At 74.1% G+C, this 57,671-nt stretch carries 39 protein-coding genes and 5 pseudogenes (1 of these 44 running past the window's edge); 25 read left to right on the top strand and 19 right to left on the bottom strand.

The features are described 5' to 3' along the window. Positions 1-1,818 carry the 5' portion of an MMPL family transporter gene (locus GSY65_RS19520; RefSeq protein WP_159770465.1) on the bottom strand. It extends 540 nt beyond the left edge of the window, so 1,818 of the gene's 2,358 nt are visible here — the first part of the coding sequence; the start codon lies at positions 1,816-1,818; its stop codon lies beyond the left edge, outside the window. 248 nt (positions 1,819-2,066) lie between these two features. After that, positions 2,067-2,783, bottom strand: coding sequence for a polysaccharide deacetylase family protein (locus GSY65_RS19515; protein ID WP_159770463.1), 717 nt, complete (start codon positions 2,781-2,783; stop codon positions 2,067-2,069). Between the two features lie 244 nt (positions 2,784-3,027). Between GSY65_RS19515 and GSY65_RS19510 the strand changes: the two genes are divergently transcribed. From GSY65_RS19510 to GSY65_RS19485, 6 genes are all read left to right on the top strand, one after another. Beyond that, on the top strand, positions 3,028-3,720 hold the full coding sequence (locus GSY65_RS19510) for a DUF4232 domain-containing protein (protein WP_159770461.1): 693 nt from the start codon (positions 3,028-3,030) through the stop codon (positions 3,718-3,720). Positions 3,721-3,846: 126 nt separating this feature from the next. Next, positions 3,847-4,209, top strand: a complete 363-nt coding sequence (locus tag GSY65_RS19505; protein ID WP_328707503.1) for a hypothetical protein — start codon at positions 3,847-3,849, stop codon at positions 4,207-4,209. A 302-nt stretch (positions 4,210-4,511) separates the two neighbouring features. Further along, positions 4,512-4,850, top strand: coding sequence for a helix-turn-helix domain-containing protein (locus tag GSY65_RS19500; RefSeq protein WP_159770459.1), 339 nt, complete (start codon positions 4,512-4,514; stop codon positions 4,848-4,850). A 231-nt stretch (positions 4,851-5,081) separates the two neighbouring features. Beyond that, entirely contained in the window at positions 5,082-5,285 is a 204-nt protein-coding gene (locus GSY65_RS19495; RefSeq protein ID WP_007383480.1) for a cold-shock protein, read from the top strand. Positions 5,286-5,430: 145 nt separating this feature from the next. Beyond that, positions 5,431-7,113: a DEAD/DEAH box helicase gene (locus GSY65_RS19490; protein ID WP_159770457.1), complete on the top strand. Its 1,683-nt coding sequence runs from the start codon at positions 5,431-5,433 to the stop codon at positions 7,111-7,113. Between the two features lie 42 nt (positions 7,114-7,155). Continuing rightward, entirely contained in the window at positions 7,156-7,452 is a 297-nt protein-coding gene (locus GSY65_RS19485; protein WP_159770455.1) for an SCO5918 family protein, read from the top strand. A gap of 77 nt (positions 7,453-7,529) precedes the next feature. Here the strand turns inward: GSY65_RS19485 and GSY65_RS19480 are convergent, their stop codons facing one another. Then, positions 7,530-8,759, bottom strand: coding sequence for an NAD(P)/FAD-dependent oxidoreductase (locus GSY65_RS19480; RefSeq protein WP_159770453.1), 1,230 nt, complete (start codon positions 8,757-8,759; stop codon positions 7,530-7,532). 192 nt (positions 8,760-8,951) lie between these two features. After that, on the bottom strand, positions 8,952-9,896 hold the full coding sequence (sigJ, locus tag GSY65_RS19475; RefSeq protein WP_159770451.1) for an RNA polymerase sigma factor SigJ: 945 nt from the start codon (positions 9,894-9,896) through the stop codon (positions 8,952-8,954). 59 nt (positions 9,897-9,955) lie between these two features. Here sigJ and GSY65_RS19470 point away from each other — a divergent pair. Further along, positions 9,956-10,328: pseudogene (locus GSY65_RS19470) on the top strand (hypothetical protein); the annotation flags it as partial. A gap of 48 nt (positions 10,329-10,376) precedes the next feature. Here GSY65_RS19470 and GSY65_RS19465 read toward each other — a convergent pair. Both GSY65_RS19465 and GSY65_RS19460 read right to left on the bottom strand, forming a co-directional pair. Continuing rightward, positions 10,377-12,134, bottom strand: a complete 1,758-nt coding sequence (locus tag GSY65_RS19465) for an ABC transporter permease subunit (protein ID WP_159770449.1) — start codon at positions 12,132-12,134, stop codon at positions 10,377-10,379. A gap of 6 nt (positions 12,135-12,140) precedes the next feature. Beyond that, the gene (locus GSY65_RS19460) at positions 12,141-13,661 is read right to left on the bottom strand and encodes an ABC transporter substrate-binding protein (RefSeq protein ID WP_159770447.1); all 1,521 of its coding nucleotides are present in this window, start codon (positions 13,659-13,661) and stop codon (positions 12,141-12,143) included. Positions 13,662-13,958: 297 nt separating this feature from the next. On the opposite strand from GSY65_RS19460, the gene GSY65_RS19455 reads away from it, so the two are divergent. The 6 genes from GSY65_RS19455 (at position 13,959) to GSY65_RS19430 (ending at position 18,836) form a co-directional block, all read left to right on the top strand. Then, positions 13,959-14,522 carry an RNA polymerase sigma factor gene (locus tag GSY65_RS19455; protein ID WP_159770445.1) on the top strand — a complete coding sequence of 188 codons (564 nt, stop codon included), beginning with the start codon at positions 13,959-13,961 and terminating at the stop codon, positions 14,520-14,522. After that, complete coding sequence (locus GSY65_RS19450; protein WP_159770442.1) at positions 14,519-15,349, top strand: zf-HC2 domain-containing protein; 831 nt, start codon at positions 14,519-14,521, stop codon at positions 15,347-15,349. Before GSY65_RS19455 ends, GSY65_RS19450 begins: the two co-directional genes overlap by 4 nt. Beyond that, positions 15,346-16,176 carry an ABC transporter ATP-binding protein gene (locus GSY65_RS19445; RefSeq protein ID WP_159770439.1) on the top strand — a complete coding sequence of 277 codons (831 nt, stop codon included), beginning with the start codon at positions 15,346-15,348 and terminating at the stop codon, positions 16,174-16,176. Before GSY65_RS19450 ends, GSY65_RS19445 begins: the two co-directional genes overlap by 4 nt. Continuing rightward, positions 16,173-17,552 (top strand): hypothetical protein, encoded by a 1,380-nt coding sequence (locus GSY65_RS19440; RefSeq protein WP_159770436.1) that lies wholly within the window; start codon positions 16,173-16,175, stop codon positions 17,550-17,552. Before GSY65_RS19445 ends, GSY65_RS19440 begins: the two co-directional genes overlap by 4 nt. Further along, a complete protein-coding gene (locus GSY65_RS19435; RefSeq protein ID WP_159770433.1) occupies positions 17,549-18,121 on the top strand; it encodes a hypothetical protein in 573 nt (190 codons plus the stop codon). Before GSY65_RS19440 ends, GSY65_RS19435 begins: the two co-directional genes overlap by 4 nt. Before the next feature lie 112 nt (positions 18,122-18,233). Further along, on the top strand, positions 18,234-18,836 hold the full coding sequence (locus GSY65_RS19430; RefSeq protein WP_159770430.1) for a tellurite resistance TerB family protein: 603 nt from the start codon (positions 18,234-18,236) through the stop codon (positions 18,834-18,836). 93 nt (positions 18,837-18,929) lie between these two features. Here the strand turns inward: GSY65_RS19430 and GSY65_RS19425 are convergent, their stop codons facing one another. From GSY65_RS19425 to GSY65_RS19395, 7 genes are all read right to left on the bottom strand, one after another. Continuing rightward, positions 18,930-20,300 carry a tryptophanase gene (locus GSY65_RS19425; RefSeq protein WP_159770427.1) on the bottom strand — a complete coding sequence of 457 codons (1,371 nt, stop codon included), beginning with the start codon at positions 20,298-20,300 and terminating at the stop codon, positions 18,930-18,932. A 39-nt stretch (positions 20,301-20,339) separates the two neighbouring features. Then, complete coding sequence (locus tag GSY65_RS19420) at positions 20,340-21,512, bottom strand: tryptophan dimethylallyltransferase family protein (RefSeq protein ID WP_159770424.1); 1,173 nt, start codon at positions 21,510-21,512, stop codon at positions 20,340-20,342. 289 nt (positions 21,513-21,801) lie between these two features. Next, positions 21,802-23,145 carry a cytochrome P450 gene (locus GSY65_RS19415; RefSeq protein WP_159770421.1) on the bottom strand — a complete coding sequence of 448 codons (1,344 nt, stop codon included), beginning with the start codon at positions 23,143-23,145 and terminating at the stop codon, positions 21,802-21,804. A gap of 14 nt (positions 23,146-23,159) precedes the next feature. Then, on the bottom strand, positions 23,160-23,753 hold the full coding sequence (locus GSY65_RS19410) for a GTP-binding protein (RefSeq protein ID WP_159770418.1): 594 nt from the start codon (positions 23,751-23,753) through the stop codon (positions 23,160-23,162). After that, positions 23,728-24,105, bottom strand: a complete 378-nt coding sequence (locus GSY65_RS19405) for a DUF742 domain-containing protein (RefSeq protein ID WP_159770415.1) — start codon at positions 24,103-24,105, stop codon at positions 23,728-23,730. The genes GSY65_RS19410 and GSY65_RS19405 overlap by 26 nt, the downstream gene beginning before the upstream one ends. Continuing rightward, positions 24,102-24,503, bottom strand: coding sequence for a roadblock/LC7 domain-containing protein (locus GSY65_RS19400; RefSeq protein ID WP_159770412.1), 402 nt, complete (start codon positions 24,501-24,503; stop codon positions 24,102-24,104). Before GSY65_RS19400 ends, GSY65_RS19405 begins: the two co-directional genes overlap by 4 nt. Next, positions 24,500-25,708, bottom strand: coding sequence for a sensor histidine kinase (locus GSY65_RS19395; protein WP_159770409.1), 1,209 nt, complete (start codon positions 25,706-25,708; stop codon positions 24,500-24,502). Before GSY65_RS19395 ends, GSY65_RS19400 begins: the two co-directional genes overlap by 4 nt. Before the next feature lie 457 nt (positions 25,709-26,165). Between GSY65_RS19395 and GSY65_RS34740 the strand changes: the two are divergent. Together GSY65_RS34740 and GSY65_RS34735 are read left to right on the top strand one after the other, a co-directional pair. Next, positions 26,166-26,410 (top strand): annotated as a pseudogene (locus GSY65_RS34740) (maleylpyruvate isomerase N-terminal domain-containing protein); the annotation flags it as partial. 103 nt (positions 26,411-26,513) lie between these two features. Continuing rightward, positions 26,514-26,927: pseudogene (locus GSY65_RS34735) on the top strand (maleylpyruvate isomerase N-terminal domain-containing protein); the annotation flags it as partial. Positions 26,928-27,032: 105 nt separating this feature from the next. On the opposite strand, the gene GSY65_RS19390 reads toward GSY65_RS34735, so the two are convergent. Next, positions 27,033-29,078 (bottom strand): RICIN domain-containing protein, encoded by a 2,046-nt coding sequence (locus GSY65_RS19390; RefSeq protein WP_159770406.1) that lies wholly within the window; start codon positions 29,076-29,078, stop codon positions 27,033-27,035. A gap of 350 nt (positions 29,079-29,428) precedes the next feature. Between GSY65_RS19390 and GSY65_RS19385 the strand changes: the two genes are divergently transcribed. Then, positions 29,429-30,418 (top strand): LacI family DNA-binding transcriptional regulator, encoded by a 990-nt coding sequence (locus GSY65_RS19385; RefSeq protein ID WP_159770403.1) that lies wholly within the window; start codon positions 29,429-29,431, stop codon positions 30,416-30,418. Between the two features lie 311 nt (positions 30,419-30,729). Beyond that, positions 30,730-31,245: a DUF2637 domain-containing protein gene (locus GSY65_RS19380; RefSeq protein WP_159776163.1), complete on the top strand. Its 516-nt coding sequence runs from the start codon at positions 30,730-30,732 to the stop codon at positions 31,243-31,245. Between the two features lie 62 nt (positions 31,246-31,307). Here GSY65_RS19380 and GSY65_RS19375 read toward each other — a convergent pair whose 3' ends face one another. Next, complete coding sequence (locus tag GSY65_RS19375) at positions 31,308-33,701, bottom strand: ATP-binding cassette domain-containing protein (protein ID WP_159770400.1); 2,394 nt, start codon at positions 33,699-33,701, stop codon at positions 31,308-31,310. Between the two features lie 541 nt (positions 33,702-34,242). On the opposite strand from GSY65_RS19375, the gene GSY65_RS19370 reads away from it, so the two are divergent. Next, positions 34,243-34,656: a VOC family protein gene (locus tag GSY65_RS19370; protein WP_159770397.1), complete on the top strand. Its 414-nt coding sequence runs from the start codon at positions 34,243-34,245 to the stop codon at positions 34,654-34,656. A 101-nt stretch (positions 34,657-34,757) separates the two neighbouring features. Here the strand turns inward: GSY65_RS19370 and GSY65_RS19365 are convergent. After that, positions 34,758-34,946, bottom strand: a pseudogene (locus GSY65_RS19365) (carboxymuconolactone decarboxylase family protein); the annotation flags it as partial. 170 nt (positions 34,947-35,116) lie between these two features. Here GSY65_RS19365 and GSY65_RS19360 point away from each other — a divergent pair. The 4 genes from GSY65_RS19360 (at position 35,117) to GSY65_RS19345 (ending at position 39,183) form a co-directional block, all read left to right on the top strand. After that, complete coding sequence (locus tag GSY65_RS19360) at positions 35,117-35,839, top strand: VOC family protein (protein WP_159770394.1); 723 nt, start codon at positions 35,117-35,119, stop codon at positions 35,837-35,839. A 125-nt stretch (positions 35,840-35,964) separates the two neighbouring features. Beyond that, positions 35,965-36,369, top strand: coding sequence for a hypothetical protein (locus tag GSY65_RS19355; RefSeq protein WP_159770392.1), 405 nt, complete (start codon positions 35,965-35,967; stop codon positions 36,367-36,369). A 54-nt stretch (positions 36,370-36,423) separates the two neighbouring features. Continuing rightward, positions 36,424-37,296, top strand: coding sequence for an endonuclease/exonuclease/phosphatase family protein (locus tag GSY65_RS19350; protein ID WP_236579902.1), 873 nt, complete (start codon positions 36,424-36,426; stop codon positions 37,294-37,296). A gap of 243 nt (positions 37,297-37,539) precedes the next feature. Beyond that, entirely contained in the window at positions 37,540-39,183 is a 1,644-nt protein-coding gene (locus GSY65_RS19345) for an alpha/beta hydrolase (protein ID WP_159770388.1), read from the top strand. A 251-nt stretch (positions 39,184-39,434) separates the two neighbouring features. Here GSY65_RS19345 and GSY65_RS19340 read toward each other — a convergent pair whose 3' ends face one another. Next, the gene (locus GSY65_RS19340; RefSeq protein ID WP_159770386.1) at positions 39,435-42,368 is read right to left on the bottom strand and encodes a SpoIIE family protein phosphatase; all 2,934 of its coding nucleotides are present in this window, start codon (positions 42,366-42,368) and stop codon (positions 39,435-39,437) included. Between the two features lie 110 nt (positions 42,369-42,478). On the opposite strand from GSY65_RS19340, the gene GSY65_RS19335 reads away from it, so the two are divergent. After that, positions 42,479-42,790 (top strand): hypothetical protein, encoded by a 312-nt coding sequence (locus GSY65_RS19335; protein WP_159770384.1) that lies wholly within the window; start codon positions 42,479-42,481, stop codon positions 42,788-42,790. Positions 42,791-42,859: 69 nt separating this feature from the next. Next, a pseudogene (locus tag GSY65_RS34525) lies at positions 42,860-55,066 on the top strand (SDR family NAD(P)-dependent oxidoreductase). A 145-nt stretch (positions 55,067-55,211) separates the two neighbouring features. Here the strand turns inward: GSY65_RS34525 and argG are convergent. Together argG and GSY65_RS19320 are read right to left on the bottom strand one after the other, a co-directional pair. Further along, positions 55,212-56,666 (bottom strand): argininosuccinate synthase, encoded by a 1,455-nt coding sequence (argG, locus tag GSY65_RS19325; protein WP_159770382.1) that lies wholly within the window; start codon positions 56,664-56,666, stop codon positions 55,212-55,214. Positions 56,667-56,752: 86 nt separating this feature from the next. Further along, positions 56,753-57,136, bottom strand: a complete 384-nt coding sequence (locus tag GSY65_RS19320; RefSeq protein WP_159770380.1) for a winged helix-turn-helix transcriptional regulator — start codon at positions 57,134-57,136, stop codon at positions 56,753-56,755. Positions 57,137-57,248: 112 nt separating this feature from the next. On the opposite strand from GSY65_RS19320, the gene GSY65_RS19315 reads away from it, so the two are divergent. Next, a complete protein-coding gene (locus GSY65_RS19315) occupies positions 57,249-57,656 on the top strand; it encodes a RidA family protein (RefSeq protein WP_159770378.1) in 408 nt (135 codons plus the stop codon). Positions 57,657-57,671: the final 15 nt, after the last annotated feature.

Here is a 57,671-nt window from a genome sequence, read left to right as displayed (position 1 = left end):
CAGCGCCAGCACCATCCCCATCACCAGCGGGAGCTTGCCGAGCGTCTCGTCGGAGAGGTCGGCGAACTGTGCCGTCTCGCCGCCCACCAGCATGGTCGGGCCACCCGCCGCGGTCAGCGCGGGGATCGTCCCGTCGCGCAGGTCCTTCACCAGGTCGGTGGCCTCGGAAGAGTCCACGGCGGCCTCGGGCACGACGGTGATGACGGTGCGGTTCGACCCGGCGCCGAGGTTGACCGTCTGGGCGAGGACGGGCTGCGCCTGCGGGTTCCGCTCCAGTTGCTGGAGTGCCTGCGGCGTCACCGACCCCGTCGTCTGCCGGAGCAGTGTGGTCACGGAGGAGACGTCGGCGACCCGGGGGTCCTTCGCCAGCGACCTCGTCATCGAGTCGATCGTCCGCAGGTCGTCGGCGTCGAGGGGGCCCGAGCCCTCGTGCGAGGCGAGGATCTGGATCGGCGACAGGGCGCCCGCGCTGAACTCCTCCGCGAGGATCGCGGCGCCCTTGCCGGACGGCTCGTCGGAGATGGCGGAGATCCCCAGGTCGATGCCGAGCTTGATGCCCGCGGTCGGCAGGGTGAACAGGATCAGCAGGGCCGCGGCGGGCAGGGCCATCCAGGGCCGGGCGAGGACGGTGCGGGCCCAGCGCTCCCAGCCGCCTGGTTCTCCGGTCGGGTCCGCCGTCTCGTCCTCCGGCCGCAGACGCCGGGGCAGCGCCCCCCGGTCGACCCGTTCGCCGAGCGCCGCCAGCAGCGCGGGCAGCATCGTCCAGGCGACCAGCAGGGTGCACAGGACGACCAGCACGGCCCCGAGGGCGATGCCGTGGAACAGCGGCGAGTCCACGACGAGCAGGGAGAGCAGGGAGATGGCGACGATCACGCCGGAGAAGGCGATCGTGCGCCCGCTCGTCGACATCGCCCTGCCCACCGCGCGGGTGACCGCGTCGGGGTGCCCGGCCGCCTTGGCGCGGACCAGCTCCTCCCGGAAGCGGAAGAGGATGAAGAGGGAGTAGTCGATCGAGATGCCGACCCCGATCATCGTGACGATCGAGAGCAGGAAGGCGTCGAACACCGTCACCGTCGTCAGCACGCTGAGCACGCCGAACGTGGTCGTCAGGCTGACCACCGCCGTGATCAGCGGAATCAGCGAGGCGACCAGCGCGGCCAGCGCGACGAGCAGGACCAGGAAGGCGATGGGCACACCGATCGACTCGGCCCGCTCCACGTCGGCGTTCTCCACCTCGGTCAGGTCGTTGGCGGTCGGGGAGTACCCCGTCAGATAGGCCCGGACCGGCCCGTCGCCGGCCGCCTCCCGCACGGTGTCCTGGAGATCGGCCGCCCGGTCGCCGCGTTCCCGGTCGTCGCCGGACAGGCCGACCGAGGCCACCGCCGCGTTCCCCCTCGACAGCGCGGTCCGCATGCCGGGGTCGGTGGGGCTCAGCACCGACGTGACGCCCGGCTCGTCGCGCACGGCCTTGACCACGCGGTCGACGACGCCGGCGTACTCCTGCTCCTCGATGGTCAGGGTGTCCGAGTCGAAGACGATCAGGTCCTGCTCGGCCCCGGCGGAGGGGAAGTCCGTCTCCAGGAGCTGGGAGACCTGCTGCGAGTCCGACCCGGTGACGCTGTAGTCGGACGCGGCCAGCGACGAGATCAGGTGGGGATAGGCGGCGGCCGAGGCCACGAGGACCACGCCCCAGAAGGACAGCATCCACCACCGGCGGCGGGCCACCCAGGTGCTCCACCGCACCGGGCGGGCGGGACGGGTGCGACGGGGCGAGCCGCTGGAACCGCCCTCTCCCGGTGGATCGGCGATGGGCGTCACGGGCTGTGTCCCTCCCTCGGAACGGCGAGGGCGCCGGGCGGCGGTGGCGGGCCGGCCGGCGGTCGGGGCGGGCCGGCCGCGGAGGCGGACCGGACCCACCGTCGGCGATGCGGCGGATTCGCACCGTAATGCCACGAAAGCGAGGCCGGGGGCAGGCGTGCCGACGGCCACGCGCCCGGCGCCGCACGCCGGGCGCGTGGCGGACGACCGGGTACCCCGCCTGCCCGGCGCTCCTCGAGGCCGCTTCCTCAGGGGCGGTAGGCGGCGCGGTTGTGGTGGACGACCTTGCCCGCGGACAGCCTGGCCGGGGCGAAGAGCTGGTCGACGGTGACGAAGTGGAAGCCGCGCGCGGTGAGGGCCGTGATGATGCCCGGGACGGCGTCGACCGTCGTCCGGTGGATGTCGTGCAGGAGCACGATGTCGCCGGGCCGGGTCTGCGCGCCGACGGTCCTGATCAGACGGGCGGTGTCGCGGTACTTCCAGTCGAGGGTGTCGACGCTCCAGTGCACCAGCGGCCGCCCGGCGGCGGCCCGGACGGTCGCGTCGTGGGCCCCGTAGGGCGCGCGGACGGTGGTGGGCTTCTTGCCGGTGGCCTGCTTGATCGCCGCGTCGGCGCGGGAGAACTGCGACGCGACCTTCGCGGCGCCCAGCTTCGTCAGATCGGCGTGGTCCCAGCTGTGGTTGCCTATCTGGTGACCGGCGAGCGAGGCGTCGCGCACCGTCGCCGGGTACCGCTGGGCGTTCTTGCCGACGACGTAGAACGTGGCTCTGACGTCGCGCTCCTTCAGTGTCCTCAGCAGGCGCCGGGTGTCGGTCACGGGGCCGTCGTCGAAGGTGAGCGCGACACATCTCACCTTGCGGCAGTCGACGTTCCGGGGGGCGGCGGAGGCGGGCGTGGCGGTGCCGGCCAGTGTGGTGGCGCAGACGGCGGCGACGACGGCCGAGGTGACGAGGCGTCGGTGCATCGGGTCCTCCAAGGGCAGCGAGTTGCCCTTGACGACCCGTCCGACAGGACCGTGGATGTACGGATGTTCGATAACGGCCGAATGTGGTGTGCGCCGACCCAAAGAGGGCGCGTTTTCCGGCCATCGGCGCCGTCACACTGTCACAACCCTGTGCGAGGAAGGCCCTCACTCGGTACGCGGGGGCAGCACCATGTCCCCCATGGGGCACCATCGCCTGAACGTTCCGACTCTCGGGGGGCTTCCGATGGTTCACGCAGTTCGCGCACGCCGCACCACCGCCGTACTCGCCGCGCTCTCGCTGGGTCTGCTGGCCCTGACCGCGTGCAAGGGGGACGCAGAGCAGGACGCGGCCGCCCCGAGCACGACGGCGAGCCCGTCCGACCCCGCGAAGGACAAGGGCAAGGGGACGGGCGAAGGCACCGGCACGGACGAGGACGCCGACAAGCCCGCCACGGACGCCCCCGGCGGCAGCGGCGGCTCCTCCGGGAGCGGCGGCGCCCCCGAGGCGTCGGAGCCCGCCACGGACGACCAGGACGGCGGTGTCGGCATGTGCGAGACGACCGACCTGAGCTACAAGGTCACGGTCGCCTCCAAGCCCGTCAACCACGCCCTGCTGACCGCCACGAACAACAGCGGCGACCCCTGTCTGCTGCCGGCCGGCGAACTGGTCGTCACGATTCCGGGGCTCGACGGCGCCGCCGAGCACATGGGCCCCGCCGGGGAGGACTGGATCCTGAACGCCGGCGAGAAGGCGTACGCCGGGATCCTCTTCTCCCGCGCCGACACACCGGGCGGCAAGAGCGCCGACAAGGTGGAGATCGCCCTCACCGCCGCCGAGAGCCCCGCGACCGTGCCGGTCGACGACGGCCCCGTCACGGTCAACGACAGCCAGGTGACCAGCTTCTTCGGCACCGCCGAGGACGCGCTCACGTACTGACCCGCACGGCCCACCGCCTGACGACCAGCGCGGCGGGCCGGGGGCCGGGGCGTCGGATTGGGCGGCGGGCTCCGGGGTACTCCGGGACGTGTCACAGGGGGGCGGCACTGGAGGGCGGTGGCGTCCATGCGGACCAGGACCGACCGCGTCGGCGAGGTCGACAGCACCCCCGAGGTCCGGTGGGCGCCGCACGCGGGCGCCGGGCTCGCCGAGGTGCGGGTCGTCGCGGCGGACCCCGCCACGGCCCAGCGGGTCGCACGGGTCCTGCGCCAGGCGTTCCCCTGCGACGAACCCCGTAGCTACCCCACGGGTGCCGACGGACGCGGCACGCTGCTCCATCTGACCGTCGACACCCGCTTCCCCGCCGGCTCCCCCCACGGGGCCGCGCCGTGGCTGTACAGCAGCCGCACCCAGGGCGAGCGCACCCACACCGACGAGCCCTGCTGCACCCACGCCACGGGTCCGGACACGCAGGCCCCCGACGGGTAGACCCGGCGGGCGGTCGCCCGGCGCGCGGACCCCGGCTCGTCGCCGTCCGGGGCGCGCCGGAGGCGTCGGGCACTGGTCCGTCCGGGGTGTCGTGCGTCTCGGACGGAGACGGGGGCGCCGATCGCACCGCGGTGAAATTCTGTCGCCGCGAGGACACATCTGCGCGGTCGCCGGAGCTAGGGTTGTCGCACAGGCGGCCGATGGATCACCCCGGCGCCGGATCGCGCGGAGCACGGATGCCGCGCCGTCGCCCCGGGCCCGTGACGTCGGGGCCCCCGCCGTGTCCCCGAAACGAAGGTGCCATGCCCGCTGAGAACACCCGCGCCGCCGGGAATCTCGACGACGACGACTACCCCGCCTACACCATGGGGCGGGCCGCCGACGTTCTCGGCACCACCCCCGCCTTCCTCCGCGCGCTCGGCGAGGCCGGGCTGATCACCCCGCTGCGTTCGGACGGCGGTCACCGCCGCTACTCCCGCCGCCAGTTGCGCGTCGCCGCCCGCGCCCGCGAACTCGTCGACCAGGGGACGCCCGTCGAGGCCGCCTGCCGCATCGTCGCCCTGGAGGACCAGCTCGACGCGGCCCTCCGGCTGGGCCGGGACATGCGCCGGCGGCTGGGCGACCACGGCGCGGATACCTAGTCCGGCCGTTGCAGAATTAGGGGCCACGACGGGTCGAGAATTACCACACGCCGCCGAAAACACCCCGGGGACTGCCGCCCTGCCTGTGTTAGCGTGATAGCAGTTGCAGTTTTGGTTGCCAGAGACTTGTTTCTTTGCAGAGCTTTCCGGATCTTTCCGGAGGGGTGATCATCGCGGCGACTCGGATTCGTAAAGTGCGGATCCGGCACTGCCCCCCAAGGGAGATTCAATATGGCATCTGGCACCGTGAAGTGGTTCAACGCGGAAAAGGGCTTCGGCTTCATCGAGCAGGACGGCGGCGGCGCTGACGTGTTCGCCCACTACTCGAACATCGCCACCTCCGGCTTCCGTGAGCTTCAGGAAGGCCAGAAGGTTACCTTCGACGTCACGCAGGGCCAGAAGGGCCCCCAGGCCGAGAACATCGTTCCCGCCTGACGCTGACGCGAACTGAACGACTGAGGCCCGCACTCTTGGGGTGCGGGCCTTTTCGCATTTTCTCCGGCTCATTCTTGCGAATCCTCGCGCGGCCGCTGCCGCCGGACGGAATTCCTCGATACGCCGCATCGAGGAGGGTTCCCTCATGAACCGCACCCGTCAGGGTCGTGGCGGCTCCGGCCGTCTCCGCACGGAGACCGACACCAACCGATCCGCCGGCGGCAGCCGCGGCGGCCGTTTCCGCGCGCAGGAGGCGGGCCGCAAGCAGTCCCGCCCCGCCGGTGCGCGCGGGCGCGGCGCGGGCGCGCGCTCCACCGCCCGCCCGCAGGAGTTCGCCCTGCCGGTCACCGTCACCGAGCCGCTGCCCGCGGTCGACTCCTTCGCCGAACTCGACCTGCCGCAACGGCTGCTGGCCGCGCTCGGCGCCGAGGGCGTCACCACGCCGTTCCCGATCCAGGCGGCCACCCTGCCGAACGCGCTGGCCGGCCGGGACGTGCTCGGCCGGGGCCGGACGGGCTCCGGCAAGACGCTCGCCTTCGGCCTGGCCGTCCTGGCCCGGCTGAACGGGCAGCGGGCCGAGCCCCGCCAGCCGCTCGCCCTGGTCCTCGTCCCCACCCGGGAACTGGCCCAGCAGGTCACCGACGCGCTCACCCCCTACGCCCGCGCGTTGCGGCTGCGGCTCGCCACCGTGGTGGGCGGCATGTCCATCGGCCGTCAGGCGAGCGCGCTGCGGGGCGGCGCCGAGGTCGTCATCGCCACGCCCGGCCGCCTCAAGGACCTCATAGAACGCGGCGACTGCCGACTCGACCAGGTCACGGTCACCGTCCTCGACGAGGCCGACCAGATGGCCGACATGGGCTTCATGCCGCAGGTCACCGCGCTGCTCGACCAGGTCGACGCCGACGGCCAGCGGCTGCTTTTCTCGGCCACCCTGGACCGCAACATCGACCTCCTGGTACGCCGCTACCTGGACGACCCCGTGGTCCACTCGGTCGACCCGTCCGCGGGCGCCGTCAGCACCATGGAGCACCATCTGCTCCACGTGCAGGACGACGACAAGCACGCCACCGCGACCGAGATCGCCGCCCGCGACGGGCGGGTGATCATGTTCCTGGACACCAAGCGGGCCGCCGACCGGCTGGCCAAGCACCTGCTGTCCGTCGGGGTGCGCGCCTCGGCGCTGCACGGCGGCAAGTCCCAGCCGCAGCGCAACCGGACGCTCGCCGGCTTCAAGGACGGCCAGGTCACGGTGCTGGTGGCCACGAACGTCGCCGCCCGCGGCATCCACGTCGACGACCTCGACCTCGTCGTGAACGTCGACCCGCCCGGCGACCACAAGGACTATCTGCACCGCGGCGGCCGGACCGCGCGCGCCGGCGAGTCGGGCACCGTCGTCACGCTCGTCCTGCCGCACCAGCGCCGTGAGATGGACCGGCTGATGGCCGACGCCGGCATCACGCCGCGCTCCGCGCGGGTCCGCCCCGGCGAGCCCGAACTGCACCGCATCACCGGCGCCCGCACCCCGTCCGGCGTGCCCGTCACCCTCACCCTCACCGTCCCGGAACCTGCCGCCGCGCCGACCGGACGCACGGGCAGGCCCGGCCGCACCGGCACACGCCGCAACGGCGGACGCGGCAGAACCGAACGCACCGCGAGCCCCGGCACCGGCACCGCCACGCGTCCCGACGCGGGCAAGAGCAACGGCCCCGGCACCGGCGGGGGCAAGGGAACCGGCCGGAGCGGGAGCGGCCGGGAAGCGAGCGGGCGCGGCCGGGGCGGGCGGAGCGCCGGGCGCGGGCGGCGGCCCGCCTCCGGGAGCGACTCGTAGCGGCCCGTCCGGTGTAGCACCCCAACCCCTGTGGAGGCATCCATGCGCTGTGTCATCGCCCGATTCCCCTTCGACCTGACCAAGAGCGAGGTCGAGCAGTCGCTGAACGGCGTCGCTCCCGAACCGGTGGCCGGCACGGCCGTGACCGTGAACCGCCAGGTCTACTCGGTGATGCAGGTCGGGGAGGTGATCACCGGGCAGAACCGCCGGGACTTCACCGCCGGTGAGATGCGCCGGGCCCTGACCCGGCTCGGCTTCGCCTGCCACGACACCGCCCCGGTCGCCCAGGCCGCCCCGGCCTGGAGCGCGCTCGGGGACGAGGGCGCGTCGGGCTGGTGACCCCTGCCGGCGACCGGCGATCCGCGCGGTTGCGCTGACGCGGACCGTGTCGTGGCGCGGACGGCGTCCGTACGGGTTCAGGCCGCCGTCTCGGCGGTCCGCTCCGTCCGGCCCGCCCCGTCGCCGCGGACGGTTCCGGCCGGCTGCGGCACCGTCCGGCGGCGGCGGGCCGGCATGCTGCCGACCGTCGGGTGGGCGACGCCCCAGGCCGCGCCCTTGCAGATGATCTCCTTGTAGAGGGCGGCGAGGCGGCCGGTGAGGGCCTTGGGCAGGGTCTGGTCGTCCGCGGTGACGAACTGGATCAGGCCCTCCTTGCGGCCGAGTGAGACGCACTGCTGGAAGTAGCGGATCGGCACCTTCGGGGGCTCGGCGCCGGTGAGGCGGGCCGCGATGGCGTCGGCGGCCTGCCAGGCGGTGGGGACGCCCGAGGCGCACGACATCCGCAGCGGCTTGTCGCCGGGGCCCGCCACCAGGGCCGCGTCACCGATCGCGTACACCTCGGGGTGCGAGACCGAGCGCATGGTCCGGTCGACCACGATCCGGCCCCGGTCCGCGACCTCCAGCGTGCTGGCCTCCGCGATCGGGTGGACGGCGAAACCGGTGGCCCACACGGTGACCGCTGCCGGGACGGACGCGCTGTCGGTCAGGACGCGGTCGGCCTCGACGGCGGTGACGGGGGCGTGCTCGTGGACGGTGATGCCGAGCCGGCCGAAGACCTTCCACACGTGGGCCCGGCCCTTGTCGGACAGCCAGTCGCCGAGACCGCCGCGGGCCACGAGGGCGACGTCCAGGTCCGGGCGGCTCTCGGCGATCTCGGCCACCGCCTCCAGGCCGGTGAGTCCGCCGCCGACGACGACCACGGGCTGTCCGGCGCCCAGCCCGGCCAGGCGCTCGCGCAGCCGGAGCGCCCCGGCGCGGCCGGAGATCTCGTGGGCGTGCTCGGCGGTGCCGGGGACGCCCTGCGGGTCCCAGCCGCTGCCCAGGGCGTAGACGAGGGTGTCGTACTCCAGTTCGTGCTGTCCGCCGCCGTGCACGTCGGCGACGGTGACGGTCCTGCGGTCGGCGTCGACGGCGGTGACCCTGGCCTGCCGCACCTCGACGCCGGTGCCGGCGAAGATCTCGTCGAAGGGCCGGGGCCTGAGGTCCTGGCCGGCCGCCAGCTGGTGCAGGCGGACGCGTTCGACGAAGTCGGGTTCGGGGTTGACGAGGGTGAGGGCGACGTCCGCGCGGTGCAGGCGCCTGGCGAGGCGTCCGGCGGCGATCGCTCCGGTGTAGCCGGCTCCGAGAACGATGATGCGGTGCTGCATGTCCTGCTCCTGTCTGCACGGTTCTGACGCTCTGCCTTGCTCGGTCACGCCCCTTGAACCGGGCAGCCCGCGGATTCCTGACAGGAAGAGGATGTGGACCAGGTCACATCCCCGTGGAGGGAGGTGACCTGGTGTGCCGACGGCCGTCGGACGGCTCCTCGGCGTGTCGGGGCGGCGTCGGGGCGGTGTGCGTCAGAAGGCGTGCAGCAGGGGTTCACCGTGGTCGGTGGCCGCCCACACCTCCGTCGCCCGCTCCAGCTTGTCGGGGTTGACCTGGCTGCGGAACGCGACGATGCCGTCCGCGCCGATCTCCAGGCAGGTGACCCCGATGACCCGGCCGTCGACCACCGCGAGGAACGCGGGGCCGCCGTTGGCCGTCGTGACGTGGATCGCGGCGGTGCCGCCGACGACGGCCCGCTTGGCCGGGCCGGGCTTGAACAGGCCCCGCATGAACTTCGCGACCGCGAGGGCGCCCTCGAACGCCTTGGCGCGGGCCGGGACCTTCCCGCCGCCGTCGCCCACCGCGATGGCGTCCGCGGTCAGCAGCCTGACCAGCGGCTCGGTCCTCCCGCTGGTGGCGGCCGCGAGGAACTCCTCGACGATCCGCCGGGCCGCCGCCTCGTCGATCTCCGTGCGCGCCTTGCCCGCCGCGACGTGCTTCTTCGCGCGGTGGAAGATCTGCTGGCTGGCGGCCTCGCTGAGGTCGAGGATCCCGGCGATCTCCCGGTGCGGGTAGTCGAACGCCTCCTTCAGCACGTACACCGCCCGCTCGTTGGGGGTGAGGCGCTCCAGCAGGGTGAGGACCGCGTACGAGACGGACTCGCGCTGTTCGGCGGTGTCGGCGGGGCCGAGCATGGGGTCCCCGGAGAGCAGCGGCTCCGGCAGCCACTGGCCGACGTAGGTCTCCCGGCGGGCACGCGCCGAGGTGAGCTGGTTGAGGCACAGGTTGGTCAGCACCTTCGTCAGCCAGGCCTCGGGCACCTCGATCCGCTCGGCGTCGGTGCCCTGCCAGCGCAGGAACGTCTCCTGCACGGCGTCCTCCGCCTCGCTCGCCGAGCCGAGGAGCCGATAGGCGATCGCCTCCAGACGGGGCCTCGCCGCTTCGAACCGGTCCACGTCGTCCCGCGTCAACGCCATGTCCCGGATCCTAGGCGGTGTCCGGCGCCTCACGCGCGTGACGGACGCCTCAGGGCACGCCCGCACCCGGGAGCGGTCCGGACGTCCCGTCAGGGCCGGAGGTGGGTCTGACCCGCCGTCCCCGACTGGGGCCGGGCCGTCGCGCACAGGGGGATGCCCGAGTACGAGGAGTTCCTGGACCTCGCCGAACGGTGCGCGGAGGTGCGGCTGGACACGACCACGGCGTTCACCGACTTCTCCGAGGTCCTCGCGCCGTTCCCCCGCCGCGCCCTGCCCTGGCCGGCCGCCCTCGGCGACCGCGTCCTGCTCGGCTCCGGCTTCCCCGAGATCCCCCACCCGGACCTCCGCCGGCTCCGGGCCCTGGAGCGGCTGGGGCCCGGGGGTCGGAACGGCATGCCCGTACGGGCGGACCGGGTGCCGCGGGCGCGGTGACCGGTTCGTGGTGGTCCCCCGGTGTGGAGCGGGCGGGACCGCGTGCCGTCAACGCGACCGGCGGGGGCCCGTCGCCGTGCCGGCGACCGTGAGGACCGCGAAGAGGGCCAGGGCGGCGGCGGGGGCGAGGACGGTCCAGGGGGCCAGTTCGGCGTAGGGCTGGTTCTCGGACAGGAGGCGGCCCCACTCCGGGGTGGGCGGCTGTTCGCCGAGGCCGAGGAAGCCCAGGGAGGCCAGGACCAGGACCGTGGTCGGCAGGCGCAGCAGCGCGTTGCGCAGCAGGGCGGGGAGGACCGCGGGCAGCAGGTGGTGGCGCAGCAGGTAACCGGGCCCGGCGCCGAAGGAGACGGACGCGAGCAGATGGCCGCTGGCCCGTTCCTGTTCCAGGAGGGCGGAGGTCTGGGCGGCGTACGGGGTCCAGCCCACGAGGCAGACGGCGCAGGCCGCGCCCCACACGGAGGGGCCGGTCACCGCGGTCACCAGAAGGCCCGCGAGGACGGCCGGCAGGGTCGACACCACTTCGGTGAGGCCCGCGCCCGCCTGGCTCGCCGCGCCGATCAGCAGTCCGAGGAGGGCGCTGACGGCGGTGACCGCGAGGGCGACGGAGGCCGTGCGCAGCGCCCCGTGCCCGAGGCGGGCCAGCAGGTCCCGGCCGAGCGGGTCGGTGCCCAGGGGATGGTCGGGGGACGGGGGCAGCAGCCGGGCCGCGGTGTCCACGTGGAGGGGGTCGCGCAGCAGGCCGGCCACGACGAGGGTGAGCAGGGCGAGGGCGCAGCAGCCGGTGATCCAGGGCAGCGAGCGGGGCCGGGGCAGCGCGGGCGCGTGCAGGGCGGGCAGGGCGCCGTCGCGCAGGGCCGGGCCGAGCAGGGCGCGGCGCAGCGCCTGTATCGCCAGGCCGGCGCCGACGCCGAGGAGGACCAGGGCGAGGGTCGCGGTCTGGAGGGGAGGCAGGTCCTGGGCGACGGCGGCCTCCAGGGCGAGCCGGCCGAGGCCCGGGATGTTGAAGATCTTCTCCACCGCGACGGCGCCGCCGACCAGGCCGACCACGGTCGGCAGCAGCTGCGGGAGCACCCCGGACAGGGCGCGGCGCAGCGCGGTGCGGGCGATCCGGCCGGGCGGCAGGCCGTAGGCGCGCCAGGTGCGGGCCCATGACTCGTGGAACGCGGCGGGCAGCGACTGGTCGAGCAGTCCGCCGATCATCGCACCGGAGGGCACGCCGAGGGCGAGCGCGGGCAGCACCATCGACGCCGGGCCCGTCCAGCCCTGCGAGGGGAACCAGCCGAGCCACACCCCGCACACCGTCGCCAGCAGGGAGGCGAGGAGGAACTTGGGCAGCGCGGCGAGGACGGCCGCGCCGGCGCCCGCCCGGCCCCGGAGCAGCCGCTGCCGCGACCCGAGGTACAGGGTGCGGGCGCTGACCAGCGCGGCCACCGCGACGGTGACGGCCAGCGCGCCCAGCATCAGCGTGAGGGAGACCGCGAAGGCGGTGGTGACCTGCGGCAGGACGGGCTCGCCCGACACCCACGAGGTGCCCGCGTCGCCGCGCCCGAGCCCCTCCAGCCAGCGGCCGAGATGGACGAACGGCCCCTCGTCGAGCCCGAGTCGCTCCCGTACGGCGGCCAACTGGGCCGGGGTGGGGTCCTGTTCGGCGGAGCGGGCGCGCAGGACGGTGAGCGCCGGGTCGGTGCCGGACAGCCAGGGCAGGAAGGCGACGGCCGTGAGCAGGGCGGTCGCGGCGACGGCCCGGCCGGCCACCGCCCGCCAGCGGGTCGGCAGGCCACGGGCGCCGTCCGGAGTGACGCTCATCGAGGGCTACTCGATCCGGGTGTCGACGTCGACGAGGGAACGCTCGCGGGGGTCGAGGAGGACGCCCTCGACGTCGTCGGCGATGCCCTGCACGACCTTCTCGTGGACCAGCGGGACGACGGCGTCGGTGCGCAGGATCTCCGCCTCGGCCCGCATGATCTTCCGGTGCCGCTCGGCGGTGTCGCCCTCCTCGGCGGCCGCCCGGACCGCCCGGTCGACCTTCGCGTCCCTCAGTCCGGCGATGTTGTAGACGCCGTCGCCGGTGTAGTCGCTCGCGAGGTAGGCGACGGCGTCGCCGGTGTCGAGGAGCGTGACGCGGGAGAAGACGAGCGCGTCGTACTTCCCGGCGAGGAGGTCGGCCTCCATCTGCGTGTACTCGCGGACGTCCTGCTTCACGGTGAACCCGGCCTTCTCCAGCTGCTGCTGCAGGACGGTCGCGGCCTCGGGCAGCTCGGCGCGGTTGGTGTAGGCGGCGAGCCGCAGGGTCCTGCCCCTGGTCTCCTCGCGCACCTGCGCGGCGGTCGCGGCCTTCGCCCGGCCGGTCACCTCCACCCGGTCGCGGGCCGCCCAGGGGACGGCGGGTCCGAACAGGCCCTCGGCCTCGTCGGCGTAGCCGCCGAAGACGGAGTCGACGAGGACGCCGCCGTCCACGGCCGCGCGGGCGGCGGCACGCAGCGGGGCGTCGGCGAACAGGCCGCTCGCGGTGTTGAGGACCAGGCTGTCGGTGCGCACGGACGGCACCTCGTGGCGGGTGCTCTCGTCGAGGAGCTCGGCCTGGGCGGTGGGGATCCACTCGGCGATGTCGACGTCGCCGCCGCGCAGGGCGCCCGCGCGGGCCGTGCCGTCGGCTATCCAGCTGACGTCGATGCCGGGGGCCTTGGCCCTGCCGCCCCAGTAGCCGTCGTAGCGGTCGAGGGTGGCCTTGGTCTTGCCGGTGAGCCTGGTGATCTCGAAGGGGCCGGTGCCGGTGCCGACGGGGCTGACGGTGCCGTCCTTCGCGTACGCCTTCGGGGAGAGGATGCCGAGGGCCGGGCTGGCGAGCCGCAGCGGGAGGACCGGGTCGGGGGTCTTCGTGGTGAGGGTGACGGTGTCGGCGTCGGCGGCCTTCGCGGTCAGGGTGACGTCGCTGAGGACGCGGGGCCTGGTCTCCGCCCGGTTCGCGTGGTCGAGGGCGCCCACGACCGCCTCGGCGGTGACGTCGGTGCCGTCCTGGAAGGTGGCCTCGCGCAGTTCGAACGTCCAGGTCGTGTCGTTCGTCCGCTTCCAGGAGGTCGCCAGGGCGGGCGCGGCGGCGCCGTCCTCGTCCAGCGCGGTGAGGCCCTCGGCGACGGAGAGCTTGCTGAGTACGGTGGCGTCGTTGCTGTACGGCGACAGGGCCTGCACCGGCGGCACGGCGAGGGCGATCCGCAGCCGGCCGCCCGCGCCCGCCCCGTCCGTACCCGGGCCGCCGTCGCCGGACGCGAAGCAGCCGGCCAGCAGCGGGCCGAGGGCGAGCGCCGCGACGATGCCGCGGGAGGTGGTGCGCATGGCGGGTCCTGTCGTGCGAGGGCTGGGGCACGCCCCGGCGGAGGGCGGGCCGCCGACAGGGCCGGGCCAGCTTATAAGGCAAGCCTTACCGAATCTCCAGCGGGTGGGTGAACGATCAACCATCGGGAGCGCCCGCCCGCGCTCCGCACGGCCCTCGCCCGCGAGGCGATGACCGCCTGGCGTCCGCCGCTCCCGGCCCCTCCGTCGGTCGCGCCCTTCCCGAGGCGCGGCCGTTCATATGTGACGGGGGTCACTCGAACAGGAAAACCCGTCGCCGGGGGCGGACGTCTAGGGGGTGTGAGATCAGTCGGGAAGGGACGGGGCGGTGAGCCGGACGAGGAGCGTCTCGTCCGGCTGGTGGCCCGCGGTGACCGCGCGGCGTTCGAGGAGCTGTACCGGCGGACCGCGCCGTGGCTCGCGGTCCGGCTGCGGCGGCGCTGCGCGGACGAGCAGATCGTCGCCGAGGTGATGCAGGAGACGTATCTGGCGGTGTGGCGCGCGGCCGGCGCGTTCGCCGGGGCCGCGGTGGGCGGCACAGCCGTCGGCTGGCTGTGGACGATCGCGGCGCGCCGCCTCGTCGACGCGTTCCGGCGACGGGCCCACCACGCCCAGCCCCCGCCGACCGCCGCCCTCCCCCACGCGGCGCCCGCCGCCGAGGAGGAGGCGCTCGCGGCCACCGTCGGCGGTGACGTCGGGGACGCGCTGCGGCGCCTCGCGCCGGAGCTGCGGCAGGTCCTGCAGGCGATGGTGCTCGACGGGCTGTCGGTCCGGGAGACCGCCGTGCTGCTCGGACTGCCCGAGGGCACGGTCAAGACCCGGGCCCGCCGGGCCCGGCTCGCGATGCGGAAGGCACTGGCATGAGCGTGGAACACGCGTCGGCGCGGACCATCGAGGCCTACGCGCGCGGCGCCACCGGCCTCTCCGACGACGAGGTGTGGGCCGTGGAGGCCCATCTGGAGGTGTGCCCGGTCTGCCGGGACCGGCTGACGGCCGCCGTCGGCGCCGGGGTGCCCGCCGTGGCGTCCCTGGTCGACGCCGTCTGGTCGGGCCTCGAACCGCAGGTGGCGGCGGCACCCGCGCCGCCCCGCCGGCGGCGCCGGCCGGCATGGCTGTCGCGGTGGGCGACCCCCGCGATGGTGCCGTGGCTCGCCATGGCCGCCGCGGTGACGCTCGCGGCCCTGCTGCTCGACCTCCTCGGCGGCAGCCCGGGACCGGGATCCTCCGGGATCTCCCCGGTGCTGCTGCTCGCCCCGGTGCTGCCCGTGCTCGGCGTCGCCGCCTCGTGGGCGCGCGGCCTGGACCCCGCGTACGAGCTGACGGCCTCGGTCCCCCGGGCCGGGCTCCAGCTGGTGCTGCGGCGGACCGTGGCCGTGCTCGCGGCGGTGCTGCCCGCGCTGCTGGTGGGCGGCTGGGCGACGGGCGTGATGGTGGCCCAGTGGCTGCTGCCCTGCCTGGCCTTCACCACGGCCACGCTGGCGCTCGGCGGGGTGGTCGGCGTGACCCGCGCCGCCGTCTCGCTGGTGGCGGTGTGGGCCGCCGTGATCGTCGCGCCGACCCTCGCCGACGGCCGTACCGCCGCCGCGCTGCGCACGGACGGACTGCCCGTGTGGGGACTGATCCTCGCCCTCGGCCTCGGAGTCGTGATCGCCCGCAGGGGCGCGTACTCCGTGCTGGGAGCCCATCGATGACCATCGGAAAGGACCACCACATGTCCACGGTGAGCGCGGCCGACATCGCGCCCACGGCCTACGCCTGGGAGATCCGGGCCGACGGGCTGAGGGTCAGAGCGGGCCGCACACGCATGGCCGTCGACGGGCTCGACCTGTCGCTGGGCACCGGCGTGCACGGCCTCCTGGGGCCGAACGGAGCGGGCAAGACCACCCTCATCCGGGCGCTGGCGACCGTGCTGCGCCCCGCCGGGGGCACCCTGGAGCTGCTCGGCGAGTCCGTCGACGGCCGGGGCGAGCACCGCGCGCTGCGCCGCCGGATCGGCTATCTGCCGCAGGAGTTCGGCTACTACAAGCGGTTCACGGTGCGCGAGTTCGTCGAGTACATGGCGTGGCTGAAGGAGGTGCCCAAGGCGGACATCCCGGCGGCCGTGCAGCGTGCCGTGGAGCGGGTGGGGCTCGCGGACCGCGCCGACGAGCGGATGAAGGCGCTGTCGGGCGGCATGGTGCGCCGGGCCGGTATCGCCCAGGCCATCGTCAACGACCCGGCCCTCCTGCTGCTGGACGAGCCGACGGCCGGCCTCGACCCGGCGCAGCGGGTGCGGTTCCGGCAGCTGCTCCAGGAGCTGGGCACGGACACCTGTGTCGTGGTCTCCACACATCTGGTGGAGGACGTCGCCGCCGCCTGCACGGACGTGGTGCTGTTCGCGGAGGGCCGGCTGGTCTTCCAGGGCACCCCCGACGAACTGGCCGCCGCGGGCGGCCCCGAGCATGTGGGCGACAGTCCGCTGGAGCGCGGCTACGCGGCGCTGCTGCAGGGCTCCGCCGGGGAGAGGGGCGCCTGGTGAACGGCCGTGTCCTGCGCATGGAGCTGCGGCGGTCGGTGGCCCCGTGGGCCGGCGCCGTGATCCTGGTGACCACACTGGGGTTCCTGTACCTGCTGAGCGGGCCGTGGTGGAAGGGCAGCGCGCTGTGGACGGCGCAGTGGACGTCCATGGCCCTGTGGACCCGTACCCTGCTGCTCTTCCTGTGGCCGCTCGCCGTGGCGCTCGGGGCGCTCCAGGGGCTGCGCGACCACCGTTCGAAGGTGTCGGAGCTGCTGGCGAGCACGCCGCGGCCCATCCGGCACCGCGCGGCGGTGACGGCGGGCGCGCTCTCCCTCACCCTGGCCCTGGCCTACGGTCTCCTCGTCCTCCAGGGCGCGGGCCAGGTCCTCGCCCACGCCTGGTACCACCACGCGGGCTGGCTGCCGATCTCGCTCGTCGGCGGGTTCTCCCTGATCGCGGGCGCCGTCCTCGGCATGGGGATCGGGCGGGCCCTGCCGTCCCCGCTCACCCCGCCGGCGCTGGCCGTGGCCGCCTTCCTGTTCACCGCCTTCGTACGCCAGTGGTCCGACTCGGCGGTGCCGTCGTCGAACCTGCCGAACCGGCTGACGCTGCTGTCGCCGTCGGTGGCGGACGTGCGGGAGGTCCTGCTCACCCTGTCCGGCCGGGTGCACGCCGGCCAGACGGCCTGGCTGCTCGGCATGGCCGCGACGGGCTTCGCGCTGCTGCTCGCCGCGACCCCGCGCACCCGGCTGCTCGCCCTCGCCCCGGTGGTGGCGGGCGCGGCGATCGCGCTGCTCGTGCTGCCGTCCGACCCGCGCCGGACGTACGTCGTCGACCGGGCCGCCGCCGCGCAGGTGTGCGACGGGCCGGTGTGCGTGGCCCGGGTCCACGAGGCGCGCCTGGCGGGGCTCGCGGGCCCCGGCCGCAAGGCGCTCGGCCTGCTGCACGACGCACTCGGCGACCGGGCGCCCACGACCGTCCGGGAGACCACCGCCCCGCGGGGACTCCTCGAACAGCCCGAGCGGTCCCGTACGACCGTGTTCGTCGACTTCGACGACGACGCCCTCGCCCGCGCCACGGGCGAGGAGCTGACCCGGGCGCTCGTCGGACAGGGCATCGCGCCGACCTGCTTCGCGCGCAGCCAGCAGGAGAGCGGCACGCTGGGCGAGATCGCCGCGCAGAGCGTGGTGGCGGGCTGGGCCCTCGGGACGCTGGAGCCGATCCGCGGCACCGTGCACTCCCCGGCCGAGCAGCTCGGCACGGCCCGACCGGTGTTCCAGGAGCTGGAAGGGCTGCGCTGGTCCGAGCAGGTCGCGCGGATCAGGGCGGCCCACGCCGAGGCGATGTCCTGCGGGGGCGACGTGCTGACGGTGCTGGACGGCGGTGCGTCCGGATGAGGTGGCTGACGCTGTACGCGCGGTCCCGCCAGGTGCCCGCCGCCCTGGCCGCGATGCTGATCGGCACGGTCGCGGTGTGGGCGCTCGCCGGGAGCGGCGACGCGCGCAGCGCGCCCCTGCTGCCGGTGCTGGCGCTCGCCGCGGGCGCGACGGTGGCCTCCGTCGGGCTCGGCGGGCAGGACGTGGCGCTGGACCGGACGGCCGCGGTCCGGTGGAGGGTCCGCCGCACGGCGCACGTGCTGCTGATCGGCCTGGTCGTCTGCGCGATGCCGCTGGTGCCGGGGGTGCTCGGCGAGGACCTGGCGCCCGCCGGGTTCCTGGTCCGCGACGCGGCCGGGCTGACGGGGCTGGCCGCGGCCGGGGCGGCGGTGTTCGGCGCGCGGTACGCGTGGACGCCGCCCGTCGCCTGGCTGTCCGTCTCGATGGTCGCGCCGTCCCCGGAGGGCGTGCCCGAGGAGGTGGCCGGCTGGCTGCTCCTGCCGCCGGGCACCCCCGCCGCGACCTGGACGGCGCTGACCCTCGCGGCGCTCGGCACCGCGCTCTACGCGCTCGCGGGCCCGCGGCGCTGACCCGGCGCCGGAGGGGCGGCGGAACTTCACGGGGGGCGGCAGCCGTTGGCAGGGTGACGCGTGGAACGTGCGCGGACGCTGGACGACATGGGCTGAAGCCGAGGTGGCACGGATGGCGATGTGGGATCGGATCAAGGACCAGGCCAAGGGGCTGCAGCAGCAGGCACAGTCACGGGGCCTCGGCGGCACGGGTCAGGGACAAGGCCAGGGGCACGGCCACGCCCCGGGCCAGGCGTACGGTCAGGGGCACGGACGGCCGGGCGCGTCCGGTGGTTCGAAGGCCCAGCTGGTCAGCGCCCTCAAGTCCCAGCTGACCTCGTTGAAGACGGAGCTGAAGAGCGGTGCCTACCGTGACGCGAGCATGGCCATGTGCGCGCTGGTCGCCGCCGCCGACGGCACGGTCGACCCGGCCGAGCGGCAGCACGTGGAGTCGCTGATCCTGAACAACGACGTGCTGCAGAACTTCCCCGCGGACCAGCTGCGGCAGCGGTTCAACAAGCACGTGGACCAGCTGTCGTTCAACTTCCAGCAGGGCAAGGCGGCCGTCCTCCAGGAGATCGCCAAGGCGGCGAAGAAGCCGCAGGAGGCCCGCGCGGTCGTCCAGACCGGCTTCGTCGTCGCGGGCGCCGACGGGTACATCGCGCCGGCCGAGGAGCAGGTCCTGCGCGAGGCGTGCGGGGTGCTCGGGCTGCCCACGCAGGAGTTCGGCCTCTGACGGTGCGCCCGTGCCGGGCCCCCGGGCATGACGCGACCCCGGGCCCGTCGGGCCCGGGGTCGCGTCGTGCCGCGGCGGTCCGGGGACCGGCCGTCAGCCGGTGGTCACCGGCCGCAGCTTCGCGCGGAAGTGCCGCAGGATCGGCGACTGCTCCACGATCCGGAAGCCGTGCACCGACCCGGCGTCCTTGGCGATCTTCTCCAGGGTGCGGCCGACGTGGTCGTAGTGGCTGCGCGTGTACACCCGGCGCGGCAGCGCCAGCCGCACCAGCTCGTACGGCGCGCTCTTGACCGGGTTGCCGTCCTCGTCCTCCTCACCGAGGTACAGCGACCCGAGTTCCGCCGACCGGATCCCGCCTTCGAGGTAGAGGCGGCAGGCGAGGGCGTGGCCCGGGTAGTTGTGGGGCGGTATGTGCGGCAGCAGCCGCCCGGCGTTGAGGTAGAGGGCGTGCAGGCCCGGCGGTTCGAGGATGTCGACGCCCGCCGCGCGGACCCGGCCGGCGAGGTGGGCGGCGACCTCGGCCCGCTCGGCGAGATAGCTGGGCTCGGTCACCTCCAGCAGGCCCACGGCCATCATGTCGAGGTCACGGCCGGCGAGTCCGCCGTAGGTGGCGAAGCCCTCGGTGGCGATGAGGAGCCGTTCGCACTTCTCGGCGAGCACGGGGTCGTTGAGGCCGATGAAGCCGCCGATGTGGACGATGGCGTCCTTCTTCGCGCTCATCACACAGCCGTCGGCGAGGCGGAACGCCTCCTCGGCGACCTGGCGCGGGGTGTGTCCGGCGTAGGCGGCCTCGTGGCGGGTCACCAGCCAGGCGTTCTCGGCGAACCGGGCGGCGTCCAGGATCATGGGGACGCCGTGGCGGCGGCAGAGCGCGGCGGTGGCCTTGAGGTTCTCCATGGAGACGGGCTGTCCGCCGCCGCCGTTGTTGGTGATCGTCATGACGACGACGCGCACCCGGGAGGCGTCCGGTCCCTCCAGCCAGGTCCGCAGCGCGTCGAGGTCGATGTTGCCCTTGAACGGCTGCTCGCTGTCGAGGTCCTTGGCCTCCGGGCACGGCAGGTCATGAGCCTGACAGCCGGAGAGTTCGACGTTGGCGCGGGTGGTGTCGAAGTGGGTGTTGGCCAGCACGATGCCGCCCGGTTCGAGGAGCGTCGAGAACAGGATGCGTTCGGCGGCGCGCCCCTGGTGGGCGGGGAGGATGTGCGGGAAGCCGGTCAGCTCCGTCACGGTCTCGTGGAAGCGGTAGAAGGAGCGCGAGCCGGCGTAGGACTCGTCGCCCTCCATCCCGGCGGCGAGCTGGGCGGCGGAGATGGCTCCGGTGCCCGAGTCGCTGAGCAGGTCGATGGTCACCTCGTCGGCCCGCAGGTCGAAGAGGTTGTAGTCCACCCGTTTCAGCGCCTCCTCGCGCTGCTCACGGGTGGTGAGGGCGAGCGGCTCGACGACTTTGATGCGGTAGGGCTCCACTGTGGTCTGTGCTCCTGTTGCTCTGTGTGCTCGGTGGACTCAACTGATGGCTGAGGTGCCGGGTACCGGCTCGCGTGCCGTCCCGGACGCCGCCCGCTGCAGGGGCGGCGGGGAGACCGGCGGCAGGACCTCGTACGCCTCCGAGGAGATGTACGTCGTCACGCGCGGCGGTCTGCCCTGTTCGTGGGCCAGCGCCACGTACGCGAGGAGTCCCCGCCCGTCCCGCGGTGCGCGGGGTGTGACGGCGGCCAGCGCCCGTTCGAGTACGGCGGGGTCGACGCCGTGACGGGCGAGGACGGCCGCGGTCCGGTCGAGGGCCACCCCGTCGTGCGGGACGTAGCCCCGGATGGGGACGTGCAGGGTGAAGCCGGTGGGCCCGCCCGTCGTCCGGGTGAAGGAGTGGCAGGTCAGGACGGGCCGCCGGTCGAACCGCGCCTCGGGGCCCGGCGTCCCGTCGTCGTAGCCGCCGGTCTGCCGGAGGAAACCTTCCAGCAGCTCGGTGTCGGGGCCGTTGCCCATCCGGGACAGCCCGCCCGCGTCGGACACCCGCAGGTCGCGGTGGGTGACGTACACCTTCACGCGGGGCGCCTGCCAGTCGCCGAGGTCGAGGGCGAGGAACGGGTGGCCGTCGCCGGGGGGCAGAGTGTCGTACGCCTCCCGGTGGCCGAGTCTGTCCAGCGCCTCCCGCACCGTCCCGGCGGCCCGGTCGGCGCCGCGCGCCGCCGGGTTGAGATACACCTTCACCTTGGGGACACCGCCGGGCCGCAGTTCCAGCGCGATCCACAGGGCCAGCGGGCCCTCGGGGTCGTCCGGGAGGAACAGGTCCTCCAGCAGGTCCAGTTGGCCGGTGTCGAAGCCCCAGCGGTCCGCCATGGAGCGGACGACCGCCAGCCCGGCCCGGCCGTTGTCCCGCAGGCTCCCGGCCCCGCTGCCCGGTTCCAGCAGCACCCGCAGGGCCGGGGGCCCGTCCGGGAGGAACGACAGCGAGAACTCCACCGGGGTGGAGTCGTCGGAGAGGAACGTCCAGGCGGGGGGCGGCAGGTCCAGGGACCGTTCGGCCACCCCGGCCAACGCGTCGGTCAGCACCCGCGCGTAGGTCTCGGCGGCGGCCTCGTCGATCCCCGCCACCTGGCACAACCGCAGCAACTGGCCCGTCACGAGACCGCCGAGCGTGGTCGTCGCCCGCGCCTCCACGGCGCCGGGCCCGCTCACGACAGTCCCCCCGGGGTCCGGGGGGACACAGAAAGATACCCGCCGACCTCGGCGGGTATCTCGTCGTGCGGTAACTGACGGTCGGTCACGTCCCCGGGGGAGCCTTCGCTCCCCAGGGGACCGTGCCGTCGGGAGCGGTGGTGTGCGGCGGAAGGTCGAGCAGCGGCGTCGTCGGAAACGTGGTCCACGACACCTCCCTTGTTTCGTTAGTCACCACGAATGCCGCCGCGTTACTACCCCTTAGGTTGAATCTTCATGCAGTGTCTGGAAGTTACTCCTGTTGCGTGCATCACCCCTTCAACCACGTCAGGAACGAGCTCCAGACACCCGGCCGCTCCGTCCGGCGGCCGGCCGCCGCCTGGTGGTCGGTCCGGGCGGAGTCCTGCGCACGCGGCGGGGTGGGCCGCTGCACGACCTGCGGGGTGAAACGGCACGGCAGCACGGCGAGCGCGCGGTGGAACGGGCCCGGCCGCCAGGTCAGGCTGTCCTCGGGCACCGCCAGCTCGATGTCGTGCAGACGGTTCAGCAGGTTCTCGATGGCCGTCATGGTGACCAGCCGGGCGAGGTCCTTCGACGGGCAGGCGTGCGGGCCCGCGCTCCACGCGAGGTGGGCGCGCCGGCCGCCGGTCTGCCGGGCCGCCGCCAGCGCCGGGTCGGTGTTGGCGGCGGTGATGCTGACCAGCACCAGGTCGCCCGCGCGCATCTTCGTCCCGGCGAACTCCAGGTCGGAGGCCGGGTAGTGCGGCGCGTAGTTCGCCATGGGCGGGTTCTCCCACAGCGTGTCGTCGATGGCCTCCTCGATGAGGCCGCCGTCGGCGTACCGGTCGTGGGTGAGCAGCCGGTGCAGGGTGTTGCCGATGAGGTTGCGCAGCGGTTCGGCGCCCGCGCCGAGCAGCAGGATCAGCTGGTGGACGAGTTCCTCGTCGCTCAGCCGCGCCTCGTGCCGCATCAGGTGCGAGGTGACGTCCTCGGCGGGCCGGGCCCGCTTCAGCGCCACCAGCTCGCCCACGGCCTGGCCCAGCACCATGTTGGCCTTCTCGGCGTTGACGCCCTCGAAGACTCCGGAGATGCCGAAGACGACCCGGTCGCCGACATCCGCCGGGCAGCCGAACAGCTCGTTGAACACGAGCAGCGGCAGCTGCTTGACGTAGTCGTTCATCAGGTCGACCGAGCCGCGCGCGGCGACCTGGGCTATCAGGTAGTCGGAGGCGCGCTTGGTCATCTCCGTCAGCTGCCGGGAGTCCACGCGGGCCAGCGTGTCGGTGATCGCCTGGCGCAGCCGGGCGTGCTCCGCGCCGTCGGTGAACATGGCGTTGGGCCGGTAGCCCAGCATCGGCACGACGGGGCTGTCCGGGCCGACCTTGCCCTCGGCGACGTCCCGCCAGCGCCGGGCGTCCTTGCGGAAGTTGGTCGAATCCTGGAGCAGGTGGAGCGCCGTCGCGTGGTCGGTGACGAGGGTCGCGTCCACACCGGGGGCGATCTCGACCGGCGCGGTCGCGCCGAAGTGCCGCAGGTACGCGTAGTACGCCTGGGGGTCGGCGGCGTACTCGGTGGTGTACAGCGGCACCGGCAGTCCGCTGCCGTGGGCGGGGCACCCGGGTGGCGGGACGGGAGAGTGGGGTTCGGGGGTCATGTCTGCTCTTGCTCCTAACGGGCACGGTCCATCAAGTAGCGGACGAGCGTGATCAGCGCTTCGGCCGACGATCTCTCGTCGCGCGCGTCGCAGACGACGACAGGGGTGTCGTCGAGCAGATCGAGCGCCTCGCGCAGCGCCCTCTCGTCCCGCAGGGGTGAACCGTCGAAGTGGTTGACGGCGATCGCGTAGTCGAGCCCGTACTGCTCGATCAGGTCGATCACCGCGAAGGAGTCCGCCAGCCGCTCGGGGTCGACCAGCACCAGCGCGCCGAGCGCGCCGCGTGCCATGTCCTCCCACATCTGCACGAAGCGCTGCTGTCCGGGCGTGCCGAACAGGTACAGCACGACGCGTTCGCTGACCGTCAGCCGGCCGAAGTCCATGGCGACCGTGGTGGTGGTCTTGCCCTGGACCCCCTTGAGGTCGTCGACGGCCTCGCCCGCGCGGGTCATCGTCTCCTCGGTGGACAGCGGCGAGATCTCGGAGATGGTCCCGATGAACGTGGTCTTGCCCACCGCGAAGTGCCCGACCACGAGGATCTTGACGGCGGTCTGGGTCTCCCCGCCACGGACGTACGCCTGCTCATCCAAACTTGGCCCGGAGACCATTCAGCACCTCCTCGAGAATCTGCAGATTGGCCACGGGGGCCCGCTGTTCGGGCGGGCGGGTGACGAGGTAGCCGCCCTCGGAGAGCGCGGCGAGCAGGATCTTCACCACGCCCACCGGGAGCCGCATGTGCCCCGCGATCTCGGCGACGGAGAGGTAGCCGCCGACGCACATCCGCAGCACCTCCTGCTCCTCCGGGGAGAGGCGGGCAGGCCGCTGCTGGTGGTCGGCCGCCGCCGTGACCAGCGTGATCAGTGAGAACTGACCCTCGCCGGGCAGATGACGGCCGCCCGTGATGACGTACGGCCGCACTAACTCGGCGGCTTCGTGCTCCTGCTTGTCGGCATCGCTCATGGCCGTACCACGCTGCTCTCGCGAGGCGGAGCAGTCAGAACCTTGCCCAACTGCCCGACAAGCTGCTGCATCCGGAAGGTGATGTCCGCCATGTCGACGTCCGAGGACGCGGACACGGCGAGGTAGGCGCCGGCTCCGGCGGAGATCAGGAAGATCCAGCCGCCGTCGAACTCGACCAGGGTCTGCTGCCAGCGCAGGTCGGTCCGGTCGACGAAGAACGACAGGGAACGGCTCAGCGACTGCAGACCGCTCATCGCGGCCGCGGCCTTGTCCGCGTCGTCCTTGCTCACGTCCTTGGACCGGGCCCGCTGGAGCCCGTCGGCGGAGATGAGCACGGCGTGCAGAGCCCCGGGGATCTCCAGGGCGCTGTCCAGCATCCAGGAAAGATCGTTGTTCATGAGACCTCGTGCCCTTCACTGCTCGCGTCACCGGTACCGCTGGACCGCTCGTCGTCCGGATGCGTGGCGCGACCCTTGTCCGTGCCCTGCTTGAAGGCGGCCATGATCGCCGCCGTGTCCTCGCTGCGCCGCCGCGGCGCGGCCGGGGCCGACACTCCGCTGTTGGAGACGAGCGCCATCGGCCGCTTGCGGCGGCGCCGGGGCAGGCCGTCGTCGGTGGTCGGCAGGGGCAGAGAGGGCTCGGGGCCGGTGTCACGCGCCGCGGCGACCGTGTCGACGACCGTCGCCCGCTCCCAGGTCTCCTGGACGACCGCGACGGGCTCCTGAGGCTCCTGCGGGGTCGGCATGTCGGTGAGCAGCTCGTCGGGCAGCAGCACGACGGCACGCACACCGCCGTACGGCGACGTGGAGTCCACGGAGACCGTGAAGCCGAAGCGCTCGGAGAGCACACCGATCACGGCGAAGCCGAACTGCGGCGGGTTGCCGAGGCCGGACACACCGGAGGCCCGCTCGCTCGTGAGGAGCTTCTCGGCCCTGGCCTTCTCCTCCTCGTTCATACCGACACCGGCGTCGTCGACGACGATGCAGACGCCCTTGGGGACGGTACGGACGTTGATCTCCACCACGGTGTCGGGGCTGGAGTAGCTGGTCGCGTTGTCGAGCAGCTCGGCGAGCGCGAGCGCCACCGGCTCCACGGCACGGCTGGTGACCCCGAAGTCCACCTTCGACAGGATCTGCACACGCTGGAAGTGGCGGATCCTGCCCTGGGCGCTGCGGACCACGTCGTACACCGAGGCGACGTCGCGGTGGCGGCCGAGCCAGCCCTCGCAGAGCACGGCGATGGACTGGGCGCGGCGTCCGAACTGCGCGTTCATGTGGTCGATCTCCAGGAGGTCCTGGAGCATGACGGAATCGCCGTACTTGCGCTGCAATCCCGAAATGATGCGCTGCTGTTCGGCGGCGAGACCCTGGAGTGTCCTCATCGCGGACTTCAGGGCCGTACGCGTCTCCGCCTCGGCCTCCTGCTGCGCTTCTCGGACGGACTGGGAGTAATGAGTCTCCAACTCACCGTAGTGGTTCTTGAGCCCTGCGATCTCCTGCCGTAACCCCCGGGCCGCCCGTCGCTGGCGAACAACGAGGGCGGCTGCGAGAAGGGTTAGGACAAGAAGAACCCAAAGCACCGGATTCTGTATGTATGGCGTCATGAGACCCTCTTCAGGCGGCTGAAGGCCAGCTACTGAAATCCCGTCAAGCACGCAGACCGGAGGTCGCCCATCCAGGGTCGCCGCCCAGGCTGCCCCCTTGGCGAGAGGTGCCGCTTTTGCACCTATCCGTCCGTTCAGCAAGTGTCGTGATCGTATCACCGCGCCAAGTCATGACGAGACGTCAAGATGCGGAATCCTTATGAAACTTGAGCGACAGTCTTGAGTTACTGACCCTGCGCTATTCGTAGTTGATGAACCACCGCGCGCGACCATACTGCCTGAACGGCGTTTCACCGGTGTCACGGGGTTCCCGTTCCTCGTCCCTCGCCGAATTGCCGGGCGCGTTCCGCGCACGGCGAGGGACCTAAACGGAAGCCGGTCGCGGGGCCGCCGAGGGGCCCGCCGGACGGGTCGCGGGCGCCTCGGGGGAGCCCGCGCCGGCCGGTACCGTGCCCCGGTGGACCTCTTCCCGCGCTCCCGGCGGCGCTGCGCGCCGCGGTCGCCGATCTGCGCGACGAGGACTTCGCCCGGCCCTCGGGCTGCGCCGGCCGGCTCGTCCGGGACCTCGTCCGCCATCTGGTCGTCGACGCGCAGGGCGTCCTCGTCACGCTGGTGACGCCGCCCGGCGCCGAACCGACCGCCGCCGCGGTGACCTGCTGGACCGCGACGCACGCACCGCCGTCCGGGGACGACCCGCTGGACGCGCTGGTGCCGCGACGGGCAACGTTCGCCCCGTCGCGACGCCCGGCACGCACTCTCGGCGCACCGGGCGCCCCTCCTCGACGGGCAAGCGTTGGCTGCCGCGGCACTCGTCGTGCGCCTCACCGCCGCGTACGAGGAGCCGGGCCTGCCGAGGTTCCACCTCGGCGACGTCGGCTCCGCCGGGGGCCGCAACGGGCCGCGCCGCCGGCTCGCCGACCCCGGCCTGCGGGTGCGCCCCGGGGACAAGGCGCACCACCGGCGACCACCGCACCGCGTACGTCCTGGAGTGGACCCTGCACCCCCTGGACCCGACGGCCCGCCTGCCGGACGTCCCGGGGCCGTCCGCCGAGTCCCTGGCCCACTCCCGCGCGCTGCCGGAGCGGATCACCGGCACGGCGTTCCCCGCGTCGTTCACCGACGAGGACGTCCTGCTCGTGGGCACGGGACGGCGCCCCCGGCGGAGGCGGAGCGGGCGGCACTCGGGGAGCACGCGCGGCGACCGCCGTACGTCCTCGGCCGACGCCGCCCGTGCGTGCCGTCCGGCGCGGGGATCCCGTTCCATGGGGAAACCCCAGGTCTTCGACCTGGGGTTTCCTGGGGTGCCGCGGGGTGGGACGGGTCGTCAGCCGGGGAGGTCGTTCAGCCACCAGCGCTGGTTGAGACCCGAGTTGGGCCACCAGACGCCCACGGAGGCCCCGTCGGTCGTCGACTGGCCGTTGACGTCGGCCAGTTGTCCGGTCGACGCGTTGACCAGCGTCCAGGAGCCGTCACCGGTGCTGGACATCATCCACTGCGCGGCAGCGTCCCGCGTGCCCTCGTCGGCCTCGACCGTCAGGGAGCCGCCGCGGATCGCCAGGCGCTTGCCGGCGGCCTCGTTGGTGATCGCGTAGCGGGTGCGGTTGCTCGTCGCGCCGCGGCCGATCCGGTCCACGGTCCACTGCTGGGCCTTGGTGCCGGGGTCGAGGTTCTTGATGACGAGGCCCTTGCCGTCGCCCGCGACCGCGAGGTTCTTGCCGCTCTGCACGCCGGTCAGGGTGTACGTCTCGCCGTCGCGCAGCTCCGCGCGATCCTTCGCCACCCCGGAGACGCCGTTGACCAGGAAGGAGGTCACGGACTGGGCGGGCACGGTGATCGTGGCCTTCTTGCCCTTGACCTTGACCGCCTTCTTCTTCACCAGCTTGCCGGCCGCGTCCGTCACCACGGGGGTGACCGTCGCGCCGGAGGTGACCTTGCCGAACCTCGACAGGTCCAGCGTCACCGCGCGGGACTCGGTGGTGCTGTTGACGTGGACGACCGTCGCCTTCTCGCCCTTCTTGGCGACCGCCGCCGTGCTGGAGGTGTCGTTCGTCTTGATCAGACGGTCGCCCGGCTTGATGTAGTGCGTGAAGTTGCGGGCGGTGTCGAACTTGGTGTTCGTGTAGATCGGGCAGGTCTTCAGGGTGTCCGTGGACTTGCAGGCGAAGGAGAGCTGGATGGAGCCCCAGTTGCCGCCCTTCGCGGACTCCCCGCCGGGCTTCATGTTGTCGTAGTCCTCGACCGGCTGCCAGAAGACCCAGGCCTTGGGCTCCAGTTCGCGCAGGTCGTCGACCATGCGCTGGGCGAGGCCCAGACCGGGGCGCATGTCGGTGAAGCTCTGCCCGTCGCCCCAGTCGCCCTCGACCTCGCTCATCCACAGCGGCTTGTCGGCGGCCTTGGCGAGGTCACGGACGGTGGTGCGCTGGCTGGTGCCGTAGGTGTGGACGTTCATCTGCCCGACGAGGTCACGGACCTCCTGCGGGTAGGAGTTCCAGTTCGTGGCGAACGTACCGGGGTTGGTCTCGTCCATCGCGGATATCTCCGCCTTGGTACGGGACTTGTCCAGCACCGGGCCGAGGGCGCGCAGCACCTTCTGCTGCAGCTCGGGGCCCATGTGGGCGCCTTCCTGGCGGCCGCCGGTGGGCTGCCCGTCCTCACCGAGCCTGGTACCCCAGTAGTTGGTGTTCGGCTCGTTGAACGGGTCGAGGGTGTCGACCTTGATGCCGTGCGCCTTCTCCAGCCGCTCGGTGGCACCGACCAGGTACTTGGCGAAGTCCTCGACCGACTCCTCCTTCAGCTGGTCCTTCGAGGAGTCGAAGCCGCCGGAGACGTAGCCGCTGACCGTCATGAACCACGGCGGGGAGTTGCTGAACGCCTCCCAGTGCGTGATGTCCTTCTTGATGCGGTCCACCCACCAGCGCTGGGTGGCGTCGGCCTTCTTGTTCCAGTCGTTCGGGTCGTCGGCGTTCCACCAGTCGACGTCCTCGCGGGTGGTGCCCGCCGGGGCCTTCCACCAGCCCTCGACGGCGCCGCCCGCCCGCAGGTAGTCCTTGACGTCGGGGGCGTTGCCGCCGCCGATGTTGTAGCGGGCGATGTTGAGGTTGAGGCCGCTCTCCCCGAACAGGAGCTTCGCGAGCTTCTCGCGGATCTGCGGGGGGTAGTCGCCGGTGGCGTTGGCGAACCACACCAGGCTGGTGCCCCAGCCCTCGAAGCTGTCGCCCTTGTACGAGGGGTCGGGCCGGACGGTGACCGACGCGGCGGCCGGCGCGGCGTGCGCCAGCGGCAGGGAGGTGGTGGCCATGACGGTCCCGGTCGCCAGGGCCGTCACGCCGATGGCCCCGAGGAGCCGTCTCGTGCGGGTGCGCTGTGCCATCTCGAGTAACTCCAACTCTTCCACGTGCCGCGCGTCCCGGCGCGACGCGAGAGATCGGGGCCCGCTGGTGCGGTTCGGTGCGGTTCGCGGTGCTCTCGTAGGGTTGGTGACGGGTGATGTTTACGTAAACATTCCTCGGCGCGATGTCTACACTGTCCGAATCTCGGTGGTCAAGAGAGTCGTTCGGGACCAGCGGCATCGCCGAGCGGCGCGCGGACGGGAGCCTGGGGGACAAGGTGGACACAGCTGACCGGGAGAGCGCGGCGGCGCCGGGCCGCGGGAGCGGGACGGCAGCGGGGCCCGCACCCCGCGCCCGGGGGCGGGGCGGCCGGCCCCGGCAGGGCCCCTCCATGGGCGACGTCGCCCGGCTCGCGGGCGTCTCCGCGCAGACGGTGTCACGCGTGTCCAACGGGTTCGCCGGTGTCACCGAGGAGACCCGCCGCCAGGTGCTGGACGCGATGCGGGAGCTGGACTACCGCCCCAACAGCGCCGCCCGTGCCCTGCGCCGCGGGGAGTTCCGCACCCTCGGCGTGATCACCTTCTCACTGTCCACGCTCGGCAACATCCGCACCCTCGACGCGATCGCCACGTCCGCCGCCCGCGAGGGGTACGCGGTCACGCTGCTGCCGGTCGCGGTGCCCACGCAGGACGAGGTGAACGGCGCCTTCTCCCGGCTCGGGGAACTCGCCGTGGACGCGGTGATCGTCATCATGGAGACCCATCTGCTGGACGCGGCGACCGTGTCGCTGCCGCCCGGCATCCCGGTGGTGGTGGCCGACTCCGACGCCGGCGACCGGTACACCGTGGTCGACACCGACCAGGCGGGCGGGGCGCGCGACGCCGTACGGCATCTGCTGGACCTCGGGCACACGACCGTGTGGCACCTGGCGGGCCCGGAGGACTCCTTCGCGGCACAGCGCCGGGCGAACGCCTGGCGCGCCACGCTCACCGGGGCGGGGCTGGTGCCGCCGCCCCCGGTGCGCGGCGACTGGTCGGCGGAGTCCGGCTACCGGGCGGGACTCCTGCTCGCCGAACAGCCGGACTGCACGGCGGTGTTCGCGGCGAACGACCAGATGGCGCTGGGGCTGCTGCGGGCCCTGCACGAGCGGGGCCGGAGGGTGCCGGACGAGGTCAGTGTCGTCGGGTTCGACGACATCCCCGAGTCGGCGTCGTTCCTGCCGCCGCTGACCACCATCCACCAGGACTTCGCCGAGGTGGGGCGCCTGTGCGTCGCGGGCGTGCTCGCCGGCGTGCGGCGGCCGACCCCCGGGCCCGGCACCACCCTGGTCCCGACCCGGCTCGTGCCCCGGAACAGCACGGCGCCACCGCCGGCCCACTGAGAAAGAACCTTTTTCCATTTCTCGCGTTCAACAGTTTCGTCGACCAAGTATCCGGAATTCAACGACGTAGATAATCCCAGCAGATTTTTATTCCCCTGAATGCAGGAATCCTTAACCCGGATGCCACTCGTTGCACATGTGTGACTTGGCAGGATTCTTACGGCGGTATTGAGACACAGCACATCTGGCTCCCCGACCCGAGGACTCCGTCCGACGACTGGGAGCCCGACGGGGAGCCGACCCAGGTGTCGGTACCGGCGCCCGGCCCGGCGCCCGGCCCGGCGCCCGCGCCGGTGTCGGTACCGGTGTCGATGCCCGCGCAGGTACAGGTGCCGCCCCCGAGCCGGCCCGTCAGCAGACGGAGACCACGGCCGGGGGCGCACATCTTTTCCGGCAACCCGAGAAGCATCACCGTCGCTTTTCTGGTTTTCACCATCACGGTGTGCGGGGCGACGATGCTCTCCTGGTCGATCTCCTATTCGTACAACCAGTTACACGGCATCGCCCTGCTGGTGGTCTCGGAAAGACTCGCGCAATGGTGGCCGCTGACGGTCTACGGGCCGTGGCTGGTCGCGGGGCTCTCCATCCTGCGGGCGTCGGTGCAGAACCGGACCGCCCGGCGGTCCTGGGCCGTGATGCTGCTGGCGTCGGGCACCGCGGTGGCGCTGTGCATCGGGCAGACCCCGGGGTCGGTGCTCGCGATGGTCGTGGTGGGGATCCCGCCGATCACCGCCCTGGTCTGCTTCCGTGAACTGGTCGGCCAGTTCTCCTCCCGCTACGGGCCGCGGCACGCCGCCGACGGCGTCCACGGGACGAAGCAGCCCTGACGAAAAACCCCAGGTCGTGGACCTGGGGTTTCGTCATGCCGGGGGGACGGAGGGGGTGCCGGTCAGGCGCCCACGTACGCGGCGAGGTGCTCACCGGTCAGGGTGGAGCGGGCCGCGACCAGGTCGGCGGGGGTGCCCTCGAAGACGACGCGGCCGCCGTCGTGCCCGGCGCCGGGCCCGAGGTCGATGATCCAGTCGGCGTGGGCCATGACCGCCTGGTGGTGCTCGATGACGATCACGGACTTCCCGGAGTCGACGAGCCGGTCCAGCAGGCCGAGCAGCTGCTCGACGTCCGCGAGGTGCAGACCGGTGGTCGGCTCGTCGAGGACGTAGACGCCGCCCTTGTCGGCCATGTGCACGGCCAGCTTCAGGCGCTGCCGCTCACCACCGGAGAGCGTGGTGAGCGGCTGGCCGAGGGTGAGGTACCCGAGGCCGACGTCCGCCATCCGGCGCAGGATCCGGTGGGCGGCCGGGGTGTGGGCGTCGCCGCCGCCGAAGAACTCCTCGGCCTCCGACACCGGCATCGCCAGCACCTCGCTGATGTCACGGCCGCCGAGGCGGTACTCCAGCACCGACGCGTCGAACCGCTTGCCCTCGCAGTCCTCGCAGGGGGTGGCGACGCTCTGCATGATCGCGAGGTCGGTGTAGATGACGCCGGCGCCGTTGCAGGTGGGGCAGGCGCCCTCGGAGTTGGCGCTGAACAGGGCGGGCTTGACGCCGTTGGCCTTGGCGAACGCCTTGCGGATCGGGTCGAGGAGCCCGGTGTAGGTGGCCGGGTTGCTGCGGCGGGAGCCGCGGATCGTGGTCTGGTCGACGCAGACCACGCCCTCGGGGGCCGGGATGGAGCCGTGGATCAGCGAACTCTTGCCGGATCCGGCGACCCCGGTGACGACGCAGAGGACACCGAGCGGAACGTCGACGTCGACGTCCTTGAGGTTGTTCGCCGTCGCTCCGCGGATCTCCAGGTGGCCGGTGGCCTCGCGGACGGTGTCCTTCAGCTTCGCCCGGTCGTCGAGGTGGCGGCCGGTGACGGTGTCGCTGCCCCGCAGGCCCTCGACGGTGCCCTCGAAGCAGACGGTACCGCCCGCCGTGCCGGCGCCGGGGCCGAGGTCGACGACGTGGTCGGCGATCGCGATGGTCTCCGGCTTGTGCTCCACGACGAGCACCGTGTTGCCCTTGTCGCGCAGCCGCAGCAGCAGCTTGTTCATGCGCTCGATGTCGTGGGGGTGCAGGCCGACGGTGGGCTCGTCGAAGACGTAGGTGACGTCGGTGAGGGAGGAGCCGAGGTGGCGGATCATCTTGGTGCGCTGGGCCTCGCCGCCGGAGAGGGTGCCCGAGGCCCGGTCCAGCGAGAGGTAGCCGAGGCCGATCTCCACGAACGAGTCGAGGGTGTGGCGGAGCTTGGCGAGCAGCGGCGCCACCGACGGTTCGTCCAGGGCGCGGACCCACTCGGCGAGGTCGCGGATCTCCATCGCGCACGCGTCGGCGATGTTGAGCTTGCCGATCCGCGAGGACCGGGCCAGTTCGCTCAGGCGGGTGCCGTCGCACTCGGGGCAGCGGGCGAAGGTGACCGCGCGGTCCACGAAGGCCCGGATGTGCGGCTGCATCGACTCCCGGTCCTTCGACAGGAACGACTTCTGCAGCTTCGGGATCAGCCCCTCGTAGGTGAGGTTGACGCCGTTGATCTTCACCTTGGTCGGCTCGCGGTACAGGAAGTCGTACCGCTCCTTCTTGGTGTACTCACGGATCGGCTTCTCCTTGTCGAAGAAGCCGGACTCCGTGATGACCCGGACGACCCAGCCGTCCCCGGTGTAGGTGGGGATGGTGAACGGGTCCTCGGAGAGCGACTTGGAGTCGTCGAACAGCTGGGTGAGGTCGATGTCGGAGACCGAGCCGCGGCCCTCGCAGTGCGTGCACATGCCGCCGGTGCGGCTGAAGACCACCTTCTGGGTCTTGGTCTTGTCCGCCCCGCGGTCGATCGTCATGCCGCCGCTCGCCGAGACGGAGGCGACGTTGAAGGAGTACGCGGCGGGCGGGCCGATGTGCGGGTCGCCGAGCCGGCTGAAGAGGATCCGGAGCATCGCGCTGGCGTCGGTGGCGGTGCCGACGGTGGAGCGGGGGTCGGAGCCCATCCGCTGCTGGTCGACGGTGATGGCCGTCGTCAGGCCGTCGAGCACGTCGACCTCGGGGCGGGCCAGATCGGGCATGAAGCCCTGGAGGAAGGCGCTGTACGTCTCGTTGATCAGCCGCTGCGACTCGGCGGCGATGGTGTCGAACACCAGTGAGCTCTTGCCCGAGCCGGAGACACCGGTGAACACCGTCAGCCGGCGCTTCGGGATCTCGATGCTGACGTCCTTGAGGTTGTTCTCGCGGGCCCCGTGCACGCGGATCAGATCGTGGCTGTCCGCCGTGTGCGGCTCGGGGGGCCGCGGGTCCGTCCTCTTGACCGTGCTCATCGTGTCTCCATCTGTCGCGCGACGCGGTGCGGATCGGGTTGCCGGGGAGGGCGTGGCGGCCGGCCGGTGGGGCGGCCGACGCGGTGGACGGCGACCGGCCGATCCTGCCGTGGAGGGCAGCCGCGCTCGATCTAACCAGGTCACCGGCGGGGCGTCCGGCGGTTTTACGGACGGCTCGGCGGAGCTCGTGGATCCGGATCAGGTTGCCCGAGAGGGCGCGGAAGGCACGGTCACGGACGCCGCAGGGCTGCTCCGCGGGCCGCTGGACGACCCCGGCGCCGCTCACCCGCACCTGGTCGCCCCGGTCAGGGACGGTGGGGCCGTGCGCGGGTCAGGGCCGGTGGGGCCGTGCGCGGGTCAGGGCCGGTGGGGCCGTGCGCGGACCAGGGCCGGTGGGGCCGTGCGCGGGGTGTCGTCGGGGACATTCGCGGCGGGGAGGGGTGCCGCGGTGTCCGGGTGCCGTTGTCGGTGGGCGGGTCTAGGGTCCGTCGGAAGGACCCCGTTCCGGACCACCGACCGTTCGCCCCCTTCAGGAGGGTTCATGGCCTCGCGACTCAACCCGTATCTCCACTTCGGCGGCGACGCCCGGCAGGCGCTGGAGTTCTACCGGGAGGTGTTCGGCGGAGAGCTGCTGCTCAACACGTACGGCGCGTTCGGCCAGGGGCAGGGCCCGCAGGCCGACATGATCATGCACGGCATGCTGGAGACGCCGAGCGGCTTCACCCTCATGGGCGCGGACTCCCCGACGGACACGGAGAGCGCCCCCCTGTTCACCTACTCGGTGAGCGTGACCGGCGACGACGAGGCCGAGCTGCGCGGCTACTGGGAGAAGCTCTCCGCCGGCGGCGAGGTGACCGTTCCGCTCGACAAGCAGATGTGGGGCGACGTCTTCGGCATGTGCACGGACCGGTTCGGCGTCCCCTGGATGATCAACATCAGCGAGCCGAAAGGCTGAGGGCCGGGGCCCCGGCCTCGCCGCGGCGGTCGGCGCGGCACAGCGGTCGGCATGCGGCGCCCGGCGCCGGTCGGAGAAGCGTGGCGCCGGGCGGGGAGGGGTCAGCCGAACATGCCCGGCCGGTAGTCGCCCGCGGGCTGCCGGACGATCACGTTCACCCGGTTGTAGGCGTTGATCAGCGCGATCAGCCCCACCAGCGCGGCGAGCTGCTCCTCGTCGCAGTGCTCGGCGGCGTTCTCCCACAACTCGTCGGGAACGCCGCCGGCCGCGTCGGCGATCCGGGATGACCTCCCCCGCCGCGCGCCGCCGCCTGCGCCGCGGACCCCGGCGAGGCCTCCAGGAGGGCTCCCGGGCGCCGAATATCGGGCTGCGGACGACGACCGGTCAGTCCTAGGCTCCGCCCCGGGGGCCGGCACGGGTGCCCCGACGACGATCGGCCGGTGGATCGGAGATCACGGGGATGACCTCTCAGCTGCACGCGCTCAGCTTCTACGCGCACCACCCGCGGGCCCTCGCCGCCTTCTGGGCCGGGGTCCTCGGACGACGCCTCGGCGACGACCCGCGGGACGGGGTCGCGGTGCTGCCCGCCGACGAGCACGGGTTCCGGCTCGGCTTCGTCGCCACCGACGAGCCCCGGACCGGCGCGAACCGGATCCACTTCGACCTGACGAGCAGCTCGCCGGAGAACATGCGGGAGACGGTGGAGCGGGCGCTCCGGCTCGGCGGGCGCCACATCGACGTCGGGCAGCGCCCCGAGGAGGGGCACGTGGTCCTCGCCGACCCCGACGGCAACGAGTTCTGCGTCCTCCCGCCCGGCAACGCCTTCCTCGCCGGCTGCGGTTTCCTCGGCGCGCTGGCCTGCGACGGTTCGCAGGCGGTCGGCTACTTCTGGAGCGCGGCGCTGCGGTGGCCGCTGGTCTGGGACCAGGACGAGGAGACCGCGATCCAGTCACCGCACGGCGGCACCAAGATCACCTGGGGTGGCCCGCCGGTCGCCCCCAAGCACGGCAGGAACCGCCTCCACCTCGACCTCGCCCCGCCCCCGGGCGGCGACCAGCGGGCGGAGGTCGACCGCCTCCTCGCCCTCGGCGCGAAGCTCCTCGACCCGGCCCCCCACGAGGACGGCCGCATCACGATGCTCGACCCCGACGACAACGAGTTCTGCGTCCTGACGCCCCGTTAGCCCCGCGGTTCCCGGCCCGCGCCGGGCGGCCCCGACGACGCCGTGTCACGTTTCCCGGCTCCGGGCCGTCGGATCGGTGGAACACCATCGGCGGTCCGCCGTGCGGCGGAAGAGGGGAACGGGACATGGCCGTTCACATGGCACCGGCGTACCGCGGGCCGAGGTTCGTGCGGATCGCGGTCGCGCTGCAGACGCTGACGCTCTTCTTCCAGGCGGCCACCGCAGGGCTGCTGCTGACCTCGGCCCACGGCGGGCTGCTGCACGACGTGGGGGCCCGCGTGATGTACGGCGCGTCCATGCTCTACGTGCTGGCCGCGGTCCTCGCCTGGCGGCCGGGCGGTGCCTCCCTGCGGCCGGTGCTGTACGCCGCGGGATTCCTCCTCCTCGCGTCGCTCCAGGTGGTCCTCGGCATCGCCCGCCTGCCGGCGCTGCACGTCCCCCTCGGCATCCTGATGTTCACCGGCAGCGTGCTGGTGCTGCTGGGCACATGGCCGGGCGGGCTGCCGGGGCACCCCGGTACCGACGGGTGATCGCTTAACCTCGAACGTGGACGTCTGATGCGTGGGTTCCACGGTGAGGAGGCGATGGTGCTCGGGAGGGGCACGCGTTTGCTCGCGGGCGGTCTGGGCGTGGCCTGTGTCGTACTCGTCGGCCCCAGCGCGCCGGACGGGGGCCTGTTCGGCGGGTCGGCGCCCGTGAAGGCCGTCCGGGACATCGTCCCGAACCGGGTCATGACGTGGAACATCTGCAATCCGTGCGACACCAGCGACGTCGACCGGGCCGCGGAGATCGCCCGGTACGCGCCGCAGGTCATCGGCGTGCAGGAGGCGTGCGTACGGGACGTCGAGCGGATCCGGGACTACCTGGAGGACCTGCACGGGCTGGTCTACCACGTCGCGTACGGGCCGGTGCTGCGCAACTGGAACCGCTGCGGCGGGGTGCCGTGGAAGCCCGGCGGCTTCGGCCAGGCGATCCTCTCGGCGGCGCCGATGACCGACCCCGTCAGGAAGCTCTACCCCGAGGGCGGCTCCGAGGAGCGCGGCTACCTGGCGGTCACCACCGCCGTGGACGGCAGGCCGGTGCGGGTGTTCACCACCCATCTCGCCCAGCGGAGGCAGGAGGCGGTCCGCGAGGGCCAGGTCGAGGTGCTGGCCGAGGCCGTCGCCCGGTACGACCGCGCGGTCGTCATCGGCGACCTCAACGCCGTGCCGGACGCCCCCGAACTCGCCCCCCTGTGGGCGCTGGCCACGGACGCGGACCCCGGCTGCCGGCCCCCGGCCACCGGGGACTGCGAGGTGACCACCGACTGGCAGCTCAAGTTCGACTACGTGTTCCTGCGCGGCGCCGCCCCGCTGGAGCAGGGCGTGCACCGCACTCCGGTCTCGGACCACGACCTGGTGCGCGCCGACGTCGACACGGCCGGAACGGCCGCCGGGGACACCCGGCCCGAAGGGTGAGCCGCAGACGGCTGCGCGTGGAGGACACCTGCGTTCCGCCGGAGCGCGGGGGCGGCGCGTGCCCACGCGTACGCGGCCGGTTCCGGTCACGGTGACTACCGCCAGGTAGTGGAGAGATACCGTGCATTTCGAGCCACGGCGGCACCAAGCCGGCCCCTTTCCCCTCTCATCAGCTAGACATTGCCCCGACTCACCCTGACCAGTGGGTACTTGAGGGCGACTTCAGCACAGGGGGAAGGACACATGACGACATCCCACGGCGCGCCGAGACGTCTCGGCCGTCTGAGCATGGCGGGGGCCGCGCTGACGGCGCTCCTCGTCGCCGGTACGGGGACGGCGACCGGGGCGGCGGCCTCGCCGAAGGCCCCGGACACCCTGCCGACCCCGCCCGTGCCGTCGCTGGCGTGGACGGACTGCCAGGGCGGCTACGAGTGCGCGAACGCGGACGTGCCGCTCGACTACCGGAATCCGGCCGGCCAGAAGATCACCCTCGCGGTGGTGCGCAAGAAGGCCGCGGACCCGGCGAAGCGCAAGGGCACGCTGTTCATGCAGCCGGGCGGGCCCGGCAACTCCGGCGTGGACTTCGTCCGCAACAACTACGACGAGCTGCCGGCCGCGCTGCGCGAGTCGTTCGACGTGTTCGGCTACGACGTCCGCGGTGTCGGCCGCAGCTCGGCCCTCACCTGCTTCGACGACACGCGCTACACGAAGGCCGTCACCGACGCCAAGGGCGTGCCCGGACCGGACGCGTTCGGGCCGGCGCTGCGCGAGGCCGCCGAGTTCAACCAGGCGTGCCTCGACAACGCGGGTCCGCTGCTGCCGTACGTCGGCACCGAGTACGTCGCCCGCGACATCGACCTGCTGCGCCAGGCGCTCGGCGAGGAGCAGCTCACCTACTACGGGCGGTCGTTCGGCTCGTACATCGGGACGGTGTACGCGGCCGTGTTCCCGCAGCGGGTGCGGGCGCTGACCCTCGACGGCGCATACGACCCGGTGCACTACGCCGACCGCCCGTACGCCTACGACCGGCCGCAGTACCTGGCGCTGGACGGGGCGATGGGCCGGTTCCTCGACTGGTGCGCCGCCGACCGGGCCACCTGCGGGTTCGGCGACGGCGACCCGCGCGGGGCGTTCGAGCGGCTGAAGAAGGACCTCGACGCCGACCCGGTCACCACCGCGAGCGGCGGCAAGGCGAACGGCTACACACTGGTCTACCGGCTGATGTTCAACATCAACGAGGGCAAGGTCATCTGGCCCTCCCTCGGCGCGGCCCTCAGGAAGGCGCAGCTGCGGGACAACACCTCGTTCCTGCTGCGTCCGCCGTCCCCGGCGAGCTTCGACTTCCTCGGCCCGAACACGGCCGTGGAGTGCGCCGACCGGGACTACCCGCGCGACCGGCGGCTGCTGAGGCACAAGGTGGAGTCGTTCGCCGCGGCGGCGCCGCTGCTCGGCCCGGCGATGGCGTTCGGTCCGCCGACCTACGACCACCAGCACGCGACCGCGTGCGCCCAGTGGCCGGCCGAGCGGGTCAGCCGCTACGACGGCTCCTACCGGGCGAAGGGCTCGGCGCCGATCCTGGTCATGGGCACCACCGGTGACCCCGACACCCCGTACCAGGACGCGGTGGCGCTGTCCCGGCGCCTCGACAACGCCTCGCTGCTGACGTTCGAGGCGGAGGGCCACACGGCGTTCGGCCGCAGCGCCTGCGCGACGGACGCGGTCGTCAGGTACCTGGTGGACCTGACGGTTCCCGCCCGCGGCACGACCTGCGCGGACGAGACGCAGCCGCCGCCGTCGACGCCGAAGGTGGCTCCGCCCGGTACGACGCTGGGTGAGCTGCGCAACGGTGTGAACGAGCGCGTGGAGCGCATCGGCTCCGTGGCCTGACCGGTCCCGGACCGGCCGCACCGCAGCACCACGCGGGCACCGCGCGGACACCGCGTAGGCACCGCGTAGGCACCACGCGGGCGCACCACAGCGCATCCCGAGGCGTCGGCCCCACGGCCGGCGCCTCGGTCGTGCGCGGGATGACCGGGCGTCCGGGGGACCGGGATGACCGGGGGACCGGGCGACCGGGATGACCGAGGCAACCGGGGCAACCGGGGCACCGGGGGACCGGGCCCGGTGCCCCTACCGGTCTACCGGTCCGGGTCCGTGGCGTCGGCCGGGTCGCCGAAGCCGAGCGCGTCCAGGTCGCCGTCGAAGGCGTCGGGGACGGGGCACAGCAGGTCCAGGGGGTCCGCCGGCCGGCCTCGGGGGTCGGGGCCGGTCAGGGGCTGCTCGGTCCAGATGCACTTGCCGTCGGCGGTGTAGCGGGTGCCCCAGCGCTGGGAGAGCGCGGTGATGAGCTGCAGGCCCCGGCCGCCCTCGTCGGTGTCGGCGGCCCGGCGTATCCGGGGCATCGTGAGACTGCCGTCGAAGACCTCGCAGGTCAGTTCGGAGCCGTGCAGCAGCCGCAGCCGCACGGGCCCCTTGGCGTGGCGCACGACGTTGCCGACGAGTTCGCTGGCGAGCAGCTCGGTGGTGGGGGCGAGGTCGTCCAGGCCCCAGGCGGCGAGCTGTTCACGGACGTGGCGGCGGGCCTGCCCGGCGGCCGTCGGGCCGTCGTGGAGCGGCCAGCACGCCACCTTGTCCTCGGCGAGGGCGTGCAGCCGGGCGACGAGGAACGCGGCGTCGTCGGCTGCCTGCTGGTGGGCCGGGAGCAGCCCGTGGATGAGGGTGTCGCAGAGGAGTTCCAGGTCGCCGGCGGTGCCGTCGTCGTGGGCGGTGCGCAGCAGGCGGGCGAGTTCGGCCATGCCCTCGTCCATCTCGCGCTTCGAGGACTCCACGAGGCCGTCGGTGTAGAGCACGAGCATGCTCCCGTCGGGCACGTGCAGTTCGGCCGTCTCGAAGGGCGGCTCGGCCGCGCCGAGCGGCGGGTCGGCGGCCAGGTCCGGGAAGCGCACACTGCCGTCGGGCAGGACCAGCGCCGGCGGCGGGTGCCCGGCGCGGGCGAGGGAACAGATCCGGGTCGTGGAGTCGTACAGCGCGTACAGGCAGGTCACGTACGACTCCTCGCCCATGCCGGCGACGAGGTCGTTGAGGTGGGTCATGATCTCGTCGGGCGGCAGTTCGAGGGCGGCGAGGGTGTGGACGGCGGTGCGCAGCCGGCCCATGGTGGCGGCCTCGGGCAGCCCGTGGCCCATGACGTCGCCGACGACGAGGGCGACCTGGCCGCTGGAGAGCGGGATGACGTCGTACCAGTCGCCGCCGACGTCCATGCCCCGCCCGGCCGGCAGATAGCGGGCGGCGGCCTCGCAGGACGGCAGGTCGGGCAGAGCCTGCGGGAGGAGACCGCGCTGGAGTTCGCGGGACCGGGTGTGCTCGACATCGAACAGGCGGGCCCGTTCCAGGGACTGGGCGAGGAGCGCGCTGATCGCGGTGAGGAGGGTGCGTTCCTCCTCGGTGAGGAGGCGGGGCCGGTCGAAGGAGACGACGCACACGCCGAAGGTGCGGCCGGACGCGGTCAGCGGCAGGAACGCCCAGGACTGCTTGCCCGAGCGGCGCGGCAGGTCGGCCTGGCACGGCACGTACGCCGCGTACTCCTCGGCCGAGGAGAGGAAGACGGGGCCGCCGGTGGCGATGGCGTCCCAGGCGGGACCACGGCGGGTCCGGGGGCGGTGGTTGACAGGGTCGATGAACTCGGCGGAGTAGCCGACCGCGCCGAGGTGGTGGAGCCGGTCGCCCTCGACCTCCTGCACGAGGAACCCGGTGGCGGCGAACGGCGGCAGCACCCGCCGGGCGACCGCCTCGATCACGTCCCGCGTGGTGGTCGCCTTCGCCAGCGCGGCCGTCAACTCGGCTATCCGGGCCGCCCGTCGGGAGGCGGCGCGCTCGGCGGCGCGGCGTTCCTCCTCCAGCCGGCGGTTCTCGGTGATGTCGGTGAAGTAGAGGGTGTGGCCGTCGGGTCCCGGCACGACCCGGAGGTGGAACCAGCGGTCCTTGCCGGGGCTGTGCACGTCGAACCCGGTGGGCCTCTGGTCGGCGGCGGCCCTCCGGCACAGCCGCTCCAGACCGGTCACCCCGTCGCACTCGACGGACAGCTCCCACAGCACCCGTCCGACGAGTTCGTCCTCGGACAGGCCCAGCATGCGTTCGGCCTCCAGGTTGGCGAAGGTGACCCGCCACCTCTCGTCGACGGCGAGGAACGCGTCGCTCATGTGGCGCACGGCCCGGCTGAGCGCGTCACGGGCGGAGCGGGACTCGGCGCTCTCCCAGCCGACGCCGACCATCCGCCGGGGTGTGCCGTGCTCGTCGTAGGTGGCGCGGCCGCGCGCCCGGGTCCAGCCGTAGCCGCCGTCCAGGCGCCGTACGCGGTACTCGGCCTCGTACACGGTGCGGTCGCGGATGGCGCGCTGGGCGGCGGCGAGGGTGGGGGCGAGGTCGTCGGGGTGGACGATCCGCATCCAGTTCTCGATCCGGCCGGTGAACTCGCCGGGCCGGGTGCCGTACAGCTCCAGCGCGGCCTCGTCCCAGATCAGGGCACCGGTGCGGATGTCCCAGTCCCAGGAGCCGACGCTGACCTCCTTCAGGGCCTGCCGCAGCCGCTCGCCGTCCGGCTCGGCGGCGGCGGGGCCGGACGGGGGCGGGGCCTGCGCCATCCGCTCCACGGTCCAGGCGACGACGTCCCGCAGGAATCCCCAGTGGCCGTCGTCGGGTTCGCCCCGGTCGCCGGTGAGGACGGAGAACGCGCCGATCGCCCGGTCGCCGCAGGCCAGGGGGAGGGCGGCGAGACCGGTGCCGGGCCAGGTGAGGTCGACGGAGGCGATGGGCGCCCAGGAGCCGCCGTCGCGGTGGAGGGCGCGGGCCGGGGGCAGGGAGCCATCCTGGTCGATGATCTCCCAGGGGCGGGTGAGGGCGGCCGGGAGGCCGGTCACCGACACCAGGCGGAGCGCCGACATCGGCCCGCGGAGGTGGATCATGCCGCCGAGAGCGCCGAGTTCCCCCACCGCGTGCTGGAGCGCGAGACGGAAGACCTCGCTCTCCGCGACACCGGGATCCACCGTGCTGAGCAGGGCCAGCCGAGCGTTCATGCGTCCGACCCTAACGTTCACCGCTCGATCGGGGCAGGGACCGCGGCAATCTTGCCGACGGTTCGTCAGCATCGGCTCGGGAGAACCAACTGACTTGTCGCACACAACAGTTGACGGAGCAACAGCACGTGTGCGCGTGCGCCGCCGTCGCCGCGCCCAGCTACGACCCGGAGAGCGGCACGGTCGCCCACCCGGGGGGCGCCAATGAGAACGAGCTGGACGTGGAGGCGGTACGCCGCGGATACGCGACGACGGCCACGGTTCCGTCCGAAAGCGACCCGTGCCTGCTGGTGGGCCGGCTGGACGCCGCGCTGATGCTCGCCCTCGTCTTCCTCTCCGAGGCACCCGACCCGACCCGTGGACCGGCGGCGGCCGACCACGCGCGCGACCTCGCCCTCGGAGTGGCCGCACGGCAGCCGTAGTCGGGCCGGGAACACACGACGCCGAGCGCCGGTGCTGTTCCGCGGCGTCCGATCTGTAGGGTCCGCACGGTGGAGAGATCGCATGAAGGTGTGAACGGCGGGGCACCGGCCGAGACGCTGCTGGATGTGCTGCTCGGCGCGGCGCGGGAGGTTCCCGGCCAGACCGTCGTTCATGTGCGCGCCGACGGCGGCGAGCACACCGTCACCTTCGCCGGGCTCCGCGACGAGGCGCTGCGGGTGGCGGGCGGCCTGATCGGGGCCGGCGTCACCCCGGGCACCCCGCTGCCGCTGGTCGCCGACCGGGGCGAGGACTTCCAGCCGATGTTCTGGGGCGCGCTGGCGGCCGGCGCCGTCCCCGTGCCGCTCGCGCCCGAACCCCGCCGCGTCGGACCGGTGTGGGACTTCCTCGGCCGTCCACCGGTCGTCGTCGACGCCTCCACGGCACCCCTGCTCGGCGAACTCGACGCGGACGTGGCGGCGTTGCCGCTCGACGCGCTCCGCGCGGGCCGCCCGCCCCGGCGGCTGCCCCGGCCCGCGCCGGACGACGTCGCGTTCCTCCAGTTCTCCTCCGGCAGCACCGGCTCGCCCAAGGGCGTGGAGCTGACCCACGCCGGCGTCCTCGCGAACCTCCGCCAGATCCGTACGGCGATGGCCATCACCGGCGACGACGTCATCGCGACGTGGATGCCGTACTTCCACGACATGGGCCTCATCGGCACGCACCTGGTGCCGATGGCCGCGCGCGTACGGCAGATACGCGTCGAACCGCTGTCCTTCGCCAGACGCCCCGCGCTGTGGCTGGAGGCGGCGGCCCGGCACCGCGCGACCCTGCTGTCGGCCGCCAACTTCGCCCTCGACCTGGCCGTACGGCGGATCCCGGCCGCGACCCTCGCGGGGCTCGACCTGAGCCCGGTGCGGCTGCTGCTGGTCGGCGCCGAGCCGATCGCCCCGCGCGTGTGGCGCGCCTTCCAGGCCCACACGGCCCCCGCCGGGCTCGACCCGCGCGCCCCGCTGCCCGTCTACGGCCTCGCCGAGGCGACGCTCGCGGTGACCGTGCCGCCGCTGGGCGAGCGCGCCGAGCCGCTGGTGCTGGACCGGGCCGCGCTCAGCCGGGGCCGGGCGGTGGAGACCGTGCCCGGCACGGACGCGGTGGAGCTGATGGACCTCGGACTGCCGGTGGCGGGCTGCGAGGTCAGGATCACCGGGCCGCTGGGAGACACGGGGGACGCCCGTGGTGTGCTCGGTGAGTCACGGGTGGGGCAGGTGGAGGTGCGGGGGCCGCAGGTGGGGCGGGGGTACCACCGGGCGCCGGGAGCCGGCGCGGAGGCGTTCGGGGACGACGGGTGGCTGCGGACCGGGGACCTCGGGTTCCTGCGGGACGGGCGGCTGGTGGTCACCGGGCGCCACAAGGACGTCGTGTTCGTCAACGGCCGTACGTTCCACGCGTCGGACCTGGAGGAGACGGTCGCGGCGACACCGGGGCTGCCGCCCGGCACGACGGCCGCGGTCGTCGGGTCCACCGACCCGGACGGCGGAGGCGAGCGGGTCGTCGCGTTCGTACGGTGGGGGAGACCTCCGGCGGCGACCGCCGCCCCCGTGCTGCGGGCCGCCGCCGGACGCCTGCGGGAGGTCCTCGGCCACGACGACGTACGGGTCCTGCCGCTGCCGCCGGCGGCGTTCCCCCGCACCACCAGCGGCAAGCTGCGCAGGGGCGTGCTGCGGGAGCGGTTCGAGGCCGGAGGGTTCACGGCGGTCGAGGAACGCTGGGCAGACGCGGCGACGGGGAGGGCCGGGGCGGTCGGGGAGCGGCACGGCCGAGGTGGATCGGGGCAGCGTGAGGCCGCCGAGGGGGAGGCGGTCGCGGTGGCCGGGGCGGTGGAGGGGGTCGCGGTGGCCGGGGCGCCTCGGTCGGTGCGGGACGTGCGGGAGGCCGTACGGGGGGTCTGGGCGCGGGTGCTGGAGCGGCCCGAGGGCGAGATCGGGCTCCACGACCGGTTCTTCGACCTCGGCGGTTCCTCGCTGAGGGCGATGGCCGTGCTGGCGGAGCTGGAGGACGCGTTCGCGGTCACGGTGGAGCCGAGGGTCCTGCGCGACCACGACACGGTGGCGGGGCTGGCGGGGTATCTCGTCGGGGCGGTGGAGACAGTGCCGGATCCGGAGACGGGGCAGGACCCGGCCGCGGGTGCGGCGGCGCGCTCGGCCACGGGAACGGGCGCGGGTGCCGGAACACCCGTGGGAGCGCGCGCGGGAATCGGCGCGAGCGCGGACGCGGGCACCGCGTCCGCCGCCGCTCCCCATGGTCGTCGTGACCATGACGGTGGTGGCGCGGACGCCTCCGGTGCCGTGGCCGTGCTCGCGGTGGCCTGCCGGTTCCCCGGGGCCGGATCGCCCGAGGAGTTCTGGGAGTTGCTGGCGGCCGGGCGCGACACCGTCGGCGCGGTACCCGAGGACCGGTGGGGGAACGGGCCCCTCCCGAGCACCCGGTTCGGCTCCTTCCTGTCCGACCCGGCCGCCTTCGACGCCGGCTTCTTCGGGATGGACGACGCGGAGGCGAGGGCGACCGACCCGCAGGCGCGGATCTTCCTCGAACTGGCCCACGAGGCACTGGAGCGCGCCGGATACGCGGGCCCCCGCCGGGCCGGCCGCAGGGTCGGCGTGTTCGCGGCGACCGGCGACAGCGGCTACCGCGAGGTCCTGGCCGGGGCCGCCGACGGTGACCTCGCCCGCCATCCGGCCGCCCTCACCGGCAACCTGCCCAACCTGATCGCCGCCCGGGTCTCCCAGGTGCTGGACCTGACCGGCCCGGCGCTCGCCGTCGACACCGCGTGCTCGTCCGCGCTGGTCGCCCTGCACCTGGCCCGGCGCAGCCTCACCGCCGGGGAGTGCGACCTCGCGGTGGTCGGCGGGGTCAACCTGGGCCTGACGGGCACCGGGCACCGGCTGCTCGAAGCGACGGGCGCACTGTCGCCGACCGGCCGGTGCCGGGCGTTCGACGCCGACGCCGACGGGTTCGTGCCCGGGGAGGGCGGCGCCGTCCTCGTCCTCGCCCGCCCCGACGAGGCCCGCGCCGCCGACGACCCGGTCCTCGCCCTCGTACGCGGGACGGCGGTGAACAACGACGGCCGCTCGCTCGGACTGCTCGCGCCCACGCCGCGCGGCCAACGCGAGGTCATCGCGCGGGCGTACGCGGAGTGCGGGGCCGACCCGGCCGCCGTGTCGTACGTCGAGGCGCACGGCACGGGGACGCCGGTCGGGGACCCGGTGGAGGCGCGCTCCCTCGGCCAGGCGTTCCCGCCCCGGCCCGACGGGCTTCCGCGACGGCTGGGCTCGGTCAAGGCGAACCTCGGGCACCTGCTCAACGCGGCCGGGATGCCCGCCCTCGTCAAGGTCGTCCTCGCGCTCACCCACCGCCGGCTCCCGCCCACGCCGCACACCGCCCGGCCCGCCCCGTTCCTCGCCGACACGGCCCCCGGCTTCCGCCTCGTGACGGAGCCGGAGCCCTGGACCACCCCGGACGGCCGCCCCCTCACCGCGGGCGTCAACGCGTTCGGCTTCGGCGGCACCAACGCCCACGCGATCCTGGAGGAGGCACCGGACGACACCGGTCACCGCGCCGGCGGGGAGACCGGCCGGGCCGCCGGTCGTGCCCGAAGCGCGGGCGACGCGGCCGACACCGCCGGGCCGTGTCTGCTCACCCTCTCCGCCAAGGCGCCCGGCGCCCTGCGGGCCGCCGCCACCGGTCTCGCCGACCACCTCCGGGCGCGTCCCGGGCTTTCCGAGGCGGACGTGTGCGCCGCCGTCGGCACCGCGCGCGACGACGCCCCGTACCGTCTCGCGCTCGTGGCCGACGGCGACCTCCTCCCCCGCCTGGAGGCGGCCGCCCGCGCCGGGGACGCGGAACCCACCCGCGGCCGTCCCCGCACCGTCTTCGTCCTGCCCGGTCAGGGAGCCCAGTGCCCCGCCCCGGCCCGTGCCCTGTACCGGTCCGCCCCCGTCTTCCGGGACACCCTGGAGGAGGCGTCCGCGCTCGTCGGCCCCGTCCTGGGCCGTTCCCTGACCGCGTGGTGCCTTGACGAGGACGCCGACCCGGAGGCGCCGGCCCGGACGGAGGTGGCGCAGCCCCTCCTCGTGGCGTTCGGCGCGGCCCTCTCCGCGCAGCTCGGCGCGTGGGGGGTGCGTCCCGACGCGGTCGTCGGACACAGCGTCGGCGAGATCACCGCCGCGCACCTCTCCGGCGCCCTCTCCCTCCCGGACGCGCTCGCCTTCGCCGCCGAACGCGGACGCCTGATCGGTGACCTCGCCCCGCCGGGCGCCATGGCGGCCGTCCGGGGCGACGAGGACACCGTCGCGCCCGTGCTCGCCGCGTCCGACGGCGCCCTGTGCGTGGCCGCCGTCAACTCGCCCACCCAGCTGGTGATCGCGGGCGCGTCCGACGCCGTCGACCGGGCGATCGCCACGCTGACGGCGCGCGGTGTCGCCGCACGCCGGCTGCGCGTCTCGCACGCCTTCCACTCCCCCCTGCTGGAGCCCGTGCTCGACCCGCTCGGCAACGCCGCGAAGGCACCGGCCGTGCTCCCGGCCACGGTGCCGATGCTGAGCACGGTGACGGGACGGTGGGGACCTGACCTGAGCCCCGGGTACTGGCGCGAGCACGCGGCCCGCCCCGTGCGCTTCGGCGCGGCCGTGGCCCGGCTCCTCGACGACGGCTACGACACGTTCGTCGAACTGGGCCCCGGCGACACCCTCTCGGTCCCCGTCCGCACCATCGCCGCCGCCCGCCCCGGCGCCGGGGCGGAGACCGGGTTCCCGCCCACGGCCGCCGCCCCGTCGTCCGGTGTCGCGTACCTGCCCGCCCTGGGCGCCGCCGCGGACGGTGGGACCGCCGGATCCTGCGGGGCGCGTGCCCTGCTGGAGACGGTCGGCCGGCTGTGGACACGCGGGGCACCGCTGTCCCCGACGGCCCCCGCGCGCGTACGCGCCGGGCACCGCCGGGTGCCCGTCCCCACATACCCGTTCCAGCGCCGCCCGTACTGGCCGGAGCGCCCCGACACGCCCCCCGCGCCCCACGGCGCGCCTCCGGCCCACGACCTCGACGGCACCCCCCTTCCCCGGCCCCTCCTCTGGCGCGACGCCCCGCTGCTCGCCGCGCCCGGCCCCCGCGTCGTACGCCTGGCGGGCGCCGGGACGGATCTCGCGCGGGCCCTCGCCGACCGTCTCACCGAGCACGGGGTGACGGTGCTGGGGCCGGGCGGCGGCTCTCCGGAAGGGCCCGGCACCCCGGAGACCTGGGTGTGGTTCGCCGAGCAGACCACCGAGCCGGCCGCGACCGCCGACGCCCTCGCCTCCCTCCGCGGCGTCCTCGCCCTGTTGGGCAGCGTCCCCGCCCGCCTGCTGCTCGTCACGGAGGACGCGTACACCACCGGCACCGAAGACGCCCCCGGGCGCGCCCGGCCCGCCGGGGCGCTCCTCCACGGCTTCGCCCTGGCCCTCCCCGACGAGCACCCGTCGCTCTCCTGCCGCGGCGTCGACCTCTCCTCCGGCGACCCGCTCGCCGTCCGGGTCCAGTCGCTGGAACGGGAGTTGTCCGCGGCCGACGCCCACGAGGACACCGTCGACGGCACTCCCGGCGGCACTCCCGGCGGCGTTCCCGGCACCGTGGGGAGCGTCGCCTGGCGGGCGTGCCGTCGCCTCGCCCGTACCCCCGTGCCCTCGACCGGCGCCGCCCGGACGACCGCCGACGTCCTCCCCCCGGACGGCACGTACCTCATCACCGGCGGTGCCGGCGGCCTCGGTTCCGCGCTCGCCCGCGACCTCGCGGAGCGCGGCGCACCCGACCTGGTCCTGACCGGCCGCACCCCCACTCCGCCGCGCGCCCTGCTCGCCGGACTCCGCGCGCTCGGCGCCCGCGCCCGCTACCAGGCGGCGGACGTGAGCGACGCCCGCGCGATCGACGACCTCGTCGCCGGACTGCCCCCGCTGGACGGTGTCTTCCACGCTGCCGGTACAGCCCGCCCCGGCAGCCTGCGCGGCAAGTCGGACGACGAGATCGAGGCGACCCTCGCGGCCAAGGTCCGCGGCACGGTCGTCCTCGACGAGGCGCTGCGCCGCCACGGCCACGACAGCGCCGTCCGCGTCGCGTTCTCCTCCGTCTCCTCGGTGCTGCCCGGTCTGTCCGGCGCCCTCGGCGACTACGCCGCCGCCAACGCGTTCCTCGACGCGTTCACCACCGCCGCGCACGCCGCGGGACGACCCTGGCGGACGGTCGCCCTCGGACCGGTCTCCGGCACGGGCCTGGCCAGCGGCCCCCGCGGCGAGGACCGGCTCCGCGCCCGGGGTCTCGCCCCCCTGCCCGTACGCGCCGCCCTCACCGCCCTCCGCGCGGCGCTCACCCTGGACGCGCCCCACGTACTGGTGACGGGCACGACGCAACGGACACCGACGCCGACTGCGGCGCTGATGCCGACTCCGGCGACTCCGGCGCTGATGCCGACTGCGACGCTGACACCGACTCGGGCAGCGGCACCGGCCCTCTCGGAGGACCCCGCACCGGCACCGACCGCGCCCACCCCGGCCTCCGCACCCGCAGACAGCCCCACCTTGGCGAGCGGCACCGCCCCCGAGATCACCGCGCTCCTCCGCCGTCTGCTGGCCGAGGCACTCCACCGCTCCCCGGAGGACATCGCGGAGGACGCCCCCTTCCTCGCTCTGGGCCTGGACTCCCTGAGTGCCGTGGACCTCGCCCGGCGGCTGGAGCGGGAGTTGGGCCGGCCGCTGCCCGCCACCCTGCTCTTCGAGTACCGCACGGTCGGCGAACTGGCCGCCCACCTGGCCACCGGGACGCCCACGGCGGCACCGTCCCCTCTGCCCGCCGCGCCTCCTCCCGCCGCGTCCGGCCACGAGGGCGGCCTGCTGCCCCTCACCCCGCTCCAACTGGCGTTCCACACCGGTGAATCGCTCCACGAGGGCGTCACCGCCCACGGCTACGTCCGCCAGACCGTCGACGGCCCCCTCGACCCCGCGCTCCTCGGCCGGGCGCTCGCCCACCTGACCTTCCGTCACCCCCTGCTCCGGATGCGGCTGACCGGCGACGGCGGCGCCCGCCCTTGCCAGTACACCGCGCCCGCCGAGGCACCCACCGCCCACGGTTCCGGTCCCGCCTGGTACGAGATCCGGCGGGTCCCGGCCGGTCCCCGAGCCCTGGCCGACCTCGAACAGGCCCTGTGCAACCGGCCCTTCGACCTCACGACGGAGGACCCCGTACGGGCCGTGCTGGTCCCCGACGCGGAGCACCCGCACCTCACCCATCTGCTGCTGGTCGTCCACCACGCCGCCGCCGACGGCTACAGCCTCAAGGTGCTGAGCGAGGACCTCTGGTCGCTGTACACCGCACTTGCCCGGGGTGCCGGTACGCCGCCCGAACCACCCGCCGCACCAGGCGCGTTCGGCGACTACGTGGCCCGGGCGCGCCGCGAGGCGGCGGTCGCCGGGGTCGACCGTCTGGTGGGGCCGCTCGCCGACACCCTGCCGGTGTTCGTGACGGTCGGCCCCGACGAACCCGTGACCGTGCTGGCCGGCCGGGTCCGGGAGATCTGGCGGGAGGCCGAGGCGCACGCGACACTCGGCAGCGCCGACCTCGCCCGGCTGCTGGGCGAGGTCCGGCCGGCCACCGGACCGGCGCCCCGCACGGTCGCCGAGGCGGGCTTCAGCTTCGCCCGCTTCCCCGTGGTGCACGGCCCCGACTGGCCCGTCACCGTCACCCCGACGGCCGCGGCCACCGCCACCGCCGCCACCCGGCTCGGCCTGCTGTGCTGGGAGGCCGACGCGAGCCTGCGCCTGTCCTGGAACCACCCGGCCCGGCTGTTCCGCCCCGAGACGGTGCGCTGCCTCGCCGACGCGTACGTCTGCGAACTGCGCGCCGTCGCCGCCGGATCGACGGGTCCGGCCGCCGCGCCGACGGAGACCGCGGCACCCATGGCGTCCGCCGCGCCCGTCGCGCGGTCGGTGGGGGACGGGCGGCGCGGCGTCGTGGACCGCCTGTGCGCGCGGTTCCGTGCCACGCCCGAGGCCGTCGCCGTCCACACGGGCGACGCCACCCTCACCTACGCGGCCCTCGACACCGCGTCCGCCGCCCTCGCCGCCGGACTCCGCGCCCACGGGGTGCGCCCCGGCGACCTCGTCGGGCTGCTCACCGAACCGGGCGGTACCGCCACCGTCACCGGGGTGGTCGGCATCCTGCGCGCGGGCGCCGGCTGGGTCCCGCTGGACGCCACCCATCCTGCCGCCCGGCACCGGGACCAACTGGACCGTACCGGCGTCCGCGTCCTGGTGTGCGACCCGGCGACCCACGAGGCCGCCGCCCGGCTGGAGGGGATCACCCCGGTCGTCACGGCCGAGGCCCCCTCCCCGCTCCCGGCCGGGCCCGCCGCCCCCGACCTCGTCGGCGACACCCCGTACGGCCCCGGGGCCGTCGCGTACACCCCCGAGGCCGTCGCGTACGACCCCGAGGCCGTCGCGTAGCCCCCGGACCTCTCCGCCCTGCGCTGGGTCCACGTGGGCGGCGAGGCCCTCCCCGCGGCCCACGTCCGCCGCTGGTTCGACCTCCTCGACGCGACCACCGCACCGACCCGCTCCCCCGCCGACCCGGGCGGTCCCGGCGCCCCCGAGGACAGCCGCGTCCGCCACCGGGTCGCCAACCTGTACGGCCCCACCGAGGCCACCATCAACGCGACCTGCCACATCATCGACACCCGCCCCGCCGACGACGTCCGCCACCTGCCCATCGGCCGCCCGGTCGCCGGCACCGAACTGGCGGTGGTCGACGCGGACGGCCGGACGTGTGCCGCCGGGGAGGCCGGGGAACTCCTCATCGCCGGCACCGGACTCACCCCCGGCTACCTGGGCGACCCGCACCTCACCGCCGCGGCCTTCACCGAGCGGGACGGGCGGCGCTGGTACCGCAGCGGCGACCGTGTCCGGAGCAGGGCCGACGGGGTGCTGGAGTTCCTGGGCCGCCTCGACGACCAGGTCAAGGTCCGCGGCCACCGTGTCGAACTCGGCGAGGTCGAGGCCGCGCTGCTGGCGCACCCGGGCCTGGCCCGCGCGGCCGTCCTGCTGCGGGAGGGACGGCTCGTGGCGTACGTCGAGCCCCGGGCCGGGGCGCCGGATCCCGACGCCCGCGAGGTCCGCGCCTTCCTGTCCCGGACGCTGCCGCCGTACATGGTCCCGGCCCGTGTCCACGCCCTCGCCGCCCTCCCGCTGACCGGCACGGGCAAGATCGACCGCACCCGTCTCGCGCCCCGCCCGGACCACGCCGCGCCCGCGCCGGCCGGCGAACGGGCCGCCGCCGTACCGGAGGTGCCCGGAGCGGCGACCGGGCGGACGGCCCCCCGCACCCCGCCGGCGACCCCCACCGAACGGCTGCTGGCCCGCGCCTGGTCGCAGCTCCTCGACGTGCCCGAGGTCTTCCGGGAGGACGACTTCTTCGTCCTCGGCGGGGACTCCCTCACGGTGCTGGAGCTGTTCTCCCGCCTCCGCGACGACCACCGCCTCCTGCCGCGCCCGACCGCCGTCTACACGCACCGCACGCTCAGCGCGCTGGCGGCGGCCATCGACACGGCGGCGGCCACCGCCCTCCCCGCCGCGGCACCCGTTCCGCCCGCCCCCGCGTCCGCCACCGCCCCGGTCACCCCCTACCCGCTCACTCCCTCCCAGCGGGGCTTCCTGCTGGCCGACGCGCTCGCCTCCGCCGCGCCCGCCGCGCCGGGCGGGTCCGGCGGATCGGGCGGATCAGGTGGACCGGGCGGCCGTGCCGGCTCCGGGGACTCCGCGTGGCTGGCTCGTTTCCGGATACGCGGGCCGCTGCGTCCGGAGCTGTTCCAGCGGGCGGTGGACGTCCTCGTGGCCCGGCACCCGATGCTCCGCACGGTGTTCCCGGCCGGTGCGCGCCCGCCCGTGCAGCAGGAACTGCCGGACACGCTGCGGCTGCCGGTGGAGACGGAGGTGCTGGGCGAGCCGGGGCTGCTGGAGCGGCGGATCGCCGAGGAGGCGCGGCGGCGGTTCGAGCCGTGGGCGTGGCCGCTGCTGCGGCTGCGCCTGTTCACGGTCGCCGCCGACGAGCACGTCCTCGTGGTGCACGCCCACCACCTCATCGGCGACGGCTACAGCGCCGCCCTGTTCACCCGTGAACTCCTCACCGTCCACGACCGTTTCGCCGCCGGCCTGTCCGACGGTCTGGAGCCGTTGCGCTCGACGTTCCGCGACCACGTCGAGCTGCGCGCCGCCCGCCGCCGGACCCCGTCCCCGGCCTCGACCCCGGCCCTGCCCCTGGGAACGGCGGCCCACCTCGCCCGGCGCGACGCCCCGTACACGCCCCCCGTGCTCCGCGCCTCCCGGCAGCCCGCCGACGGCGAGGAGACGTCCCCCGGCCTGCCCACCCCCGGCTTCCACACCGCCGGTTTCACCCTCGGCGCCGACCGCGTCGGGGCGTTGCGCCGGCTCGCCCGTGCCGCCGGGACGACGCCGTACGCGCCGTTCCTCACCGCGTACCACCGCGCTCTGGTCGGCCTCACCGGCCACCGGGACCTGGTGGTCGGCCTCGCGGTCACCGGGCGCGACGACAGCGTGCCCGACGCGCACCGGGTGTTCGGGCCGTTCGCGGAGGCGGTGGCCGTGCGCCCGCCGGTCCTCGGTGCGGCGCCCGGTCCGTTCGTGGAGGACCTGCGCCGGGTCGCCGCCGAGGCCGTCGCGGCCCGTACCGCCGGACCGCCGGACCTGCGGCCGGCCGACGGTCTGCCCCGTACCGCCCAGTTCTTCTTCACGTTCCTGGACTTCGGCTCCCTCGGTGACCCGGCCGGCACCACGCTGACCGTGCTCCCCGACGACACCGACACGGCCCTCGCCCCGCCCCCCGTGGGCACGGACGTCCTCCTCGCCGTCCGCCCCTCGGGCGACGGGGTGCGTGTCACCGTCCGGGCGTCGGCGAGCGCCCTCACCGACGAGGAACTGGCCGCGTTCACCGACGCGTTGCGCCGCGAGCTGGAGGACGGCGCCCCGCTGGACGCCGCGCTCGTCGGCTATCTGCCCGCGCCCCGCGACCTGGCCGGGTACGCGGGCCTGCCCCCGGAGGCGCTGCCCGGCCGCGAACAGCTGCGGGCGCTCCTCTTCCCCGACGGCCGCCCACGGCTGCTGGAGACGACGGCCACGCCGCTCGGCACGTCCGGCTTCCTCGCCCTGCCGGTGTTCGCCGACGAACTGACGGCCCTCGCCGCCCCGGCCACTCCCCTCGACGACGCCGCCGGGGCCGCCCGGAACCCGCTGGCCGCCCGCACGGCACGGGCCGTGGAGCACGCCCTCGCCCTCGGCGCGCGTTCCGTCTCCCTGGCCGGGGGGATCCCCGCCCTGACCGGCTACGGCTACGACGTCCTGCGGGAAACGGAGCCCTCAGCCGCCGCGCTCCTGCCCGGCGCGCTCACCACCGGCCATGCCACCACCACCGTCGCCGTCGTGAAGACCGTGCACGCGGCGCTCGCCGCGACCGGCCGGGACCTCGCCGGGCTGACCCTCGCGGTCGTCGGCTGCGGTTCCGTCGGCACGTCGTCGCTGCGGCTGCTGCTGGCTCGCAGCCCCCGCCCGCCGGCCCGGCTGATCCTCTGCGACCTGCCGGGCAGCGCCCCCCGGCTGCGCCGTCTCGCCGCCGAACTGTCGGCGGACCGGCCCGGCACGAGCGTACGGGTCCTGGAGTCCACCGGCGCCCGCGCGGGCCTGCCGGGCGAGCTGTACGCGGACGCCGACGTCGTCGTCACCGCGGTGAGCGGCCCCACGGCCCTGCTGGACGTCGACCGGCTCCGTCCCGGCACGATCGTCGTGGACGACTCCTTCCCGCACTGTTTCGACACCGCGCGGGCCCTGGACCGGATGCGCCGTGAACAGGACGTGCTGCTGGTCGGGGGTGGACTGCTCGCCCTGGAGGCCGCCGAGACGCGGCTGTCGGCCGACCTCCCCGCGCTCGCGCGCACCGGCGCCGCCAAGGGCACCCGGTTCCAGCCCCACCTGCCCGGCACCCTCGCGTCCTGCCGTCTGGAGTCGCTGCTCCACGCCCACCGCGACGGCACGGAACTCCCGCCGATCCACGGACTGGTGGACCTCCCCCACGCCCTGGCCCACTGGGACGCCGCCGAGTCGGCCGGGGTCCGCGCCGCGCCCCTGCACCTCCTCGACCACGTGATCCCCGAGACCACCCTGAAAGCCCTGCCCCCGCCCTCGTCCCGGCGCCACTGACCCCGGTCGGCCCGACCCGGCGCACCTCCAGCGGCACCCCTGGAACAGCGCCGCCGGGCGAGCGCCGCCGCACCACGCGAGGGGCCGGGCCGACGCGCTGGGCGTCGGCCCGGCCCCTCGCGGTCCGGTCCTCTTCGGCGGTCGGTCAGTCCGTGCCGAACTCCATCGCGGCGCGGTCCAGCAGCTCGTCGTCGTCGGAGCCGGTGAACTCGCCGCGGGCGGCGATGGCCTCGGCGCCGCCCTCGGGCATGCTGCCGATCAGCCCGGTCGCGGCGGCCTGCGCGGCACCGATCGCGGCGGAGCCGCCCGTGCCGATGAGCCCCATCGCGGCGTACTGCTCCAGCTTGGCGCGCGAGTCGGCGATGTCGAGGTTGCGCATGGTGAGCTGGCCGATCCGGTCGACCGGGCCGAACGCGGCGTCCTCGGTGCGCTCCATGGAGAGCTTGTCCGGGTGGTAGCTGAACGCCGGGCCGGTGGTGTCGAGGACCGAGTAGTCCTCGCCGCGCCGCAGCCGCAGGGTGACCTCGCCGGTGACGGCGGCGCCGACCCAGCGCTGCAGCGACTCCCGGATCATCAGTGCCTGCGGGTCCAGCCAGCGGCCCTCGTACATCAGCCGGCCGAGGCGGCGGCCCTCGTTGTGGTACTGGGCGAGGGTGTCCTCGTTGTGGATGGCGTTGACGAGGCGCTCGTACGCGGCGTGCAGGAGGGCCATGCCCGGCGCCTCGTAGATGCCGCGGCTCTTCGCCTCGATGATGCGGTTCTCGATCTGGTCGGACATGCCGAGGCCGTGGCGGCCGCCGATGGCGTTGGCCTCCATCACCAGGTCGACGGCGGAGGCGAACTCCTTGCCGTTGATGCTGACGGGGCGGCCCTGGTCGAAGCCGATCGTCACGTCCTCGGTGGCGATCTCGACCTCGGGGTCCCAGAACCGGACGCCCATGATGGGCTCCACGGTCTCGATCCCGGTGTCCAGGTGCTCCAGGGTCTTCGCCTCGTGGGTGGCGCCCCAGATGTTGGCGTCGGTGGAGTACGCCTTCTCGGCGCTGTCCCGGTACGGCAGGCCGTGCGCGACCAGCCACTCGGACATCTCCTTGCGGCCGCCGAGCTCGGTGACGAAGTCCGCGTCCAGCCAGGGCTTGTAGATGCGCAGGTGCGGGTTGGCGAGCAGACCGTAGCGGTAGAACCGCTCGATGTCGTTGCCCTTGAAGGTGGAGCCGTCGCCCCAGATCTGGACGTCGTCCTCCAGCATCGCCCGCACCAGGAGCGTGCCGGTGACGGCACGGCCCAGCGGCGTGGTGTTGAAGTAGGCCCGCCCGCCGGAGCGGATGTGGAACGCGCCGCAGGTCAGCGCGGCCAGGCCCTCCTCCACGAGCGCGGCCCGGCAGTCGACCAGGCGCGCGATCTCGGCACCGTAGGTCTTCGCGCGGCCGGGCACCGAGGCGATGTCGGGCTCGTCGTACTGACCGATGTCAGCGGTGTAGGTGCACGGGACGGCGCCCTTGTCGCGCATCCACGCGACCGCGACCGAGGTGTCGAGCCCGCCCGAGAAGGCGATGCCGACGCGCTCGCCGGCCGGAAGGGAGGTGAGGACCTTGGACATAGGAAGAGTATGCACCCCAATGCATGATCATGCAAAGCCCGGTTCGGGTGACACAGCTCCCACTCCCCAGCCCCCCTCAGACCCTCTCAGGCGTCGAAGCGGGTCCGGGAGTCCTCGATGGCGCCGAGGTAGCGGTGGGTCCAGTCGCACATCGCGTCGACCGTGGCCCGCAGGGCCCGCCCCGGCTCGGTGAGCGTGTACTCGACGCGCGGCGGCACCGTGGGGTGCACCTTCCGGTCCACCAGCCCGTTGCGCTCCAGCATCCGCAGGTTCTGGGTGAGCATCTTGTGGCTCACGCCCTCGACGCCGTCGCGCAGCTCGCCGAACCGCAGGGTGCGCTCACCGAGCGCGTCGATGATCAGCAGGGCCCACTTGTTGGCGATGTCCGCGAAGATCTCGCGGGCCAGTGAGTCCGCGCGCCGCAGATCCGCGGCCTCCTCGGGCGTGCCGTCGTACTGCTTGGTCACCATCAGGTTCCTCAGTCACCAAAAAGTGCGTTCTTCCTTGTCAGCGGCCACTCTCCTACGGTTCCCCAGTAACCACAAGAGAGCACGGGCACCCCTGCCCGCAGGAGGAGACAGCATGGCCATCACCCTGGTGAACCCCGTCGGACTGCCCGAGACCGGTGTCTACCACCACGTCGCCGTCGCCTCCGGCTCCCGGCTCGTCCTGCTCGCCGGGCAGGTCGCCTGGGACGCCGAGGGGGTCACCGTCGGCGAGGGCGACCTCGCCGCACAGGTCGAGCAGTGCTACCTCAACGTCGCCACCGCCCTGGCCGGCGCCGGAGCCACCTTCGACGACGTCGCGAAGCTGACCGTCCACGTCGTCGACTGGACCCCGGACAAGATGCCCCTGCTCCTCGACGGCATCGCCCGCGCCACCGCCCGCCTCGGCACGACGGCGGCCCCGCCCGCCACCCTGCTGGGGGTCGCGGCCCTGGACGTGCCGGAGCACCTGGTGGAGATCGAGGCGCTCGCGGTCCTGGACTGACCGGCGCGGCGCCGC

Source organism: Streptomyces sp. HM190, assembly GCF_009857135.1.
Taxonomy (GTDB): domain Bacteria; phylum Actinomycetota; class Actinomycetes; order Streptomycetales; family Streptomycetaceae; genus Streptomyces; species Streptomyces heilongjiangensis.
This window is presented reverse-complemented; position numbering and strand designations above follow the sequence as displayed.

Excerpts from the sequence above, each read along its gene's own strand:
- sigJ (WP_159770451.1), bottom strand. The coding sequence starts at position 9,896 with ATGGCGTTGACGCGGGACGACGTGGACCGGTTCGAAGCGGCGAGGCCC.
- argG (WP_159770382.1), bottom strand. The coding sequence starts at position 56,666 with ATGTCCAAGGTCCTCACCTCCCTTCCGGCCGGCGAGCGCGTCGGCATC.
- GSY65_RS19485 (WP_159770455.1), top strand. The coding sequence starts at position 7,156 with ATGCGCTGTGTCATCGCCCGATTCCCCTTCGACCTGACCAAGAGCGAG.
- GSY65_RS19450 (WP_159770442.1), top strand. The coding sequence starts at position 14,519 with ATGAGCGTGGAACACGCGTCGGCGCGGACCATCGAGGCCTACGCGCGC.
- GSY65_RS19480 (WP_159770453.1), bottom strand. The coding sequence starts at position 8,759 with ATGCAGCACCGCATCATCGTTCTCGGAGCCGGCTACACCGGAGCGATC.
- GSY65_RS19500 (WP_159770459.1), top strand. The coding sequence starts at position 4,512 with ATGCCCGCTGAGAACACCCGCGCCGCCGGGAATCTCGACGACGACGAC.
- GSY65_RS19375 (WP_159770400.1), bottom strand. The coding sequence starts at position 33,701 with ATGAGCACGGTCAAGAGGACGGACCCGCGGCCCCCCGAGCCGCACACG.
- GSY65_RS19515 (WP_159770463.1), bottom strand. The coding sequence starts at position 2,783 with ATGCACCGACGCCTCGTCACCTCGGCCGTCGTCGCCGCCGTCTGCGCC.
- GSY65_RS19370 (WP_159770397.1), top strand. The coding sequence starts at position 34,243 with ATGGCCTCGCGACTCAACCCGTATCTCCACTTCGGCGGCGACGCCCGG.
- GSY65_RS19415 (WP_159770421.1), bottom strand. The coding sequence starts at position 23,145 with ATGACCCCCGAACCCCACTCTCCCGTCCCGCCACCCGGGTGCCCCGCC.
- GSY65_RS19345 (WP_159770388.1), top strand. The coding sequence starts at position 37,540 with ATGACGACATCCCACGGCGCGCCGAGACGTCTCGGCCGTCTGAGCATG.
- GSY65_RS19360 (WP_159770394.1), top strand. The coding sequence starts at position 35,117 with ATGACCTCTCAGCTGCACGCGCTCAGCTTCTACGCGCACCACCCGCGG.
- GSY65_RS19390 (WP_159770406.1), bottom strand. The coding sequence starts at position 29,078 with ATGGCACAGCGCACCCGCACGAGACGGCTCCTCGGGGCCATCGGCGTG.
- GSY65_RS19385 (WP_159770403.1), top strand. The coding sequence starts at position 29,429 with ATGGGCGACGTCGCCCGGCTCGCGGGCGTCTCCGCGCAGACGGTGTCA.
- GSY65_RS19460 (WP_159770447.1), bottom strand. The coding sequence starts at position 13,661 with ATGCGCACCACCTCCCGCGGCATCGTCGCGGCGCTCGCCCTCGGCCCG.
- GSY65_RS19445 (WP_159770439.1), top strand. The coding sequence starts at position 15,346 with ATGACCATCGGAAAGGACCACCACATGTCCACGGTGAGCGCGGCCGAC.
- GSY65_RS19410 (WP_159770418.1), bottom strand. The coding sequence starts at position 23,753 with ATGGTCTCCGGGCCAAGTTTGGATGAGCAGGCGTACGTCCGTGGCGGG.
- GSY65_RS19405 (WP_159770415.1), bottom strand. The coding sequence starts at position 24,105 with ATGAGCGATGCCGACAAGCAGGAGCACGAAGCCGCCGAGTTAGTGCGG.
- GSY65_RS19490 (WP_159770457.1), top strand. The coding sequence starts at position 5,431 with ATGAACCGCACCCGTCAGGGTCGTGGCGGCTCCGGCCGTCTCCGCACG.
- GSY65_RS19465 (WP_159770449.1), bottom strand. The coding sequence starts at position 12,134 with ATGAGCGTCACTCCGGACGGCGCCCGTGGCCTGCCGACCCGCTGGCGG.
- GSY65_RS19315 (WP_159770378.1), top strand. The coding sequence starts at position 57,249 with ATGGCCATCACCCTGGTGAACCCCGTCGGACTGCCCGAGACCGGTGTC.
- GSY65_RS19430 (WP_159770430.1), top strand. The coding sequence starts at position 18,234 with ATGGCGATGTGGGATCGGATCAAGGACCAGGCCAAGGGGCTGCAGCAG.
- GSY65_RS19505 (WP_328707503.1), top strand. The coding sequence starts at position 3,847 with ATGCGGACCAGGACCGACCGCGTCGGCGAGGTCGACAGCACCCCCGAG.
- GSY65_RS19400 (WP_159770412.1), bottom strand. The coding sequence starts at position 24,503 with ATGAACAACGATCTTTCCTGGATGCTGGACAGCGCCCTGGAGATCCCC.
- GSY65_RS19340 (WP_159770386.1), bottom strand. The coding sequence starts at position 42,368 with ATGAACGCTCGGCTGGCCCTGCTCAGCACGGTGGATCCCGGTGTCGCG.
- GSY65_RS19380 (WP_159776163.1), top strand. The coding sequence starts at position 30,730 with ATGCCCGCGCAGGTACAGGTGCCGCCCCCGAGCCGGCCCGTCAGCAGA.
- GSY65_RS19395 (WP_159770409.1), bottom strand. The coding sequence starts at position 25,708 with ATGACGCCATACATACAGAATCCGGTGCTTTGGGTTCTTCTTGTCCTA.
- GSY65_RS19435 (WP_159770433.1), top strand. The coding sequence starts at position 17,549 with ATGAGGTGGCTGACGCTGTACGCGCGGTCCCGCCAGGTGCCCGCCGCC.
- GSY65_RS19510 (WP_159770461.1), top strand. The coding sequence starts at position 3,028 with ATGGTTCACGCAGTTCGCGCACGCCGCACCACCGCCGTACTCGCCGCG.
- GSY65_RS19355 (WP_159770392.1), top strand. The coding sequence starts at position 35,965 with ATGGCCGTTCACATGGCACCGGCGTACCGCGGGCCGAGGTTCGTGCGG.
- GSY65_RS19495 (WP_007383480.1), top strand. The coding sequence starts at position 5,082 with ATGGCATCTGGCACCGTGAAGTGGTTCAACGCGGAAAAGGGCTTCGGC.
- GSY65_RS19320 (WP_159770380.1), bottom strand. The coding sequence starts at position 57,136 with ATGGTGACCAAGCAGTACGACGGCACGCCCGAGGAGGCCGCGGATCTG.
- GSY65_RS19350 (WP_236579902.1), top strand. The coding sequence starts at position 36,424 with ATGGTGCTCGGGAGGGGCACGCGTTTGCTCGCGGGCGGTCTGGGCGTG.